The organism is Croceibacter sp., assembly GCF_002716225.1.
GTDB lineage: Bacteria > Bacteroidota > Bacteroidia > Flavobacteriales > Flavobacteriaceae > Croceibacter > Croceibacter atlanticus.
On sequence record NZ_PAZX01000017.1, the window covers coordinates 1 to 49447 of the forward strand.

The 49447-nt window shown below is 33.0% G+C and carries 57 protein-coding genes and 1 tRNA gene; 50 read left to right on the forward strand and 8 right to left on the reverse strand.

Annotation, left to right across the window (positions count from 1 at the left end; translation table 11 throughout):
* The 8 genes from CL818_RS12870 to CL818_RS12905 all read left to right on the forward strand — a co-directional run.
* On the forward strand, positions 1 to 2589 hold a 2589-nt coding region (locus CL818_RS12870; protein ID WP_286973314.1), incomplete at its 5' end, for an SdrD B-like domain-containing protein.
* A gap of 55 nt (positions 2590 to 2644) precedes the next feature.
* The gene (locus CL818_RS12875) at positions 2645 to 3589 is read left to right on the forward strand and encodes a PorP/SprF family type IX secretion system membrane protein (protein WP_013188469.1); all 945 of its coding nucleotides are present in this window, start codon (positions 2645 to 2647) and stop codon (positions 3587 to 3589) included.
* Positions 3590 to 3630: 41 nt separating this feature from the next.
* On the forward strand, positions 3631 to 5604 hold the full coding sequence (locus CL818_RS12880; protein WP_041241242.1) for an OmpA family protein: 1974 nt from the start codon (positions 3631 to 3633) through the stop codon (positions 5602 to 5604).
* A 106-nt stretch (positions 5605 to 5710) separates the two neighbouring features.
* Positions 5711 to 6226, forward strand: coding sequence for an isopentenyl-diphosphate Delta-isomerase (gene idi / locus CL818_RS12885; RefSeq protein ID WP_272974157.1), 516 nt, complete (start codon positions 5711 to 5713; stop codon positions 6224 to 6226).
* Complete coding sequence (locus CL818_RS12890; protein ID WP_272974153.1) at positions 6226 to 6636, forward strand: 6-pyruvoyl trahydropterin synthase family protein; 411 nt, start codon at positions 6226 to 6228, stop codon at positions 6634 to 6636. Before idi ends, CL818_RS12890 begins: the two co-directional genes overlap by 1 nt.
* A gap of 69 nt (positions 6637 to 6705) precedes the next feature.
* A complete protein-coding gene (locus CL818_RS12895; RefSeq protein ID WP_013188465.1) occupies positions 6706 to 6972 on the forward strand; it encodes a hypothetical protein in 267 nt (88 codons plus the stop codon).
* A gap of 72 nt (positions 6973 to 7044) precedes the next feature.
* Positions 7045 to 8226: an AIR synthase related protein gene (locus CL818_RS12900; protein WP_272974152.1), complete on the forward strand. Its 1182-nt coding sequence runs from the start codon at positions 7045 to 7047 to the stop codon at positions 8224 to 8226.
* A gap of 93 nt (positions 8227 to 8319) precedes the next feature.
* Positions 8320 to 9054: a hypothetical protein gene (locus tag CL818_RS12905; RefSeq protein ID WP_272974151.1), complete on the forward strand. Its 735-nt coding sequence runs from the start codon at positions 8320 to 8322 to the stop codon at positions 9052 to 9054.
* On the opposite strand, the gene CL818_RS12910 is transcribed toward CL818_RS12905, so the two are convergent.
* Complete coding sequence (locus CL818_RS12910) at positions 9006 to 9521, reverse strand: peptide-methionine (S)-S-oxide reductase (RefSeq protein ID WP_272974150.1); 516 nt, start codon at positions 9519 to 9521, stop codon at positions 9006 to 9008. The genes CL818_RS12905 and CL818_RS12910 overlap by 49 nt on opposite strands.
* A gap of 161 nt (positions 9522 to 9682) precedes the next feature.
* Here CL818_RS12910 and prfA point away from each other — a divergent pair, with 161 nt between their 5' ends.
* Genes prfA through CL818_RS12925 form a run of 3 tightly spaced genes read left to right on the forward strand, consistent with a single transcriptional unit; the run spans position 9683 to position 12118 of the window.
* Positions 9683 to 10759 (forward strand): peptide chain release factor 1, encoded by a 1077-nt coding sequence (gene prfA, locus CL818_RS12915; protein ID WP_013188461.1) that lies wholly within the window; start codon positions 9683 to 9685, stop codon positions 10757 to 10759.
* Between the two features lie 11 nt (positions 10760 to 10770).
* A complete protein-coding gene (gene pyrF / locus CL818_RS12920) occupies positions 10771 to 11595 on the forward strand; it encodes an orotidine-5'-phosphate decarboxylase (protein WP_286973321.1) in 825 nt (274 codons plus the stop codon).
* 1 nt (position 11596) lies between these two features.
* Complete coding sequence (locus CL818_RS12925; RefSeq protein WP_272974149.1) at positions 11597 to 12118, forward strand: adenine phosphoribosyltransferase; 522 nt, start codon at positions 11597 to 11599, stop codon at positions 12116 to 12118.
* On the opposite strand, the gene CL818_RS12930 is transcribed toward CL818_RS12925, so the two are convergent.
* Both CL818_RS12930 and CL818_RS12935 read right to left on the reverse strand, forming a co-directional pair.
* Positions 12115 to 12270 carry a hypothetical protein gene (locus CL818_RS12930; protein ID WP_013188458.1) on the reverse strand — a complete coding sequence of 52 codons (156 nt, stop codon included), beginning with the start codon at positions 12268 to 12270 and terminating at the stop codon, positions 12115 to 12117. The genes CL818_RS12925 and CL818_RS12930 overlap by 4 nt on opposite strands.
* Before the next feature lie 496 nt (positions 12271 to 12766).
* The gene (locus CL818_RS12935; protein ID WP_272974148.1) at positions 12767 to 13399 is read right to left on the reverse strand and encodes a glutaredoxin domain-containing protein; all 633 of its coding nucleotides are present in this window, start codon (positions 13397 to 13399) and stop codon (positions 12767 to 12769) included.
* Between the two features lie 113 nt (positions 13400 to 13512).
* Between CL818_RS12935 and CL818_RS12940 the strand changes: the two genes are divergently transcribed.
* The 8 genes from CL818_RS12940 to ftsY all read left to right on the forward strand — a co-directional run bounded on the left by CL818_RS12940 (position 13513) and on the right by ftsY (position 18247).
* Positions 13513 to 14289 carry a 3'-5' exonuclease gene (locus CL818_RS12940; protein ID WP_272974147.1) on the forward strand — a complete coding sequence of 259 codons (777 nt, stop codon included), beginning with the start codon at positions 13513 to 13515 and terminating at the stop codon, positions 14287 to 14289.
* Between the two features lie 2 nt (positions 14290 to 14291).
* Positions 14292 to 14906, forward strand: coding sequence for a fumarylacetoacetate hydrolase family protein (locus CL818_RS12945; RefSeq protein WP_272974146.1), 615 nt, complete (start codon positions 14292 to 14294; stop codon positions 14904 to 14906).
* Position 14907: 1 nt separating this feature from the next.
* On the forward strand, positions 14908 to 15240 hold the full coding sequence (locus CL818_RS12950) for a hypothetical protein (RefSeq protein WP_013188454.1): 333 nt from the start codon (positions 14908 to 14910) through the stop codon (positions 15238 to 15240).
* Positions 15240 to 16487: a competence/damage-inducible protein A gene (locus CL818_RS12955; protein ID WP_013188453.1), complete on the forward strand. Its 1248-nt coding sequence runs from the start codon at positions 15240 to 15242 to the stop codon at positions 16485 to 16487. The genes CL818_RS12950 and CL818_RS12955 overlap by 1 nt, the downstream gene beginning before the upstream one ends.
* An 84-nt stretch (positions 16488 to 16571) precedes the next feature.
* Positions 16572 to 16811 carry a 50S ribosomal protein L28 gene (gene rpmB / locus CL818_RS12960; RefSeq protein ID WP_013188452.1) on the forward strand — a complete coding sequence of 80 codons (240 nt, stop codon included), beginning with the start codon at positions 16572 to 16574 and terminating at the stop codon, positions 16809 to 16811.
* A gap of 20 nt (positions 16812 to 16831) precedes the next feature.
* Positions 16832 to 17014, forward strand: a complete 183-nt coding sequence (gene rpmG, locus CL818_RS12965) for a 50S ribosomal protein L33 (RefSeq protein ID WP_013188451.1) — start codon at positions 16832 to 16834, stop codon at positions 17012 to 17014.
* Between the two features lie 6 nt (positions 17015 to 17020).
* Complete coding sequence (locus CL818_RS12970) at positions 17021 to 17173, forward strand: DUF4295 domain-containing protein (RefSeq protein WP_013188450.1); 153 nt, start codon at positions 17021 to 17023, stop codon at positions 17171 to 17173.
* A gap of 120 nt (positions 17174 to 17293) precedes the next feature.
* Positions 17294 to 18247, forward strand: coding sequence for a signal recognition particle-docking protein FtsY (ftsY, locus tag CL818_RS12975; protein WP_272974145.1), 954 nt, complete (start codon positions 17294 to 17296; stop codon positions 18245 to 18247).
* An 8-nt stretch (positions 18248 to 18255) separates the two neighbouring features.
* Here the strand turns inward: ftsY and CL818_RS12980 are convergent, their stop codons facing one another.
* Positions 18256 to 19365 carry a serine hydrolase domain-containing protein gene (locus CL818_RS12980; protein WP_272974144.1) on the reverse strand — a complete coding sequence of 370 codons (1110 nt, stop codon included), beginning with the start codon at positions 19363 to 19365 and terminating at the stop codon, positions 18256 to 18258.
* 118 nt (positions 19366 to 19483) lie between these two features.
* On the opposite strand from CL818_RS12980, the gene rimO reads away from it, so the two are divergent.
* On the forward strand, positions 19484 to 20791 hold the full coding sequence (gene rimO / locus CL818_RS12985) for a 30S ribosomal protein S12 methylthiotransferase RimO (protein ID WP_286973328.1): 1308 nt from the start codon (positions 19484 to 19486) through the stop codon (positions 20789 to 20791).
* Between the two features lie 13 nt (positions 20792 to 20804).
* Entirely contained in the window at positions 20805 to 22037 is a 1233-nt protein-coding gene (locus CL818_RS12990) for a hypothetical protein (RefSeq protein WP_272974142.1), read from the forward strand.
* A 3-nt stretch (positions 22038 to 22040) separates the two neighbouring features.
* On the opposite strand, the gene CL818_RS12995 is transcribed toward CL818_RS12990, so the two are convergent.
* On the reverse strand, positions 22041 to 22532 hold the full coding sequence (locus tag CL818_RS12995; RefSeq protein ID WP_272974141.1) for a metallophosphoesterase family protein: 492 nt from the start codon (positions 22530 to 22532) through the stop codon (positions 22041 to 22043).
* A 175-nt stretch (positions 22533 to 22707) separates the two neighbouring features.
* Between CL818_RS12995 and truA the strand changes: the two genes are divergently transcribed.
* Together truA and CL818_RS13005 are read left to right on the forward strand one after the other, a co-directional pair.
* A complete protein-coding gene (gene truA, locus CL818_RS13000; protein ID WP_272974140.1) occupies positions 22708 to 23484 on the forward strand; it encodes a tRNA pseudouridine(38-40) synthase TruA in 777 nt (258 codons plus the stop codon).
* The gene (locus CL818_RS13005) at positions 23484 to 25247 is read left to right on the forward strand and encodes an ABC transporter ATP-binding protein (protein WP_272974139.1); all 1764 of its coding nucleotides are present in this window, start codon (positions 23484 to 23486) and stop codon (positions 25245 to 25247) included. The genes truA and CL818_RS13005 overlap by 1 nt, the downstream gene beginning before the upstream one ends.
* A gap of 31 nt (positions 25248 to 25278) precedes the next feature.
* Here CL818_RS13005 and cdaA read toward each other — a convergent pair whose 3' ends face one another.
* Together cdaA and folP are read right to left on the reverse strand one after the other, a co-directional pair.
* Positions 25279 to 26058 (reverse strand): diadenylate cyclase CdaA, encoded by a 780-nt coding sequence (gene cdaA / locus CL818_RS13010; RefSeq protein WP_272974138.1) that lies wholly within the window; start codon positions 26056 to 26058, stop codon positions 25279 to 25281.
* 123 nt (positions 26059 to 26181) lie between these two features.
* Positions 26182 to 27033 (reverse strand): dihydropteroate synthase, encoded by an 852-nt coding sequence (gene folP, locus CL818_RS13015; protein WP_013188441.1) that lies wholly within the window; start codon positions 27031 to 27033, stop codon positions 26182 to 26184.
* A 174-nt stretch (positions 27034 to 27207) separates the two neighbouring features.
* On the opposite strand from folP, the gene CL818_RS13020 reads away from it, so the two are divergent.
* The 27 genes from CL818_RS13020 to CL818_RS13150 all read left to right on the forward strand — a co-directional run bounded on the left by CL818_RS13020 (position 27208) and on the right by CL818_RS13150 (position 48744).
* Positions 27208 to 27747 (forward strand): DUF1599 domain-containing protein, encoded by a 540-nt coding sequence (locus tag CL818_RS13020; RefSeq protein ID WP_272974137.1) that lies wholly within the window; start codon positions 27208 to 27210, stop codon positions 27745 to 27747.
* Positions 27748 to 27757: 10 nt separating this feature from the next.
* Positions 27758 to 28852, forward strand: coding sequence for a BT_3928 family protein (locus CL818_RS13025; RefSeq protein ID WP_272974136.1), 1095 nt, complete (start codon positions 27758 to 27760; stop codon positions 28850 to 28852).
* A 10-nt stretch (positions 28853 to 28862) separates the two neighbouring features.
* On the forward strand, positions 28863 to 29936 hold the full coding sequence (locus CL818_RS13030) for an ABC transporter permease (RefSeq protein WP_286973331.1): 1074 nt from the start codon (positions 28863 to 28865) through the stop codon (positions 29934 to 29936).
* Between the two features lie 23 nt (positions 29937 to 29959).
* Entirely contained in the window at positions 29960 to 30445 is a 486-nt protein-coding gene (locus CL818_RS13035; protein WP_272974134.1) for a TlpA family protein disulfide reductase, read from the forward strand.
* Between the two features lie 22 nt (positions 30446 to 30467).
* Complete coding sequence (gene tpiA, locus CL818_RS13040) at positions 30468 to 31220, forward strand: triose-phosphate isomerase (protein ID WP_013188436.1); 753 nt, start codon at positions 30468 to 30470, stop codon at positions 31218 to 31220.
* A gap of 6 nt (positions 31221 to 31226) precedes the next feature.
* Complete coding sequence (gene prmA / locus CL818_RS13045) at positions 31227 to 32057, forward strand: 50S ribosomal protein L11 methyltransferase (protein ID WP_272974133.1); 831 nt, start codon at positions 31227 to 31229, stop codon at positions 32055 to 32057.
* A 38-nt stretch (positions 32058 to 32095) separates the two neighbouring features.
* Positions 32096 to 32371 (forward strand): ATP-dependent Clp protease adaptor ClpS, encoded by a 276-nt coding sequence (locus CL818_RS13050; RefSeq protein WP_013188434.1) that lies wholly within the window; start codon positions 32096 to 32098, stop codon positions 32369 to 32371.
* Positions 32372 to 32619: 248 nt separating this feature from the next.
* The gene (locus tag CL818_RS13055) at positions 32620 to 33516 is read left to right on the forward strand and encodes a zinc-dependent metalloprotease (protein WP_272974132.1); all 897 of its coding nucleotides are present in this window, start codon (positions 32620 to 32622) and stop codon (positions 33514 to 33516) included.
* 136 nt (positions 33517 to 33652) lie between these two features.
* Positions 33653 to 33726, forward strand: a tRNA-Arg gene (locus CL818_RS13060).
* A gap of 342 nt (positions 33727 to 34068) precedes the next feature.
* Positions 34069 to 35205: a site-specific integrase gene (locus CL818_RS13065; protein WP_272974131.1), complete on the forward strand. Its 1137-nt coding sequence runs from the start codon at positions 34069 to 34071 to the stop codon at positions 35203 to 35205.
* 230 nt (positions 35206 to 35435) lie between these two features.
* Entirely contained in the window at positions 35436 to 36023 is a 588-nt protein-coding gene (locus CL818_RS13070; protein WP_272974130.1) for a hypothetical protein, read from the forward strand.
* A 395-nt stretch (positions 36024 to 36418) separates the two neighbouring features.
* Entirely contained in the window at positions 36419 to 36649 is a 231-nt protein-coding gene (locus CL818_RS13075; protein WP_272974129.1) for a DUF2188 domain-containing protein, read from the forward strand.
* Between the two features lie 11 nt (positions 36650 to 36660).
* Positions 36661 to 37905 carry a nucleotidyltransferase domain-containing protein gene (locus CL818_RS13080; protein ID WP_272974128.1) on the forward strand — a complete coding sequence of 415 codons (1245 nt, stop codon included), beginning with the start codon at positions 36661 to 36663 and terminating at the stop codon, positions 37903 to 37905.
* Complete coding sequence (locus CL818_RS13085; protein ID WP_272974127.1) at positions 37898 to 38371, forward strand: type II CBASS E2 protein; 474 nt, start codon at positions 37898 to 37900, stop codon at positions 38369 to 38371. The genes CL818_RS13080 and CL818_RS13085 overlap by 8 nt, the downstream gene beginning before the upstream one ends.
* Positions 38355 to 39374, forward strand: coding sequence for a CBASS cGAMP-activated phospholipase (locus tag CL818_RS13090; protein WP_272974126.1), 1020 nt, complete (start codon positions 38355 to 38357; stop codon positions 39372 to 39374). Before CL818_RS13085 ends, CL818_RS13090 begins: the two co-directional genes overlap by 17 nt.
* Positions 39375 to 39388: 14 nt before the next feature.
* Complete coding sequence (locus CL818_RS13095) at positions 39389 to 40069, forward strand: GNAT family N-acetyltransferase (protein WP_272974125.1); 681 nt, start codon at positions 39389 to 39391, stop codon at positions 40067 to 40069.
* Between the two features lie 268 nt (positions 40070 to 40337).
* Complete coding sequence (locus tag CL818_RS13100; protein ID WP_272974124.1) at positions 40338 to 40622, forward strand: helix-turn-helix domain-containing protein; 285 nt, start codon at positions 40338 to 40340, stop codon at positions 40620 to 40622.
* The gene (locus tag CL818_RS13105; RefSeq protein WP_272974123.1) at positions 40612 to 41565 is read left to right on the forward strand and encodes a hypothetical protein; all 954 of its coding nucleotides are present in this window, start codon (positions 40612 to 40614) and stop codon (positions 41563 to 41565) included. The genes CL818_RS13100 and CL818_RS13105 overlap by 11 nt, the downstream gene beginning before the upstream one ends.
* 373 nt (positions 41566 to 41938) lie before the next feature.
* A complete protein-coding gene (locus tag CL818_RS13110; protein WP_272974122.1) occupies positions 41939 to 42535 on the forward strand; it encodes a hypothetical protein in 597 nt (198 codons plus the stop codon).
* A 406-nt stretch (positions 42536 to 42941) separates the two neighbouring features.
* Complete coding sequence (locus CL818_RS13115; protein ID WP_272974121.1) at positions 42942 to 43580, forward strand: MCP four helix bundle domain-containing protein; 639 nt, start codon at positions 42942 to 42944, stop codon at positions 43578 to 43580.
* 53 nt (positions 43581 to 43633) lie between these two features.
* Positions 43634 to 44917: a Na+/H+ antiporter NhaA gene (gene nhaA / locus CL818_RS13120; RefSeq protein ID WP_272974120.1), complete on the forward strand. Its 1284-nt coding sequence runs from the start codon at positions 43634 to 43636 to the stop codon at positions 44915 to 44917.
* A 39-nt stretch (positions 44918 to 44956) separates the two neighbouring features.
* Positions 44957 to 46051, forward strand: coding sequence for a sensor histidine kinase (locus tag CL818_RS13125; protein ID WP_272974156.1), 1095 nt, complete (start codon positions 44957 to 44959; stop codon positions 46049 to 46051).
* 8 nt (positions 46052 to 46059) lie between these two features.
* Complete coding sequence (locus CL818_RS13130) at positions 46060 to 47388, forward strand: sigma-54-dependent transcriptional regulator (RefSeq protein WP_272974119.1); 1329 nt, start codon at positions 46060 to 46062, stop codon at positions 47386 to 47388.
* Positions 47389 to 47645: 257 nt separating this feature from the next.
* The gene (locus CL818_RS13135) at positions 47646 to 48065 is read left to right on the forward strand and encodes a GreA/GreB family elongation factor (RefSeq protein WP_272974118.1); all 420 of its coding nucleotides are present in this window, start codon (positions 47646 to 47648) and stop codon (positions 48063 to 48065) included.
* Between the two features lie 81 nt (positions 48066 to 48146).
* The gene (locus tag CL818_RS13140; protein WP_272974117.1) at positions 48147 to 48350 is read left to right on the forward strand and encodes a hypothetical protein; all 204 of its coding nucleotides are present in this window, start codon (positions 48147 to 48149) and stop codon (positions 48348 to 48350) included.
* 10 nt (positions 48351 to 48360) lie between these two features.
* Complete coding sequence (locus CL818_RS13145) at positions 48361 to 48504, forward strand: hypothetical protein (RefSeq protein ID WP_286973336.1); 144 nt, start codon at positions 48361 to 48363, stop codon at positions 48502 to 48504.
* A gap of 15 nt (positions 48505 to 48519) precedes the next feature.
* The gene (locus CL818_RS13150; protein ID WP_041241041.1) at positions 48520 to 48744 is read left to right on the forward strand and encodes a hypothetical protein; all 225 of its coding nucleotides are present in this window, start codon (positions 48520 to 48522) and stop codon (positions 48742 to 48744) included.
* Between the two features lie 31 nt (positions 48745 to 48775).
* Here the strand turns inward: CL818_RS13150 and CL818_RS13155 are convergent.
* On the reverse strand, positions 48776 to 49447 hold a 672-nt coding region (locus CL818_RS13155; RefSeq protein ID WP_286973338.1), incomplete at its 5' end, for a T9SS type B sorting domain-containing protein.

Sequence of the window (49447 nt, forward strand, 5' to 3'; positions counted from 1 at the left end):
AATGATGAGAATAACAATGGTATCCAGGATGCAGGCGAGCTAGGCTTGCCAGGAGTTGATGTCGTGATCACCGATATGGATGGAAACATCCAGACGGTTGTGACTGACGCCAATGGTAACTGGACAGCGACAGTTGTCGAGGGAGATGCTACTGTGGATGTTGACGAGACGACCTTGGAGGATGGTTCAGTACTTACCACGGCAGGTTCAGATCCTGAGACTGTCACTGTGATAGCAGGTGAGAATACAGCAACGACAGACGATGGTTATACATTCACAGCAACAGTATTCGGTCACGTATTCGAGGATACTAATAACAATGGTATCCAAGATGCAGGCGAGATTGACCTTGCAGGAGTAGATGTAATTATTACTGATTCTACAGGAACTACATTTACTGTAACTACAAATGGGATGGGTAATTGGGTAGCATTAGTCACTGCAGGATCAACTACGATAGATGTAGATGAGTCATCCTTACCTGACGGTTATATTTTAACTACAATAGGCTCAGACCCTGAAACAGTAATTGCAATTGCAGGTACTTCTACAGGTAGTACAGAAGATGGTTATTACCTACCAGATGGAACTGTAACTGGTCACGTATTCGAGGACACCAACAACAATGGTGTACAGGATGCGGGCGAGATAGACCTTGCAGGAGTGGATGTTGTGATTACAGAAGCAGATGGAACAACTCAAGTGGTTACTACAGATGCAGACGGAAACTGGACAGCTACAGTAGCTGCAGGCACAACTACGGTAGATGTTGATGAGACAACGCTTCCGGCAGGATATGAATTGACGACGATAGGCTCAGATCCAGAAACGGTAACAGTACCAAGCAACGGTACGGTATCAACTACAGAAGATGGTTATTACCTGCCAGATGGAACTGTAACTGGTCACGTATTCGAGGACACCAACAACAATGGTGTACAGGATGCGGGAGAGATAGACCTTGCAGGAGTGGATGTTGTGATTACAGAAGCAGACGGAACAACTCAAGTAGTTACTACTGATGCAGACGGAAACTGGACGGCTACAGTAGCTGCAGGCACAACTACGGTAGATGTTGATGAGACGACGCTTCCGGCAGGATATGAATTGACGACTATAGGCTCAGATCCAGAAACGGTAACAGTACCAAGCAACGGTACGGTATCAACTACAGAAGATGGTTATTACCTACCAGAATCTACAGGAACTATATCTGGACATGTATATGAAGATACTAATGGAAATGGTGTTCAAGATGTAGGAGAACCTAATTTAGAAGGTGTTTCAGTTATAATTACAGATAACAATGGTGATGTTACAACAGTAGTTACAGACGTAGATGGTAATTGGATATCAACTCAATTACCAGAAGGTGATGCTACATCAGATATTGATGAAGCTACGTTACCAACATGTTCTAATGGAGTAGATTATAGTATGACTGAAGGTACAGATCCGACGACAACGACCGTTATAGCTGGTCAAAACGTATTTAGTGATAACGATGGTTATGAGCCACCTGCAAGCATAGTATTAGAGAAAATAGATATTCTACCAATAGAAGATACTAATGCAAATGGTATTTTAGATGCAGGTGATACTATTAACTATATGTTTATTGTAACTAATACTGGTTGTTCAGAATTAACAGATGTTACAGTTGTTGATTTAGACCCGAATGTAAGTGTAGTTGGAAATCCAATAACTTTACAACCAGGTGAATCTAACAATACCATAACTGGTACATATATCATCACACAAGATGATATTGATTTAGGATCTTTTGAAAATAGTGCAGCTGTGGATTCAATGAACCCTGCTGGAGATGTTATATCAGATAATCAATCTGATGACCCAGATACAGCAGATGATAATGACTCAACAGTTACTGTTTTAGATCAAAACCCAGCATTAACGTTACTAAAAGTTGGTACTTATGTAGATGTTAATGATAATGGTCCAGATGTAGGTGATCAAATTATATATACATTTACAGTTGAAAATACTGGTAATGTTACATTGTTTGACGTAACTATTGAAGATGACTTGGTAACTGTAACAGGTGGACCAATTACATTAGAAATTGGCGAAATAGATGATTCGACATTCCAAGCTATATATATAGTTACACAAGCTGATATAGATGCTGGACAAGTTGAAAACATTGCTACTGCTAGAGGTGAAAGTGGTGAAGGCGTTGTGGTAGTTGATGTTTCAGATGATCCAACGAATCCAAACAGTAATACAGATGACCCAACAGTTACACCTTTAGAACCATTAGATGATTTAATAATCTATAACGGTGTTTCTCCAAACGGAGATGGTATAAATGATGCATTTACAATTAGAGGAATTGAAAACTTCCCAGATAATACATTAAGTATTTATAACCGTTGGGGTGTTGAAGTTTATAATGTAGATGGCTACGGTCAAAATGGTAATAAGTTTGTGGGAATAAGCGAAGGTAGAGTAACTATCGAGCAAGACAGACAATTACCTGTAGGTACTTACTTCTATGTTCTTAAGTACACTAATAGTATTACAGGACAAGAAAATAAGAAAGCTGGTTATTTATATATTAACAGATAATAAGGTTTAAAATATTTCGGTAGTCAATTGGCTACCGAAATAAAATATTAAATATATGAACAAGAAATCTCTAATCATTGTTTTACTACTTCTTGTAGGTGTAGGTATTTTTACCTCAAATGCGCAACAAGATGCACAGTACACTCAATACATGTATAATACTATTAGTGTAAATCCAGCTTATGCTGGTTCTAGAGGTGTAATGAGTATAGTTGGTCTACATAGAAGTCAATGGGTAGGTTTAGACGGTGCACCTAGAACACAAACTATTTCGGCACATACACCATTAAATAGAAGTAAAGTTGGATTAGGTCTTAATGTAACTAATGATGAAATAGGACCATCTACAGAAACTTATTTCGACGGTATTGTTAGCTACACTATTAACACATCATATAGAGGAAAGTTGAGTTTTGGTTTAAAAGCTGGAGCGCACCTACTAAATATAGACTATACAAAGTTAAGTTTTGAGAATAGTGATCCTACAGCTCAAAACAATGTAGATAATAGATTTGCACCTCAAGTTGGAGCTGGTGTATACTATCACACAGATAAATTTTACTTAGGCTTAAGTGTACCAAATTTCTTAAAAACTGAACATTATGATACCAGTGATAATAGTATAGACTCATCTTCTTCAGAAATAGCAGATGAACGTTTAAATTACTATTTAATAACAGGATTAGTTTTAGATTTAAATGATGATATTAAATTTAAACCAGCAGTTTTAGGTAAAGTAGTAGCTGGAGCTCCTTTGCAAGTAGATATTACAGCTAACTTTATGTTTTATGAAAAACTAACTTTAGGAGCAGCTTATAGATGGAGCGCTGCATTTAGTGGTTTAGTAGGATTTCAAGTAACAGACTCTATGTTTATTGGCTTTGGATATGATGGTGAGACAACAAGATTATCTGAATACAATGACGGTAGTTATGAAATTATGGCAAGATTTGAATTGAAGAAAAGCTATGATAGAATGTTAACACCTAGATTCTTTTAATACCTATCTGAAACAAAATGTCTAAAGGAACACATTATCTTATGAAGAATACTTTACTACATACACTCTTTTTTTCTTGTTTTCTCTTAATTTCAGTTTTAGGACAAGCACAAGAAAAACAATTAGAAAAAGCAGATCAGAAATATGATCGCTATGCATTTATTGATGCACAAAAAATATATTTGAAAGTTGCTGAAGAAGGCTATAGGAGCCCTCAGTTATTTAAAAGATTAGGAAATTCATATTATTTTAATGCAGAGTTTGAAGATGCTGCCAAATGGTATGGAGAATTAATGAAAGATGCTACTAATGATGTGGAGTCTGAATATTACTTTAGATATTCTCAATCACTAAAAGCATTAGAGAAGTATGACGAAGCAGATAAATGGATGATGAAGTTTAACACCTTTAGCTCTAAAGATGATAGAGCTTATCTGTTTACAGAACAACCAGATTATTTAAGAGAGATAAACTATAATTCAGGTAGTTATGAGATTACTAGAACTGCTATAAATTCAACTTACTCAGATTTTGGAACCGCTTTTAGTGAAAACAAACTTGTTTTTGCCTCTTCTAGAGATACTGGAGCTTTTATAAAACGTATTTATGAATGGACAGGAGATCCTTTTTTAGATTTATATGAGGTTTCAATAAACCCTGCGAATGGTGAACTTTCTGAAGTTAAAAAGTATAAAGGAAATCTCAACTCAATTTTCCATGAATCAACTCCAGCCTTCACAAAAGACGGTAATACAGTTTACTTTACTAAAAATAATTACAATAATGGTAGTTACAGAGAAGATGAGAAAGGGACAAACAAGCTAAAATTATATAAAGCAACACGTTCTTCTGATTCTAAAGATTTTGGGACACCTAAAGAAATGCCATTTAATAGTGATGAGTATTCAACAGCACATCCTACGTTAAGTCCAGATGAGAAAAAATTATTCTTTTCATCAGACATGCCAGGTAGTGAAGGCCTCTCAGATATTTGGGTAGTAGATATTCTTTCAGATGGTTCATATAGTGAACCAAGAAATTTAGGAGAAGGAATAAATACAGCAGGAAGAGAAACGTTTCCATTTATGACAGCTAGTGGTGATATGTATTTTGCATCAGATGGTCACATTGGTTTAGGAGGACTAGATATCTTTGTCACTAATGTTACAGATGCAGAAACAATTTCAGAAATAATAAATATTGGAGAACCAGCTAATAGCTCAAGAGACGATTTTGCTTTTGTGATTGATGAAGACACAAAATTTGGATATTTATCTTCAAATAGAAATGGAGGCTTAGGTGATGATGATATTTATAGATTTAAACAATTAAAGGAACATAAACTATTTTGCGAGGTTATCGTAATGGGAGTTGTAGTAGATAAAGATTCTGGCCAATTAATTCCTGGAGCAAAAGTTTCTTTAGTAGATGGTAATAACAATGTAATTAAAAGCCTTACAGTTGGAGATCGTGCTAATTATGCATTTGTTACAGAATGTGAAACGCAGTATTTCTTAAGAGCTACTAAAGAAGATTATATTGGCGATGAAAAATTATTTACCACTCCAACAGAAAGCCAAATGGTTGAACTAGACTTAATGCTAGAAAAGGAAATTGTAAAAGCTGAAGTTGGTGATGATATAGGTAAATTATTAAAATTAGAACCTATTTATTTTGACTTTGATAAACATAATATTAGACCAGACGCAGCAGTTGAGTTAGCTAAGGTAATAGCTGTAATGAATGAATATCCAGAAATGAAGATAGATGTTAGGTCTCACACAGATAGTAGAGGTAAAGACGACTATAATATGAGATTGTCTGAACGAAGAAATAAATCTACAATTAATTATATAGTAGAGCGTGGCGGAATATCTAGAGATAGATTAACAGGAAGAGGATATGGAGAATCTGAGTTAATTAACGAGTGTGCTAATGGTATACCTTGCTCTAGAGAGAAACACGAGTTAAACCGTAGATCTGAATTTAGAATTGTTCAAATTTCAGAAGAGTAAAACAAACCTTAATGAAATTATAAAAAAACACCCTTATATTTTAAGGGTGTTTTTTTATAGGAATATCCTAAACCCTTTTTCGTATTTTTGATCGCATATGAGTAAAATAAAAGAAGAACAAGTTATTCTTGTAAACCAAAATGATGAGCAGATAGGCTTAATGGCCAAGATGGAAGCTCATGAAAAAGCATTATTGCACCGTGCATTTTCAGTATTTGTATTTAATAAAAATGGTGAACTTATGTTGCAACAAAGAGCACTACACAAATACCATACGCCAGGATTATGGACAAATACGTGCTGTAGTCATCAAAGAGAAGGAGAGACAAATATTGCTGCAGGAAAAAGAAGATTACAAGAAGAAATGGGTTTTAGTACAGATTTAAAAGAATCCATCTCTTTTATTTATAAAGCTCCGTTTGAAAATGGGCTTACAGAACACGAATATGACCATATCTTAATAGGTGAATTTAATGATAAGCCAAATATAAACCCAGATGAAGTGGCAGCTTGGAAATGGGCTTCATTAGAGGATATTAAAATAGATATGAAAGAAAACCCAGACCTGTACACGGCTTGGTTTAAAATTATCTTCGATAAATATTATGACCATATAACATAATGAAATTAACCGTACATAGGAAGGCTCACTTTAATGCCGCACACAGATTATTTAGGAAAGACTGGAGTGATAAGAAAAACAATGAAGTATTTGGAAAATGTAGTAACCCAAATTATCACGGTCATAACTATGAGTTAATTGTATCGGTTACAGGAAATGTTGATCCTGAAACAGGTTTTGTTATAGACTTAGGACAATTAAAAGATCTTATTTATAAAGAAATAGAGGTGCCTTTTGATCATAAAAATCTTAATGTAGAAGTAGAAGAGTTTAGAGACCTTATTCCAACTGCAGAACATATTAGCTATGTTATCTATCAAAAGTTACGAAAGCATATAGATAGTTCAAAAGAGCTAGAAATCACATTATACGAAACACCAAGAAATTTTGTAACCTACTCAGGATCTTAATTTAAATTTTAGGCATAACATAGTTTAAGAATACTTAAATAAGATTACTTTTGCACAAAATATGTAATTATGGCTAGCAAAAGACAATTAAAGAAAGACTTAAATAATGCATTTGGAGAAATTATCGAAACCTCTCTAATTTGGCAAAACTATAATCCTACGGCAGATAGTAAAGAAGCAGAAGCTATTGTTGATGATTCTATCACTGCTTTCGATGAGTTAAACGCTAAAGTTAATGAGCGTAACGTAGAAAATCCAAAGGCACACTACAAAACTATAAATCAAGATTTCAACACTAAAGCTAACGCGTTAGTAGACCGTCTTAACAAACTATAGTATATTCAATTAGTTTAAAAGCTTTAACCTCTCAAGATATTGTACTCCTGAGAGGTTTTTTATATTTGTATTATGAGTGATAATCCTTCCAAAAGATATGCGCAACGAGGTGTTTCTGCCTCGAAAGAAGATGTGCACAACGCAATAAAGAATGTAGACAAAGGCCTTTTTCCAAAAGCATTCTGCAAAATTGTACCAGACCATCTAACTGCCAGTAAAGAACATTGTTTAATTATGCACGCAGATGGAGCAGGAACTAAGTCTTCTTTAGCATATATGTACTGGAAAGAAACAGGAGATATTAGCGTCTGGAAAGGTATAGCTCAAGACGCATTAATTATGAATATTGATGATTTACTTTGTGTAGGTGCTGTTGATGATATCATGTTATCATCAACAATAGGTAGAAATAAAAACCTAATACCTGGAGAAGTTATTTCTGAAATTATTAATGGTACAGAAGAGCTTTTAAAAGAATTAAAAGAGTTTGGAGTTAATATTCATTCTACTGGTGGAGAAACAGCAGACGTTGGTGACTTGGTGCGTACCATTATTGTAGACTCTACAGTAACAGCGAGAATGAAGCGTGAAGATGTTATAGATAATGCCAATATAAAACCAGGAGACGTTATTGTAGGATTATCATCATTTGGTCAAGCCACATATGAGAAAGAATATAATGGTGGTATGGGTAGTAATGGATTAACTAGTGCCAGACACGATGTATTTGGAAATTACTTAGCTATAAAATACCCAGAAAGTTATGATGAAGCTGTTCCAAACGATTTAGTTTATTCTGGTTCTAAAACACTTACAGATTCTATATCAAACAGTCCAATTAATGCAGGTAAACTTGTTTTATCACCTACAAGAACTTATGCGCCAATAGTAAAAGCTTTATTGGCAAAGTACTCAAACAAAGATATTCACGGTATGGTGCATTGTAGTGGTGGTGCACAAACCAAAATTTTACATTTCATAGACAATTTACATATTGTAAAAGACAATATGTTTGAGATTCCTCCATTATTCAAGACTATTCAGGAAGAAAGCAAAACAGATTGGAAAGAAATGTATCAGGTCTTTAATATGGGACACCGTATGGAAATTTACCTACCTCAAGAAATTGCTGAAGATGTTATTAAAATTTCTGAATCATTTAATGTAGATGCTAAAATTATAGGTAGAGTAGAAGCGTCAGATTCAAAAAAACTGACAATTATCTCCGAGAAGGGTACTTTTGACTATGAATAGCATATGTTGAAATGTTAATTTTAACTTTATTTTAAGAGAAAAGTCGCTATATTCAAAATATTATCTTAATATTGGAGCGTTAATCTCTTGAAAATGAACCTTAAAAAGTATAACTACCTTTTTCTTGGCCTTTTATTTACGGTTACTATTCTTGCTGCAATTTTAGATGGCGGTTTTTGGTTGCGTTTCTTTTGGGCGCTTTCTATGATTTTATTTTATGGTATTTACAGCCAATATTCACGAGATACTAAATGGTCTAGTGAGTTAATGTTTCTATTTTTCTTTTCGGGAAATGTTTTTGCCATTTTTTACGAATCCTGGTATTTTTCAGAATTAACCTTACTTTCATTTTGTGGCGCGTATGCCTCACTAATTGCTTACTTATACAAGAGAAAAGGCGCAAACTCTATAGATAGTAGCTTTAAACCATATTTTATAGGTGCTTTTCTTATAAATGCCTTGTTGGTAGTTGCACTATTAGTAATTCTATCAAAATATTTTGAAAGTTCACTTTTACTGCCAATATTTATTATATACTTTTTATTAATACTTTCCTTAATAGGTCTGGCGTTTTTACACTTTAACTCCGTCGCAAGTTTAAATTCACTTTTTTTGTTAGGCTTTGTGCTATCAATAGTCTTAGCAGATTTATTACGATTTATAGATCAATATTACTATTCCTCTGTATATGTAAAAATTTGTGCAGTTGTTATTTATAGTTTTGGATACTTATTAGCTTACGCTAGGTTAACTTTTTTGGCAAAAGAAAAGAAAGAGTCTTATATATCATTTTCTAAGTCAAAGCCTTTAAAAGTTAAGGAAGAGTAGTTGTTTTTTAATATCTTAAACTTAGGCAAAATATAGCGGTTGCAAAAAGGAGCATTGGGATGTTTAGTGTAGTAATCTCTAATAGATTCTCTACTTTCCTTAAAACTTTCAAGTTTAAGAATTTTGGTAATATATGCTTTGTTGTCTTCACGTTTTAAATCTTCAAGTAAACGTTTAATATATGGCTTGTCATTTAAACTATAATAGTACACGGCACTTCTATATTTATCTCTGAAACTATGATCCTTAGTAGATGCGTGTGTGTTTAAATGAACCATTATTAAGTCTTTAAGACTAATTTCTGAAGGATTAAAGCTTACGATAACCGCTTCAGAAAAATTTGAAAAAGGAGATGTAGAGGCTATATAGCCCTGTAAAACTTTGTGTACGCCTTTAAGCTGTTTAAAAACGGCTTCTGTACACCAATGGCATCCACCACCAAAACCAAATTTTAATAGAGTACTCATAGTATTTTAGTCATCAGCATAAAGATAGCTTACAATTAATGTTGGAAATGTTAAGCAGAATAAGTACAATTTAAAGCTCAAAAATATTATATCAAATAGATTTGTACCTCAAAATAAATCGGTTAAAATATTGTAAATTCGCAGTCCTTAGAGAATAGACCATGTTAGAGAAATTAAATATAGTAAAACAACGTTTTGATGAAATAAGTGATCTTATTATTCAACCAGATATTATTTCAGATCAAAAACGTTATGTAGAGCTTACCAAAGAATATAAGGATCTTAAGAAACTTATGGATGAGCGTGAAAACTACATTAGAGTTACAAATCGCATTGAAGAAGCAGAGGAAATTATTGCCGATGGTAGTGATCCAGAAATGTCTGAAATGGCTAAAATGCAACTTGATGAGGCAAAATCTGAATTGCCAGCTTTAGATGATAAAATTAGAATGATGCTTATCCCTAAAGATCCAGAAGATTCTAAGAATGCTGTTGTGGAAGTGAGAGCAGGTACTGGAGGAGATGAAGCTAGTATTTTTGCAGGAGATATTTATAGAATGCTTACTAAATTTTGTGAGAGCAAAGGTTGGAACTGCAGTACTGTCGATTTTAGCGAAGGTACAAGCGGTGGTTTTAAAGAAATTCAATTTGAAGTTTCCGGAGACGATGTTTACGGTACTTTAAAGTATGAGGCAGGTGTGCACCGTGTACAACGTGTGCCACAAACAGAAACGCAAGGTAGAGTACATACAAGTGCTGCCACTGTAATGGTATTTCCAGAAGCAGAAGAGTTTGATGTAGAAATAGATCCAAAAGATGTAAGAATAGATTATTTCTGTTCTTCTGGTCCTGGAGGACAATCTGTAAATACTACATACTCTGCAGTACGTTTAACTCACGAACCAACAGGTTTAGTAGCACAGTGTCAAGATCAAAAATCGCAACATAAAAATAAGGAGAAAGCTTTTAAAGTGTTACGTTCTAGACTGTATGATTTAGAGCTTGCTAAAAAGCAAGAAGAGGATGCTGCTAAACGTGGTAGTATGGTGACAAGTGGAGACCGTAGTGCAAAGATTAGAACATACAACTATGCGCAAGGCCGTGTAACAGATCACCGTATTAATCTTACAATATATGATCTTCAAAATATTATAGATGGAGACATACAACGTATTATTGATGAACTAAGATTAGTTGAGAATACAGAAAAATTGAAAGAAACAGGAGAGATGTTTTAATATAAAACTCTATGAAGATTGAAAGCTTAATTTCAGAAATACATAAAAAAAAATCATTTCTCTGTATAGGATTAGATGTCGATTTAAATAAGATTCCTAAACATTTATTAGAAACAGAAGATCCAATTTTTGAGTTCAACAAAGCTATAATAAATGCAACGCACCATCTTGCAGTTGCCTATAAACCTAATACTGCTTTTTACGAAGCTTATGGTATAAAAGGATGGCAATCTTTAAAGAAAACGATTGATTATCTTAACGATAACCATCCGGAAATCTTTACAATAGCAGATGCTAAGCGTGGAGATATAGGTAATACATCTTCAATGTATGCCAAAGCCTTTTTAGAAGATTTAAATTTTGACTCGGTTACTGTGGCGCCATATATGGGTAAAGACTCGGTTGAGCCTTTTTTAGCTTTTAAGGAGAAGCATACTATATTACTAGCACTTACTTCAAACCAAGGTGCTTTCGATTTTCAATCAATAAATAATACAGACAACCAACCACTTTATAAGAGCGTTTTAAAGACCTCAAAGACTTGGCAAAACAGTGAAAATTTAATGTATGTTGTTGGTGCAACAAAAGCAGAGTACCTAAAAGATATACGTGCAATTTTACCAGAAAGCTTCTTACTTGTGCCAGGTGTAGGAGCTCAAGGCGGTAGTTTAGAAGATGTTTGTAAATTTGGAATGACCAAAAATATAGGCCTTTTGGTAAACTCATCTAGAGGGATTATTTATGCATCACAAGATCAAGATTTTGCTACCAAGGCAATGTTAAAAGCAGAGGCTTTACAGCGCGATATGGCCACACAAATAAATCAATTTACATAGTATGAAAACTTTTAATTTAGAAGAATATATACGTGATGTAAAAGACTTTCCTAAAGAAGGTGTTCTTTTTAAAGATATTACACCTTTATTAAACCATCCTCAAGCTAGCGAACAATGTTTGCAAGAATTACTGGATTTAATAGGAGATCTAAAGATAGATAAGGTTGTGGGAATTGAGTCGCGTGGTTTTTTTTATGGAACATTATTAGCTAAAGAATTAAATGCTGGTTTTGTGCCAGTTAGGAAGCCAGGTAAGTTGCCATATAATACAAATTCTGAAACCTATGATTTAGAATATGGTACAGACACCTTGGAGATTCATAAGGATGCCATTAAAAAAGGTGACAAGGTATTGTTGCATGATGATGTTCTAGCAACTGGAGGAACTGCTAAAGCTGTAGTTAATCTTATTGAAAGCTTGGGTGGAGAAGTTGTACAATGTAACTTCTTAATGATTATAAGTTTTTTAAAGGGTAGTGAGAAGCTTAAAGACTATAATGTAGCTTCTGTACTTAGTTACTAATCCTCCAAGGCATTTTTTGTAACCCATAATCTAAAACCAAACACGGCTTTTTGTAAAAGTGTTGCTTTTGTGAGATCTAACTCTTGTTTGCTGTAGCTAGGTAAGAACTTCTTATTAAACTTAGCTAATTTTTTAAAAAACATCTTTTTCATGTAATAAAGTTACAAAATATTACAGACTATTTTAAAATTTCAACCACTGTGCGCGCTACAGTAATTGAAGGTTTTGTAATTGTTAGTCACATACTTAAAAGATCAATAATAAAATAAATAAGAGCTGTCATAATACTTTTTTTTTTGGTTAGCTAAACACATCTTTTGCGTTTGTCTTTTGAAGATATGTAGTAATAATCCTTCATTACAAACTTTTGAATAACTATTATTCTATTTGACTGCTAATTTGTAAGTAAAAAAATACATTGTATTTCGATATGAATACACGCTTCTTAAATTATGTTTTAATATGTAATGTATTTTGATCCTTTTGCAAGTAAACTGTTATAATTGCAGGGTGCTTTTAATCACTTTTTAAATTACCAAGGGCTATTGCATTTAAAAAGTAGGTGTTTTCTGGGGTTCTATTTTTCAGGAATAAAAAAACGTCTTCCATTTAAAAGGAAAACGTCAGTGTTTTTACAATTAAAATATGTTATTTAAACTCTTCAGAAAGTAGTCTGGCCATTTGTCTTACATTCCAAATTGGGTAAATCATTTCGCCACGTTTTCTTACAATGGGTAATTTTACGCTGTAATCTTCTTCGTTTTCAAGTTTTAGCAAAACGTAAAGCGCATCGTAGTATCGTTTGCGGTCATCTATATTAATCACTTTAAAAGGTGTGTGTTCATTTTGCATTAAAGATATCATTTGGTCACAACGAGGACACTCATCTTTTGTAAAGACCACTAGGTCATTGTCTAAAAGCATAACAAAATCTTGTAATTCGGGGTCATCTTCAAACTCAACTGTAAGATTTTTTTCCTTATCGTTTACAACTAATAGGTGCGTGTAAGAAGATGTTTCATTTTTTAGAGGTATTAATGTTATCATTTCAACTTGCGCGTTAGCGGGAATATCTTTAATAATTGGTCTGTCACTACTTCTTCTATAGCCAACACCATCAATCTTGAGAAATACATTCAGGTTAGAGTTGATATTATTTTTAACAGAAATGATAGTTCGTTTTGGTTGTACGTCTTCAATTAATGTTACGCGATCATCTTCAAATTGACCATAACCGGTTGAAAATATACAGAATATTATTAGTGTTAGTAATAGTTTCATTAATACGTTTAATTTTGAAAAAGTAAATTTAGGCTTTACTGCTTGATGTAAATGTTATCCTTTATTTTTGTTCAACAAGAATGCCAAACTTTAAATAGCAGTAAAAATAGAATATGGAATTAAAACTCACCAAACCCATTTGTTTTTTTGATCTCGAGACAACAGGTGTAAATGTAGCTAATGATAAAATTGTAGAAATTTCTATACTTAAAGTATTCCCAAACGGTAATAAAGAAAGTAAAACCTGGTTGGTTAATCCAGAGCGACCGATTCCTGCAGAAACTACAGCTGTTCACGGCATAACAGATGAAAAGGTTGCTAATGAGCCAACCTTTAAAGAGTTATCTTCTTCTATATATGAAATGATAAAAGGATGTGATCTTGGCGGTTTTAATAGTAATAGGTTCGATATACCATTGTTGGCAGAAGAGCTTTTTAGAGCAGATATAGATTTTGATATGAAAAACTCTTCTGCAGTCGATGTGCAGACTATTTTTCATAAAATGGAACAACGTACACTAGTAGCTGCTTATAAATTTTACTGTGACAAAGACCTAACAGATGCTCACTCTGCAGCAGCAGATACTGAGGCAACTTACGAGGTTTTAAAAGCGCAACTAGATAAATATCCAGATCTACAGAATGATACAAAGTGGCTAGCAGAGTTTAGTTCAAGAAAACGTTTTGCAGATTTTGCTGGGTTTATAGCTTACAATAAAGATGGTGCAGAAACATTCTCTTTCGGAAAGCATAAAGGAAAACTTGTTGAAGATGTTTTAGAAAATGAACCAGGTTATTTTGGGTGGATACAAAATGCAGATTTTCCTCTTTATACTAAAAAGGTGCTAACTGCAATTAAATTAAGAAGCCTAAACAATAAACTCTCTTAACTATGAAAATAATTTGCATAGGCCGTAATTATACAGATCATATTGCAGAGTTAAATAATGAGAAACCTACAGATCCTGTAGTATTTCTTAAACCAGATACAGCAATACTATTAAAGAAACAACCTTTCTTTATTCCAGATTTTTCTTCAGACGTGCATTATGAGGTAGAGGTATTGGTAAAGATTAATAGAATAGGGAAGCATATAGAAAAAGAATTTGCTCATAAGTATTATGATGAAATTGGACTAGGAATAGATTTTACTGCTCGAGACCTACAGAAAAAATTAAAAGAAAAGGGCTTGCCTTGGGAGAAAGCAAAAAGTTTTGATGGTGCAGCTGTAATTGGAGATACGTGGATAAATAAATCTGAAATAGAGGATATTAATAATTTAAACTTTACCTTAGAGAGGAATGCTCAAGTAGTACAAAAAGGAAACACAAGTTTTATGCTTTGGAAGATAGATGAACTTATAGAATATGTCTCCAAGTATTTTACTTTAAAGATTGGAGATGTTATATTTACCGGAACACCATCTGGTGTGGGAAAAGTAAATCCTGAAGATAAATTAAAGGGCTTTATAGAAGATAAGCAGATATTTAATATTAAAATAAAATAGTATGTACAACCTAAACGATATAAAGGATATTGCAAATGGTGATCAGGAGTTCTTAAGAACACTTATAAAGACGTTTATTGTTGAGGTGCCGCCAGATGCTAATGGTCTTTCTGAAGCCGTAGAAAACGGAAATGCAGCCTTGGCATACCAATATGCGCATAAGCTAAAGCCTAACTTAAAATCTTTTGGTTTAAACCTAGATTTTGAGATTGGTGTAATAGAGAATTGGTCTGAGCGAAAAACAGAGCAGGAAAATGCGGCTAAAGCATCTTTAGCAATAAGCTCTACAATTCACAAAGTAATTAAGTCACTTAGGGAAGATTACAGTTTATAATGAATGCAGAGATAATAACTATTGGCGATGAGATTCTCATAGGTCAAATTGTAGATACTAATTCTGTCTTTATTTCAAAAGAACTTAATAAAATAGGTGTTTCTGTGTATCAGATCTCATCTATTCAGGACGACCGTCAGCATATTTTAAATGCTCTTGAAGAGGCGTCAAGTCGTGCAGATATAATTTTAATAACAGGTGGCTTAGGGCCTACCAAAGACGATATTACTAAGCATACTTTATGTGAATATTTTAACGATACTTTAGTTGAAAATAAAGATGTTTTAAATCACGTAGAGCATTTGTTTGAAAACTATGTAAAACAACAAATTTTAGACTCAAATAGAATGCAGGCATTGGTGCCATCTAAAGCAACTGTTTTACATAATCAATTTGGAACAGCTCCAGGAATTTGGATAGAAAAAGATAATAAAGTATACGTATCTATGCCTGGCGTGCCTTATGAAATGAAAGGCTTAATTGAGTCTGAAGTTATTCCACGACTTCAACAAAAGTACAAGCGCCCATTTATTCTTCACAAAACAGTGCTTACATATGGCTTAGGAGAAAGTATTATAGCAGATAAAATAGAAGATTGGGAAACTAATCTGCCAAAATTTATAAAACTTGCTTATTTGCCAAGTTTAGGTAAGGTAAGGTTACGCTTAACAGCTAAAGGAGACGATGAGGAAATTTTAAAGACAGAGATAGAACGCCAAATAGTTAGTCTGCATAAACTTATAGGGGATATTATTTTTGGATACGAAGGAGAAGATAGTATAGAGCAAGAAATAGGTAAGCTATTAGCTACTAAAAATGCAACACTGTCTTTAGCAGAAAGTTGTACTGGAGGATTAATAGCTTCTAGGTTTACTGCAAATCCAGGTGCGTCTTCTTATTTTGTTGGAGGTATGGTAACCTATGCTACCCAATCTAAAGAAGCCTTATTAGGTATAGATATGGCATTTATAACAAAATATGGTGTTGTAAGTGAAGCAGTTGCAAAAGAAATGGCAGATAAGGTAAAACAAAAGTTTAATAGTGAATATTCAATTTCTGTAACAGGAGTTGCAGGACCCACAAAAGGAGATAGTAAACAAGAGGTTGGTACAGTTTTTATTGGCGTTTCTTCTCCTGAAGAAACCAAGGTTCATAAATTTAATTTTGGTAACCACAGAGAAAAAACTACTCGAAAGGCTGTGAACAAGGCATTAGAGTTGCTATTGAAAGATTTACAAAAACTATAAAATATTTTCTCATAAATAGTTGCCAGTCTTATAAGATTTCTTAATTTTGCAATCTGTTTTGAAATAACGCTAAACAATAGAAACATGTCAAGAGTTTGTGAACTTACAGGAAAAAGAGCGATGGTTGGAAACAACGTATCGCACGCAATGAACAAGACCAAGCGTAAATTTAACGTTAACTTGATCAAAAAGCGTTTCTACATCCCAGAAGAGGATAAGTGGATGACCCTAAAAATATCAACGTCTGCTTTAAAGACTATCAACAAGAAAGGGATTTCAGCAGTAATAAAGGAGGCCCGAGCTAAAGGGTTTTTAAACCAATAAGACCGTCAAAGTTTTAAGATATGGCAAAGAAAGGCAATAGAGTACAAGTAATTTTGGAGTGCACAGAGCACAAGGATTCTGGTAAACCAGGAACGTCTCGTTACATCACTACCAAGAACAAGAAAAATACACCGGACAGATTAGAGATTAAGAAATTTAATCCTATCCTACGTAAAATGACAATTCACAAGGAGATAAAATAATTTACCATGGCAAAGAAATCAGTAGCAAGTTTACAGACAGGATCTAAGCGATTAACTAAAGCCATTAAAATGGTGAAGTCGCCTAAGACAGGAGCTTATACATTTGTTGAGTCTGTAATGGACCCAGACAGTGTGAATGACTTTTTCGCTAAGAAATAAGTCTTACTATAATATTTGTATTTAGCCGTTTCTAAAACAGAAACGGCTTTTTCTATTTTAGTATATTTGCAATACAAATACTTAACAATATAACCGCCTCTTGGCTTTCCGGTTTTAACTATGGCATTATTTAAAAACTTATTCTCTAAAGAAAAAAAAGAAACCTTAGATAAAGGATTAGAAAAAAGTAAATCTTCTTTCTTTGGTAAATTATCTAAAGCAGTTGCAGGAAAATCTAAAGTAGATGATGATGTTCTAGATGAACTTGAAGAAATTCTTGTAGCTAGTGATGTTGGTGTTACTACAACTATAAAAATCATCAAACGTATTGAAGAACGCGTTGCTAAAGATAAATATCTTGGTACAGATGAGCTTAATCTTATTCTTAGAGAAGAAATTGCAGGTCTTTTAAGTGAAACTGAAACCGATTCTAAATTAGGTTTTCATGTTCCGGAAGGTAAAAAACCATATGTAATAATGGTTGTTGGTGTTAATGGTGTGGGTAAGACTACAACTATTGGTAAACTGGCACATCAATTTAAAAGTCAAGGTAAGAATGTTGTATTGGGCGCAGCAGATACATTTAGAGCTGCCGCTATAGACCAACTCCAAGTTTGGGCAGACCGTACAGGTGTTCCTATTGTTAAACAGCAAATGGGAAGTGACCCAGCATCTGTTGCTTTTGAAACTGTGCAAGAAGCTGTGAAACAAAATGCAGATGTAGTCTTAGTTGATACTGCAGGTCGTTTACATAACAAGGTAAACCTTATGAATGAGTTAAGTAAGGTTAAACGTGTAATGCAGAAAGTTGCAGATAATGTACCAGATGAAGTGTTGTTAGTTTTAGATGGCTCTACAGGACAAAATGCATTTGAGCAGGCTAAACAATTTACTGCAGCTACAGAAGTTACAAGTCTTGCTATTACAAAATTAGATGGTACTGCTAAAGGTGGTGTTGTTATTGGTATTAGTGACCAGTTTCAAATTCCTGTAAAATATATTGGAGTAGGAGAAGGTATTGAAGATCTTCAAGCCTTCGATAAATTTGAATTTGTAGACTCTTTTTTCAAATAAAGAACTGTTTAATCACCAAATACAAGGTTTAATTTTTCCCATAACTCATTGTCATAACCAGATGGTCCTTGTAGTTCAGCGTCAGATGCGTCTCCCATTCTTACAATCACTAAGTCTTTGCTAGGTACAACATAAAGTTTCTGGTCGTTTTTACCTAAACCAGTAACAAGATCTGCTGGAGCATTTGGAATAAGCTCTCCGTTAAATGTAGCGTTTAATGTAGGCAATTTGTAAGTAGACTTTCCATTAAGCCACCATAAATAACCGTATGCTGGATTTAAATCTTGCGAGGATGTTTGGCTTTCTGAAACAAGTTCTGCAGAAAGTAATTCTTCTGTATCCCAAATACCTTTGCTTAAATTTAATAACCCAAATCTTGCCATGCTTCTCGCTGTGCTAAAATATACCCTTACATAACCAAGCTGAATCCAAGCTCCATTCATACCAATTTTATTCTTCAAATTAGTCTCGAAGTATGAATCAAAACCATCTGGGATAGCATTATTTAAAACTGGTTGTAATAATGAGTAAAATGCATTGTGATAATACCAATTAGTGTCAGGATCATTTAAATAATTTAAACATTCTGGGTCTGTACAAGAAGTATTTTCAACAGTAAAATCGCCGCCAGAAGTCATTGTCATTTGGTGCCTTATGGTAATATTCTCTTCCTGTTCTGGTGTCATATTAGTCCACCCAACTCCTAAATAACTAGTTGTCGGATCATCTAAATGAATTAAGTTGTTTTCTGCAGCTTGTAAAGTTAAGAACGCTGTAAGTGTCTTACCTGCAGAGTTCCAAGGTAAATTATCTGAAGCTTCACTGTTATTGTAATACTTTTCTAATATTATTTTGCCTTTGCTTAATATTATAAAAGCTTTAGTACCGCTTTGTTCTAGAAATTCGTCTAAAACATCAATATTTTCTGTGTGCCAACCTAAAGATTCTGGTGCTGCTGTTTCCCAGTTTTCAGAATTAATAGGCGGAAAATATAATGTGCTATTGGTTGGTGTTTCAGGTGTCTCTTCAGTAGGGTTTTCAGTTTCATCAACAAAATCTGTAGAGCTAGAGCAGCTCAAGCTGAAGACTATTAAACAAAAGAGATAAATTGCTTTCATAAGTGTTTGACAGCTAAGATATAAAATAGTTTAATGCTCACGCTAAAGTTAACACGTTCGTATTCGCTCTTCTAAATTTAAGGCGCTATCTTTGCACACATTTTTTTCAATATAAGCAATGCGTACAAAAACAAGGAAAAAGAACAAGATTAATGTTATCACTTTAGGCTGTAGTAAGAATGTTTACGACAGTGAGGTGCTAATGGGACAGCTAAAGGCTAACAATAAAGATGTTGTTCATGAGGAAGAAGGTAATGTAGTGGTCATTAATACGTGTGGCTTTATAGATAACGCTAAAGAGCAAAGTGTAAATACCATATTAGATGCTGTAAAGCAAAAAGAAGAAGGTATTATAGATAAAGTCTTTGTTACAGGCTGTTTGTCTGAACGCTATAAGCCAGACTTGCAAAAAGATATTCCAGAAGTAGATCAATATTTTGGAACTACAGAGTTGCCAAGTCTTTTAAAAGCATTGGGAGCAGATTATAAACATGAATTAGTCGGTGAGCGTGTAACCACAACTCCAAAGAACTATGCTTATTTAAAGATAGCCGAAGGTTGTGATAGGCCTTGTTCATTTTGTGCAATTCCTTTAATGAGAGGTAAACACAGATCTACTCCTATTGAGGACATTGTAACAGATGCTAAAAACCTAGCAGCAAACGGTGTAAAGGAACTTATTCTTATTGCTCAAGATCTTACTTATTATGGCTTAGATTTATATAAGAAGAGAAATCTTGCAGAGCTGTTAAGAGAGCTTGTTAAGGTTGAAGGTATTGAGTGGATAAGATTACACTACGCATTTCCAACAGGATTCCCGATGGATGTTTTAGATGTTATGAATGAGGAGCCTAAAATTTGTAATTATTTAGATATACCGCTTCAACACATATCAGATAAGATTCTTAAGTCTATGCGTCGAGGTACAACACAGGAGAAAACCACTAAGCTACTTAAGGAATTTAGAGCTAAGGTGCCTACTATGGCAATTAGGACTACTTTAATAGTTGGATACCCAGGCGAAACTGAAGAAGATTTCCAAATTCTTAAACAATGGGTAAAAGATATGCGTTTTGAACGTTTAGGGTGTTTTACCTATTCTCACGAAGAAAACACGCACGCCTATAATTTAGAGGATGATGTTCCGGAAGATGTAAAGCAAGATAGAGCTAACCAGATTATGGAAATTCAAGGACAAATATCTTGGGAGCTTAACCAACAGCATATTGGTAAGGAGTTTAAGGTTGTTATAGATAGAAAAGAAGGTGGCTATTTTGTAGGAAGAACAGAATTTGATTCTCCAGATGTAGATAATGAAGTATTAATAGATGCTGAAAAACACTACCTGAAAACTGCAGAGTTTGTAACTGTAAAAATTTCTGAAGCTTCAGATTTCGATTTGTATGCAGAACCATTTGTCAATTAAACGTTTCTAAATTATGATAAGGTTTACAGGTTTCTTTCTACTTATATTAAGTTTATTATCTTGTAAAAACAGCTCTAAGGAAAAGTTAGAGAATATTGAAAACACCAATTCTAACACAACAACGGTTGAGTTATTTTCAATGCAGTTGGCCTCCAAAAGTTTAACACCTTATCTTTTTGCTACAGATGAAGATGTGTATGTGAGTTGGCAAGAAACTGAAAATGACAGTGTATTCAAACTCAAGTATGCTAAGTTGGGCAACACTTCATTTTCTACTCCAGAAACCATATCTCAAGGTAGTAACTGGTTTGTAAATTGGGCAGATTATCCAGTAATTTCAGGAAATGACAACCTGTTTTTAGCACACACGTTGCAAAAATCTGCTACAGGAACTTATACCTATGATGTTATGCTTAACAGAAAAGTTAAGGATTCGTCTTGGTCACAGTCGTTTAAACTTCATAAGGATAATGTTGAAGCAGAACACGGTTTTGTGTCTATGTTGCCTATGCCAGACCAAGAGTTTTTTGTAACCTGGTTAGATGGTCGTCATACAGTAAATGTTTCTGAAGATAAACGCGCAATGACAATTCGTGGAGCTTTTGTAACATCTGAAGGTGAAATTTACAATAGTGTTGAACTCGATGACAAAGTGTGCGATTGTTGCCAAACAACTGCTGCACTTACAGCTAATGGTCCCGTTGTTATTTATAGAGATAGGAGCGATGCTGAGGTACGAGATATGAGTATTGTAAGATTTGTAAATGGTACGTGGACAAGTCCTAAAACACTATATAATGACAACTGGAAAATAAATGGCTGTCCTGTAAATGGACCACGTGCGGCATCAATAGAAAACACTTTGGTAGTAGCTTGGTTTGCGGCACCTAATGAAGCCTCACAAGTAAATGTGATTTTCTCTGAAGACGCTGGAGAGCATTTTTTGAAACCTATTAAAGTAGATTTGGGTAACCCTAATGGTCGTGTAGATGTAGATTTAATAAATGAGCAAACAGCAATAGTAAGTTGGTTAGAAGATGCATCAATATATGCAAGAACAGTTTCTAAAGATGGTAAATTAGGAAAGGTTGTTACAATTTCAGATACTTCAGAAAAACGATTTAGTGGTTTTCCTCAACTCGAAATTTTTAAGGATCTCGTATTTGTTGCTTGGACCAAAGTTGTTAATGAAAAAGGTAGTAAAATACAAGTTGGTCAATTGCCATTAAATACATTTTTAAATTAATTTTTAACGCTTAAGCTCTACAACTTCCAAATCTGAAATAGTTGCATTGTCAACTTTAAAGCGAAGCATTGTTCTCACCTTATGAAAACCGTGCTTTCCAATAGCACCAGGATTCATATGAAGACAGTTTAGGGTTTTGTCATTCATTACTTTTAAAATGTGAGAGTGCCCACATATAAATAACTTGGGTTGTTCGCGTTTTAAAATAGGGTAAACTCTCGGTTTGTAGGTTCCAGGATAGCCACCTATATGTGTCATATATACTTTCACGCCTTCAACAGTAAAAACAGAATCTAAGGGAAACTCTTGTCTTGCTTTGGTGTCATCTATATTACCATATACAGCTCGTAGTGGTTTAAGCTTTGCAATAGTGTCTGTTACTTTTAAATCACCAATATCTCCAGCGTGCCAAACTTCATCTGCTTGCTTTACATATTTAATAATAGTATCATCAATATGGCTATGTGTATCACTAAGTAATAAAATGTTTTTCAAGGCTAAAATTTTAAAAACAAAATAACAATAAATTCAGCATTTCAAGTCTTAATTATAGCCAAGAGATTAGATAAATTGTATGTGAGTCTTTATAATTGTAATCAATACCAAAGCCTATTACTCCTTAAGGTATATGCCTTATCTTTGCATTTCTATATTGTATTAAAGTAAAATATTGCGCTACTTCTTAGACATAGCTTATAATGGAAAACCCTTTCACGGTTTTCAAAGACAGCCTGAAGATATCTCTGTGCAAGAGGTGTTAGAGGATGCTATAGCTGTATATTTTCAAAAAGCTGTTACTATTTTTGGTGCAGGCAGAACAGATACAGGTGTTCATGGCAAACAATTAATAGCGCATTTTGATAGTGATACTACTATTAATGAATCTCAATTTTTATATAAGCTGAATAAATTGTTGCCAGATAGTGTAGCTGTTCGAGATGTTTATCTTGTAAATAGTGAAGCACACGCAAGGTTTGATGCTATGGCAAGAGAGTATGAATATGTGGTGACCACAAGAAAAGATCCTTTCTTGTCTGAAAGTGCATTGTATATTATTAAGCCATTAGATGTAGAAGCAATGAATACTGCAGCCAAAGTCCTGTTAGAGTATACAGACTTTGAGTGTTTTTCTAAGGTTAAGACAGATGTAAAAACCTTTAATTGTAAGATTACCTACGCGCATTGGTCACAACATGAACATAAACTCGTCTTTACTATACGAGCAGATCGGTTTTTAAGAAATATGGTGAGAGCAATTGTTGGTACGTTATTAGAAGTAGGACTTGGTAAACGTTTACCAGGAAGTATACACGATATAATTGCAAGCAAAAATAGAGGTGAAGCAGGAAAGTCTGTTGCTGCACAAGGTCTGTATCTTACAAAGGTATTATATCCAGACTGTATTAAAAATTTATCATTAACACGAGAAGAATTTACATATAACTAATGGGAAAAGATTCTGGAAATGCATTTGATTTTAGGTTGTTTAAGCGATTGCTTAAATACACAAACCCGTATAGATTAACGTTATACTTTGTAGCATTTTCTGCAATTGCATTATCGGCATTTGGAGTATTAAGACCAATCTTACTTAAACTTACGATAGATGAGTCTATAGTAAATACTAGCATGGAAAACTTAATTTTCTATGTGAGTTTAATGATTGGAGTCTTAATCTTTGAAGTAATTTTTCAGTTTTGTTTTATTTATTACGCCAACTGGTTAGGGCAGGAAGTTATTAGAGATTTAAGAGTTAACCTATTTAGGCATATGCTTAAATTTAGAATGGCTTATTTCGATAAATCTGCCGTTGGTCGGTTAGTAACTCGTGCAGTAAGTGATATAGAAACTATTGCAGGTATATTTAGCCAAGGTTTGTTTATGATAATTGCAGACCTTCTTAAAATGGTTGCTGTTCTTGGTGTTATGTTGTATTGGAGCTGGAAGTTAACATTAATTGTACTTATTGTTCTTCCGTTTATTCTTTATGCTACGCGCATTTTTCAGAAGAAAATGAAATCTGCTTTTGAGGAAGTGAGAACACAAGTTTCTAACCTAAACTCTTTTGTACAAGAGCGTATTACGGGAATGAAGATTGTTCAAATCTTTGCTAGGGAAGAAACAGAATATAAAAACTTTAAGGTTATAAATGACAAGCATAGAAAAGGTTGGATAAAAACCGTTTGGTACAACTCTATCTTTTTTCCAATTGCAGAAATTGCTTCTTCTATAACTATTGGTCTTATTTTCTGGTATGGCGGTTTACGTGTGTTAGAAAGCGATGCTATTTCTTTAGGGGTTATTGTTATGTTTATGGAGTTGGTACAAATGTTCTTTAGACCACTTCGTCAAATAGCAGACAAGTTTAACACCTTACAAATGGGAATGGTGGCTACAAACCGTGTGTTTGGAATTTTAGACACACATTCTTCAATAGATGATGAAGGTAGTACAGTGTTAAGCGGAATTAAAGGAGATATAAGTTTTAAAGATGTAAAGTTTAGCTACGTTGAACATGAAGAGGTTTTAAAAGGCATCTCGTTTGATGCTGAAGCAGGAGAAACCATTGCCATTGTTGGAGCAACAGGTGCCGGAAAATCTACAGTAATTAATTTATTAAGCCGATTATACGATATAAAATCTGGTGAGATTCTGGTTGATGGTATAAATATTAAAGATGCAACATTAGTATCCTTAAGGAAGGAGATAGCGGTTGTACTACAAGATGTTTTCTTATTTGCAGATACTATTTTAAATAATATAACATTAAATAATCCTGAGGTTACAGAAGAGCAAGTTATACAAGCTTCAAAAGAAATTGGGGTGCATGATTTTATTTCAACTCTTCCTAACGGGTATCATTATAATGTAAAAGAACGTGGTGTAATGTTATCTTCTGGACAGCGCCAGCTCATTGCATTCTTACGAGCGTATGTTAGCAATCCTAGTATATTGGTATTAGACGAGGCAACCTCTTCAGTAGATAGTTATAGCGAGCAACTCATACAAGATGCTACAGATAAAATAACTAAGGGAAGAACATCTATCGTAATTGCACACCGCTTAGCCACTATTAAAAAAGCTGATAGAATCTTAGTTATGGATGCTGGTAAAATTGTAGAGCAAGGCACACACAAGCAATTATTAAAGAAAGAAAATGGCTATTACAAAAATTTGTACGAAGTACAGTTTATGGAAGAGGCAATTTAGAATCTTTAAATAGGTTAGTTGTTAAGCGTCATTAAGAAAGATCTTCTTTAAGCTTTAATTTAAGATCTTTTAAATCTTCAAAAATTGCAAAATCGCCGTCTTTAAGATAAGATATTTGGCCGCTTTCTTCACTTACAACTAAAGCAATAGCATCAGTTTTTTCTGTGATTCCTACAGCTGCACGATGACGTAAGCCAAACCTTAAAGGAATTTTCCTGTCGTTACTAACTGGTAAAATAGCTCTTGTAGCAGTAATAAGATTGCCTTCAATTATTAACGCACCGTCATGTAGTGTGCTGTTTTTGTAAAAGATAGATTCAATAATAGGTTTGTTAACCTCAATATTCATTTCATCACCAGTATTCTTTACAAACTCCAAGTTGGTGCTTCGTTGTATAATAATTAAAGCTCCAGTCTTGCTCTTACCCATATTATCGCAAGCATCTACAATGGCATCGATATCTGTCTCTGTTTCCTTAGAGCGTCTCATAAATTTAAACTGCCGAATTAAATTTCGTTTTGCGCCAAAATTTGTTGAGCCTATCATTAATAAAAACTTCCTAATCTCTTGCTGAAATACCACGATGAGACCAAAAATACCTACGCCTATAAATTGACCTAGTACATTACTAAGCATTTCCATTTCTAGAAATTGCGTAAGTTTCCACACCAAGTAGATAATTACGATACCAATAAAGATATTAATGGCAACAGTACCCTTTACTAATTTATAAATATAGTAGAGTAGGACAGCAACCAGTAGAATATCTACAATGTCTAATATACGAAGCTCTAAAAAATTGAAATCCATAGTAAATGAAAGTGTCCTATTGTTAGCTCTAAAATAGGAATTCTTTCAAATGTAATGGGAATTTTTGAGTTTCGCATTGTCTGCGAGATCTAAAAATTAAGAAGGTTTTTTAATTGAAGGCTTTTAATTGCTTTTAAGCGCATTATAAAGTGTTATCACTTCCATAGCTTCTTTAACATCATGAACACGTAAGATATTACTGCCTTGTTGTAATGCCCAAGCGTGCATAGCTGTAGTGCCATTTAAAGCTTTTGATGCTGTAGTGTTTAAGGTTTTGTAAATAGTAGATTTTCTTGAAAGCCCTACTAACATTGGCAATCCAGTAATATTAAAACTATCTAGATGGTCTAAAAGCTCAAAATTTTGTTCACGTGTTTTAGAGAAGCCAAAACCTACATCTAAGATGATATCATTTATTCCTAAAGTGTTTGCTTCAGAAATTTTTTCAGAAAAATAGAAAAGAATATCTTTAGTAAGATTGTCATAATTAGTGTTACTTGTCATTGTTTGCGGAGTACCTTTCATATGCATCATAATATAAGGAACTTGCAATGTAGCAACTGTTGGCATCATCTCTTTGTCTAATTGTCCTGCAGAAATATCATTTACGAGACTGGCGCCAGCGTTTACACAAGCTTTTGCTATAGAGCTTCTAAAAGTATCTATAGATATAAGAGCTTCAGGAAATGTTTTACTAATAGCTTCGATTACTGGGACACTTCGCTCTAGTTCTTCCGTTTCAGAAACATCATCTGCGTTTGGTCTACTGCTGTAAGCACCAACATCAATAAATGTTGCGCCATTTGTAAGCATATGTTCAACATGTTTTAAAACATCAGATAGTTTTGAATAGGTACCGCCATCGTAAAAAGAATCTGGTGTCACATTTAAAATTCCCATCACTTTAGGTGACTTTAAATCTATTAAAGAACCGTTGCAATTTATAGTTAAAGATGAGGTGTTGCTAAATGCCATAAGGTGTGAAATAATATTAATAGAAATTATTGGTGTGGTGGTTTAATGTTTCAGATTTGAAATTAAAACTAATGATCTAAATTCAATATACACTTATCACAAAGTTAGGTATACTTTTTAATTCGAACTTCGTACTTTTACAAGGAACTTAACAATGACTAACGCATCTTCAACATGCAAGATACTTCAACGCAATACGACGCAATTATAACGACCTGTCGTACCCTTTTTAAAAATAAAATGAGCGATTATGGTAGTGCTTGGCGCATCTTAAGATTACCATCTTTAACAGATCAAATATTTATAAAGGCGCAACGTATTAGAGGTTTGCAGCAAAATGCTGAGCAAAAAGTAGATGAAGGTCAAGAGTCTGAGTTTATCGGTATCATTAATTATTGTGCAATGGCTCTTATACAGATTGAGCTTGGTGTTGTAGAGCAGCCAGATTTAGATTTAGAAAAAGCAGTAGCCTTGTATGATGAGAAAATTAGTGAAACTAAAACCTTAATGATGAATAAAAATCACGACTATGGTGAAGCTTGGCGTGATATGAGAGTTAGTTCTTTAACAGATTTAATTTTACAGAAATTACTTAGGGTAAAACAAATAGAAGATAATCAAGGTAAAACTTTAGTAAGTGAAGGTATAGATGCAAATTATCAGGATATGATAAATTATGCTGTCTTTGCTATGATACATTTAAGCAACAAATAAATATATTAGAATGAAAGTACTAGTTGGCATTGTAAGAATATTTGTAGGAATATTATTTATAATTAGCGGGTTTATAAAGCTTAACGATCCTGTTGGTTTTTCTTATAAACTACAGGAATACTTTAGTCCAGGAGTTTTAGATATTCCATTTTTAGTGCCAATTGCACTTTTTCTAGCAGTATTTTTAGTTGTATTTGAGCTTATTTTAGGTGTCATGCTTATTATAGGGTACAAACCTAAATTTACGGTTTGGAGCCTCTTACTTATGATTCTGTTTTTTACTTTCCTTACATTTTACTCAGCATACTTTAATAAAGTGACAGACTGTGGTTGTTTTGGAGATGCAATGCCACTTACGCCTTGGGAGTCTTTTAGCAAGGATGTAGTGTTGTTAATTATGATAATTCTCCTATTTGTTAAGCGTAAATATATCCAGCCACTAATTCCTAAGTGGACACTTAAGTGGGTTATTTTTGTTGTCTTTATTGGTTGTCTTTGGTTTGCTTACCATGTATTAATGCATTTGCCAGCAATAGATTTTAGAGCTTACAAGGAAGGCGTTAACATACAAGAAGGGATGACTGTTCCCGAAGATGCTCAAGAAGCTATTTATAATTACGCCTGGACTTTTGATGTAAATGGAAAAGAGGTTACTAAAAACACTACAGGAAGTTACCCTAATGTAGATGGAACTTTTCTAGGTGTAGAAACTACACTTTTAGTAGAAGGTTACATTGCACCAATTCACGATTTTAGTCTAGAAAAGAACGATGAAGACTATACAGATGAGATTTTAAATGAGGATAAAGTCCTTATGGTAGTTGCTTATAACTTATCTAAAAGTGAAGCTGCAGGATTAAGAGCAATAACTAACACTATTAAAAATGCTCAAGCTAAAGGATATAGAGTGATAGGGCTTTCTGCATCTGGAGAAGGAGATGTACAAAAGTTAAAAAACACCTATAACTTTAATTTCGACTTCTATTTCTGTGATGAAACTGCTATTAAAACCATTGTAAGATCTAATCCTGGATTGGTAACCCTTAAAAAAGGAACCATACAGCAAAAATTACACTGGAATGATGCTGAAGACTTAAACCTTTAATCTTAAATAGGTGGTAAGTTACATCCTAAATAAAATGGGGTACGCAGTACTTACGCTTTTAGGAGTGGTAACCGTAATTTTCTTTTTGTTTACAATTCTTCCAGGAGATCCAGCACAAATGATGTTAGGTCAAAACGAAAGTGAAGAACAATTAGAAATTGTAAGAGCTAAATATGGTTTCGATAAATCTATAGGTACACAATATCTATATTATTTAAATGATTTATCTCCAGTTTCATTGCACTCAAAAAACGCTTCAGATTATACTTATCTTTCAGATGGTAAGTATAGTGCTCTGTCAATAGTAAGTTTAGGTAACACAGATCTTGTATTAAAAGCACCATATTTAAGAGAGTCTTTTCAAAAAAGTGGAAAGTCTGTAACATCTGTTATAGGAGATACTTTGCCAAATACGTTTGTGCTAGCAGTGTCTGCAATACTAATTGCAATAAATTTAGGTGTAATTTTAGGAATAATTTCAGCTTTACAAAAAGACACTTGGTTAGATAAGGCCATTCAAGTATTAAGTACACTAGGTATGAGTGTACCTTCATTTTTTAGCGCCATTTTGTTTGCTTGGCTATTTGGGTATGTATTACACCAATACACTAACTTAAATATGACAGGTAGCTTATATGAGCTAGATGATTTTGGAGAACAAAATCATTTAAAACTTAAAAATTTAATTCTGCCAGCGATAGTATTAGGGATAAGACCTTTAGCGGTAGTAATTCAATTAATGCGAAACTCATTGTTAGAAATTTTACAGCAAGATTATATAAGAACTGCTCGAGCAAAAGGCCTAAGAGAGTTTCAAATTATTAAGAAGCACGCCTTAAAAAATGCTTTAAATCCTGTTGTAACTGCAGTTTCTGGTTGGTTTGCATCTATGTTAGCTGGTGCTGTGTTTGTAGAATATATTTTCGGGTGGAATGGTTTAGGTAAAGAAATAGTTGATGCACTAAATACATTAGACCTGCCAATTATAATGGGAGCTGTATTAGTGATAGCTACAATGTTTATCCTAATCAATATCTTTGTAGATATTATATACGGTTGGTTAGATCCAAAAATAAACACGTAAAACAAAACGTAAAATTTAGTGTTATGAAGTACCTAGTAATTATACTTGTATGTTTTAGTGTTGGGATTGGCACTCTAAAAGCACAACAATTTCCTGAGAAAGCATTAAATGATACGTTTTTAAATGAAGATGAAACAGTTATATCTTTATCAGAGGTTTTAGAAACTTACAAAGGGAAGACTATTTTAATAGATATATGGGCAACCTGGTGTAGAGATTGTATCGTTGGACTACCAAAATTAGAAGCATTACAACAAAATTTTCCAGACGTAGCTTACGTTTTCATTTCATTTGATAGATCTGTAGAAAATTGGAAAATGGGTATTGAAAAATATAACTTAAACGGCCATCATTATTTTTCGAAAAATGGTTGGAAAAGTAATTTTGCAGCTGCGATAGATCTGGATTGGATTCCGAGATACATAGTAGTAAATTCAAGCGGTGAGATTAGTCTTTATAAGGCTATAAAAGCAGATGACCCTAAATTGATTAAAGCATTACAAGAATAAAAACACATTCAATAAACATATTATGAGAAAGCATATTGTAGCAGGAAACTGGAAAATGAATATGGACCTAGCACAAACGCAGGAACTAATTTCTTCATTAAAATTACAGTTAGTAAAAGAAACAGATGTAGAGATTCTTATTGCACCACCTTTCACTAACCTTTATCCAGCATTTGAAGCGTTAAGAGAAACACCAATAAAGATAGCTGCCCAAAATATGCACCAAAGTGATAATGGTGCCTTTACTGGAGAGATTTCTGCTAAGATGCTAAAAAGTGTAGGTGTAAAAACTGTTATTTTAGGCCATAGTGAGCGTAGAGCTATGTTCCATGAGTCAAACGAAAGTCTTTCAGAAAAAGTAAATACAGCTATTGCAAACGAGATGACTTCAATTTTCTGTTTTGGAGAAGAATTGGAAGATCGTAAATCAGACAATCATTTTAATGTCGTGAAAAAACAAATTCAAGATGGTTTGTGTCATATTAATGAAAAAGATTGGAGTAGTATTGTTTTAGCCTATGAGCCAGTTTGGGCAATTGGTACAGGAGAGACAGCCTCACCAGAGCAAGCTCAAGACATGCATAAATTTGTAAGAAACTTAATTGCTGAAGAGTATAGTGATGAGGTGGCTCAAAATGTGTCCATATTATATGGTGGTAGTGTTAAACCAAATAATGCCAAAGAAATTTTTAGCCAACCAGACGTAGATGGTGGTCTTATAGGTGGCGCAGCTTTAGATGCTGTAAGCTTTATGCAAATTGTTCACTCTTTTTAATAGTATATGAATTATATAGAATTCAATTTTAAGGTAACACCGCTTCAGCCAGCTTCAGATATTCTTTTAGCAGAATTGGGAGAATTAGGTTTTGATAGCTTTGTAGAGACTGAAGACGGCTTACAAGCTTATATTTTAGAAGAGTACTATAAGGAAGATTTACTTAAGTATGTTTTTGTGCTAAATAATCCAGAGTTTGAGATTACATATAATACAAAGACTATTGAGCAAGTAAACTGGAATGCAGAATGGGAGAAGAATTTCACACCAATTGTTGTAAGTGACAATTGTAGAGTAAGAGCTCCTTTTCATGACAAAGGGAATGAGGAGTATGATATTATCATAGAGCCTAAAATGTCATTTGGTACAGGTCATCATGCTACAACGCATATGATGATACAGCATATTCTTAAAGATGACTTTATTGGTAAAAAGGTTCTAGATATGGGTTGCGGTACTGCTGTATTAGCAATCCTAGCCGAAATGCGTGGTGCAGAACCATTAGATGCAATAGATATAGACGAATGGTGTTACCTCAATTCAATTGAAAATGCAGAGCGTAATAATTGTACTAAAATTACTGTAGAGCAAGGAGATGCTTCGTTATTAAGTAATAGAAAATATGATATTATCATTGCTAATATAAATAGAAACATATTGCTTAATGATATGAAGACATATGCAAATTGTCTGTCTAAAGATGGTATTATCTATTTAAGCGGATTTTATGATGAAGATCTCGATCTTATTAAATCCGAATGCACTAATCAAGGCTTAACCTATGTTAATCATTACGTTAAAGACCAATGGGTAGCTGCAAAATTTATAAAAGACTAATAAGAATTTTTTATCTTTGCACTTGAAGAAGATAGGTTATGAGTCCAGAAGAAAAACTTTTAGAAGCACTAGACATTAAAACAGTTGAGAAAAAGGAGAATGAGATCGTACTCTATAATGACGATGTCAATACTTTTGATCACGTAATAGAAACTCTCATCTCTGCTTGTGACCATCAACCTTTACAAGCAGAACAATGCGCACTTTTGGTTCACTACAAAGGAAAGTGCACCGTAAAATCTGGTTCTTTTAATGATCTTAAACCGAGATGTTCTAAATTGTTGCAAGCTGGTCTAAGCGCAGAAATAGTTTAAATACACATTTACCCCATTAAATTCATAGGCTTTATAGGGCTTGAACGTTAATTTAACACCAATTAACTCATGTCTAATGCATTATGCTGCTCATTAACATAATCTTAAAATTTTCTTAATATTCAGGTCTGATTTATATTATTCGAATTAAAATTCAGAATTTAGTGTCATAACCACAAATGGTGATGTTGTAACACACCAAAATATTACAAAACCAAACTAAATTTTAATTTAAATTCAAATCAATTATGAAATTCAGAAAATTATTGATCATACCTGCAATCTGCGGGATGGTATTCGTTTCTTGTGAGAAAGATAATGATACAAACAACGCAGAGGTTGCAGACACTAATGAAGTTACAACAGGTTCTCTTGAAACTTTAGGTGTTAATACAGACCTTACCCCAACAAATTTAGATCAAGCTACTTTAGATTTAATTGCTTCTAAACATCTTAGTCCTATCGGAGCTCAAGAAGAGTTAAGATATTTACCAGACGGTACATCAGAAAAAGCTATACGTATAGAAGGTGATATCGTAATGACTAAAGCTGAACTTGAAGAGTTGGAGTTTAATGGTTATTCAAATGAAAATGCTCAATATAGTACTAACGCATTAGTTAGTCCTCAAACAATTACAATTATTGGTTATACTGGTGGAAGCCAAGCGTTAACTAGCAGTGAGCAAACTGCACTACAATGGGCTGTAAATAATTACAATAGATTAAACCTGAATATAAACTTCTCTTTAACTTTTGGTACAAACTACCAAAACAAAGATATGGTTGTTTACAACAATACTGTAAATAACCCAAGTGGTGCAGGTGGATCTGCAGGTTTCCCAAGTGGAGGAAACCCACATAAATTTGTACAGATTTATGGATTAAGTAACTATAACACAAATGTAATTGAGCACGTTATTACTCACGAAATAGGACACTCTGTAGGATTCCGTCACACAGATTACTTTAGCCGTCAGAGTTGTGGTCAAAACACAAACGAAGGAACTGCAGGAGTTGGTGCTAACCACATCCCAGGAACTCCAACAGGATATGACTCTACGTCTATTATGTTAGCTTGTTTTAGCAGTGGTGAAGATGGAGAGTTTAACAGTAATGATATTACTGCCTTAAACTACCTTTACTAAGCAAAAATCTTAGCACGTGTTACAACACTAAAGCGCTCTTTAAAAGAGCGCTTTTTTTTATTTATTATTTTAAATGTAACCGCTTTTTATTTTAAAAGAAAGTTATATATTTGCACCCGCATTTAATTATGCTAACGGCCGCGTGGCGCAACTGAATAGCGCACTTGATTACGGCTCAAGAGGTTCCAGGTTTGAATCCTGGCGCGGTCACTACTTTAGTCTACGTTTGACTAAAGATTACTATAAAACCCCAGTATTTTGGGGTTTTTCTATTTTTGAGAATAGCCATATTTAGCCATAATTAGTCAATTTTACTCTCCCTATCACTCTCCCTGTTATACTTTTTTTGTTATTTAGGACACTAATCCTTAACCCACATATCTATTAGAATTTAGACCCTCTTAGAGGGTTTTTACATTTGATAAAATATATCCATAACCATTGATATTACTGACATTGGTAGGTTTTTTGGAAAAATAAATAGAACTTTTTATGTGATAACTTGGAGGTAATACTTCAGTTTTGAATTGTAAACTTTTAAAAATTTCTATTATGAAAAATTCTTATTCTGTAAAGATTAAATTGAGGCTAGATAAGAAACTTAAAAATGGTACTTGCCCAATACACTATTCAGTTTATCTGAATGGTAAATCAATGTGGTTAACTACGGGAAAATATTCCAAACCTAAAGATTGGAATTTTGAGAGGGATGAAGCTAAAGGTAAAGGAAGCAAGATTTTAATGCGTAACTTAAATAAAAAGAAGCAAGACATTCTTGATTATTTAGTAGAATGTGAGCATCTAGGTAAAGCACTAAAATTTCAACTTGTGAAATCCTTTTATAACGGAAACACTAGATGCTTTTTTCAACACTTCGACGAATTTTGCGATAAGAAGTTTAAGGATATAGCTATCGGAACCCAAAGGCATTATTTGCTTCTTAGAAAGCAATTGAAAATGTATAGAAAAGAAATTCTTGTTGAAGACTTAGACTATAAATTCTTATCAAACTTTTTTCACTTCTTAAAATGTCGAGATATAGGCGCGTCTGGAATTGGAATGAGACGAAAGAATCTAAATACTGTAATTAAGTATTTCATTAAAAATGGCTATATGGAAAGTAACCCTTGTAGCCTATTCCCTAAACCTAGAGAAAAGCAACGTGACGAATTTTTAACCCAAGAGGAAATACGTTTAATACGCAATTGTAATCTGTCTTTAGGAAACCTCACAGATGGCTTAGAAATGACTAGAAATATGTTCTTGTTTAGTTGCTATACTGGTTTACGTTTTGGTGATGTAGTAAGCCTTAAAAAAGATGATGTTAAGTCTGATTCGATTGTTAAAATTATGGAAAAGACTAAGACGAAAGTTGTAATACCACTTACAGATGAAGCCAAGTCAATCTTAAAGAAAGTTATGCCTAAAAGAGGTTTAGTATTTTCTTATAGGTCTAATGTATCAGTTAACAGAGACTTGAAACTTATTTCTAAGATTGTTAATATTAGAAAAAGAGTATCATTTCATACTGCTAGGCATACCTTTGGAACTTTACTTGCTCAAAAGAATATACAACCATTTTATATAATGAAATTATTAGGGCATTCTGATATAAGAATGACTAATCGTTATGTGAATACTGACAATACTATGATTGCTAAGGCAATGGTTAATGTAAATTTTAGTTAAAAACCTATCTTTACGATATGAAATAATTGATTAAATACATAAAATAGTTAGCGTAAGCTATTTATTGTGGTTCGAGAAAACTGGTAATTTTAACTACACTACAACTTAAATAGACTTCCGCTCACGCTACGGCGTGGGCTGGGTTTATTAGTAGTGTGGGTATACCAGTACCTCTCGAACTGTAAACACTAGTTCCACGCTTTTTTATGCTTAACCACTAAACCATTAAAATGAAAAAAGAATTTGTAGAACAGTTTCTATTAGTCAATGGTAAATATTTTCCAAAAAGTAAACTTTCTTACATAGGTAGACAAATGGAGAAAAGCAAAGTTTCTGAATATATTGTAAACAAGGGTTACTGGAATCCAATCACCACATTTATACTTATGTTCATCTTTTTAGGGTTTGGGTTTATGATGATTTTGGATAGGTTAATTCTGGGAGATTGGCTGTGGGGTTTATTAAAGCTATCTATTCCTATTTTAATCGCGTGCTTGTATTTTTTTGCTCCAGATTTAAGAGTGAATGAATTTAATTCAGATGAAATAATACTGCTTTTATCTGGATTATTTCTTCTATGGGTTTTAATAGACATATTCACTCTTTATAGTAGGATAAAAATTAGAAATTATAATAAGCTAATGAATACACTCAATAGTTTTTGGGGTAGTTTTGAGAGAAAGAAATTTAATTTCGACAAGCCTTTAGAAATAAAAACTATCGATACGGAAACACTTAGTTCTTTTGATAAGTGGAGAAAAGAAAACCCAAGTAAATCTATAAATGACTTTTACCGAGAACAAAATTCGACCCTCTGACAAATTAGGTATAAAATAGTCAAATTACGTCAGGTTGTCACAAGTCTTAATATTTTCATGTCAGTAAAATAAGCTGAAAATCTATTCTTTATTTTTAAATGAAGCTCTTTATCCCAGAAAAAAGTCCTTTCGTCCCAAAGTCAATAACTTATTGAAAGCTAAAGCTATAAATTTTCTCTAGGGTATGGTTTTGGCATAGGTATAAAAAAAAGTCCAAGATTTGAAAGGCGAGGACTTTTAAGATGTATGGTAAAATGTGCTGAAACACATAAAACCTATTTTTCGAGGGTGCAAATATAACTTCACTTTTTTTATCCTGCAACTTTTTCTCAGTCTTTCTCGGCTTAACGAATAGTGCCGATATACAAGCTATTCTTTAATTTAAATTAAACGAAATGAAGAATTTTCATTTGGTACACGATGATGGTGTGTACAAACTTAAGAGAGAGAATGCCGAAAGGGCTTCTAAAGTAATTGACGCTAATAAACCCGATGCTATAAAATCAGCAAGGAATTTTATTAAGAAACAAGGCGGTGGATCTTTAAAGATTCACAAAAATAAGGGCGGTTTCCAAGAAGAAAGAACTTACCCAAAGTCTAACGACCCACGTGCAAGCAAGGGATAAAATAAAAAACTATGCAAGATATTTACAAAGATGAATTAAATGAAATTCTGAAAAGATTAAGCAATGAGCTAGACATAACTGAAACAGAGTATAATGCTGCGAAAAAAAGTTATAGTGCAATTGGCGAGTGGTTAACTAAAGATGACTCTCCTTTAGCTAAGTTAAATCCGACAATTCTTCCACAAGGCTCTTTTAGTTTGGGCACAGTAGTTCGACCGATAAATGATGAAGATGATATTGACATAGACCTAGTTTGTAATTTTGAGATTAAGCCAGAGAATTGGACTCAAGAGCAGGTTAAAAACTCTGTTGGAGATAGGTTGAAAGTCCACGAAACTTATCGGACAATGATAGAAGATATGGATGGTGGAAGACGGTGTTGGACTTTAGAGTATAAGAGCAATGGAAGTTACCATATGGACATTCTGCCAAGTACATCTATCGAAGATTTAGAAATTATTTTGGAAGAGAAGTTTTATAATGATGATACTGATGTTGATTATTCTAAATTGGCGATTAGAATTACTGACAAGGAATTAGGAAATTACTCAACTGAAACCAATTCTAGTTATTGGAACAAAAGTAATCCATATGGTTATGCTAAATGGTTTTATAAGAGAGCAATTATTGACGTTACAAGGTTGTTTAGTTTAAATGAAGCTATTCGTCCAGTAGATAATTATACTGATAAGAAATTGCCTCTACAGAGAGCAGTTCAGTTACTGAAAAGACATAGGGATATAATGTTTAAAGACGATTCTCTTGAATCATGTGATAAACCAATATCGATAATAATAACTACTCTAGCTTCAAAAGCATATGATAAAAGTGATAATGTTATAGACGCTCTTTCGGGAATTGTATCTAGGATGCGAGATTATATAGAGGTAAGAAATGTTCCATATACAGATAGAACTGAGTTATGGGTAGCCAATCCTATTAATGACGAAGAAAACTTCGCTGATAAATGGTCTGAAACACCCCAAAAAAAGGATTATTTTTTTCTTTGGCTTGACAAATTAGAGGAGGATATATCACATCTTAAATCTAATTCAGGAAAAGGTCTTCATAATTTAAATGAATCGTTTTCTAAAAAGTTTGGTAAAAAAGCTAGTGATAAAGTATTTACTGATTATGGAAACTATAAAAGAACCTTACGAGAAGACAACAAAAGAAAAATGTCCACTACAACTGGTTTGTTGGGATTAACTGGTATGCCTATCAAGAAGCATAACTTTTACGGGACTGATGAGTAGAGTATATTTTCAAAAACCTAAAAAATATGCTGGATTTCCTCCTTCCGTTCATTTAAAAAAGATTTTGGAAGTGTATCCTAATGCTATTGTTAAAAAGGATAGTAATAAATATTTGGAAGTTGAAATAGATATGCAACCAACAGTTTTTTCTAAAACTTATTCAATTAGGATAGTTTACTCCAATCTTAAGAATATTAGTGTGTATGTTGTGAACCAAGAATTAAAACTGGCTTCTAATAGAGAAAAATTACCACATGTTTATTCAACTAAAGAACAGAAATTATGTCTCTATACTCCTACAAGAAATGAATGGAGACCTAATATGTTAATTATTGACAGTATAGTCCCTTGGGCGCTAGAATGGCTAGACTTTTATGAACATTGGCTTATCGATGGAGAATGGTTAGGAGGTGGGCATGATGAGTATGCAGCTGAAAAAAATGAAAAAAATGAAAAAAAAGTTTAAAATACTATCTATTGACGGCGGAGGAATCAAAGGGGTTTATCCAGCACAATTTCTTGAATTAATTGAAGCCAAATTACAAGGGCGAACAGACGGTAAAGAAAAATTACATCAACATTTTGATTTAATAACTGGTACTTCTACTGGGGGAATTATAGCACTTGCAATTGCTATGGGTATCCCAGCAAAAGAAATAAAGAATTTGTACTTAGATAATTGTAAGTCAATTTTCGGAAAAAAGAGGAGCATAATTAGACGGCTTTTCAATGCAAAGCACGATAATAAATTTTTAGAGCAACTTATAAGAAATAAGTTTAAAGAATATAATAATGGGAATGACCCTATATTAAATGATTGCCTGACTGATGTTTGTATTCCAATTTATGATTTGAACAAAGGTGAGCCGAGTGTGCTTAAAACAAGGTATCACGAAAATTTTGTAAGAGATTACCATATACCGATTTATCAAGTTGCGATGGCTACATCAGCGGCACCAACTTATTTCAACGCTTACACTAGTAAGTATATTGAAATGGATGGCAGTACTGAAAAAATCTTTGCTAATAAGATTGATGGTGGTGTAATGGCAAACAATCCAACTTTAGTTGCATTGCTTGAAGCATTAAAGGCTTTTGGTAAGGAGTTATCTGAAATTGAAGTATTATCGTTAGGTACGGGAGTTATGAGTTTCGGGGATAGTAAAAGCCGTAAACATTGGGGTTTAAAATATTGGTTAAATATTTCTTCTCCTAGAATATTTGACTTATTTATGAATAGTCAATCACAACTTGTCGATAATTATTTGAGCCTATTATATCAAGGAATAGATAAATCCGAAATTGCTAACCCAAATTTTGTTTATGATAGAATTACAACAATTTTAGCTAAAGACAATTACATAGATATGGACGAAAAGGATTATGAAAGAGTAAGTAATTATTCTGAATTGGGATCAATTAGTTTTCAAGAAAAAGGTCGAGTTATAATGGAAAAGCACTTTTACTAAACTTATTTATAAGTATGTCAAATGAAGAAATAAAAAAATATATAGATAGTATAAATGATGGAGGTTTTGAGGAATCAATCTTCATTAGGCACCTAAGTGAATCTGTTTTTGTAGCTAAAGTATGGGCAAAACAACCCTGTGTGACTGATAGCATTAGCGAATCAAATTCTTACAAGTTTTTCTTTGTTAAAAACGAGTTGGGCAAATCAATTGCGGCTATACTTGATATGTACTCAGATTTACATTGGTATGTATTACCAAATGAAAGAAAAAAGGGTTTGCTGACTAAGGCTTTAAGGGAAGTGGTTATTCCATATCTATTCTATGAAAGAGAAGAGCAAAGAATAACTATTAAAAAAAATATAGGGAAAGAAAATTATAGAAATTCATTAAGTGTTGCTACTTCTTTAGGATTTATTCCTATGAATGAAGATTACACTGAGCTTTCTCTCAAGAAGATTGATTTCGATTGGAGTTTTGAGAATTGGTGTGAAAAGAATAATTATCTAGGAATAGACAGAATAGAAATTTTAAAAAAAAGAGTGAATTATGCCTCCAATGTTTTATTAAAAATAAGTGATGAATTGGAGATGGCTTATTCAGAAAGTAATGAGTTAGACAATTTGTCTGAATCGGTAGGTAGATTTACTTGGAAAGTAGAAGATTTATTTTGGGAATATGAAAAATCTGACTAAGTATGTTTTAGGCTGATTAATTAAGACCGCTCCAATTAGGGCGGTTTTTTTATTGGGTCATATTTAGAAATTTGTCAAAACCATTGCCTAGAAACGATAGTCTTTTAATTTCGCTGAAATTTCTTATTAACAAATAATTATCTGATTTAAAGTTATTTACATCTAAATGTTAATAGCATTTAGCTAAAAAGTCTAAAAATCGCGATTTCCTGAAAATTTCGAGAGTTAAGGGGATTAAAGACCAATTAGTAATTTAAATTTTAAAACAATGGAAAATGTAAGTCCAAGCCTAAAATTAAGGCGATTTGTAGTTAACAGAATAGTGAAATTGGAAAAACGCCAAAAGGCTTTTTTCGAAGAGATTAAAAAAGAAAAATCTCTAGATGATATTCTAACAGTTAAAGAATGCTGTGAAGAGTATAAAGTATCGAGGAAAACATTTGATAGGTGGCGTGAAAATGGTTTACAAATAATTCAAAAAAAGCCTAATTCTAGAATATTTGTAAAGCGAGCTAGTGTTGAACAATTTTTAAATAGAAAAAATGATAGATAGATTTAAAGCTAGCGGAAAAGTAGTAGGGTTGTCTACAAGGCATCTTGAACAAATAAATACATCTGTAGTTGACGGATTTGTAAAAAATAAATTTAGAGTACCGAACAGAGATGGATCTGAATTTATTCATCTCTTTACAAATCCTTTCAATATGGAGATAACCTTAGAGGGTAATTTAAGAAAATATTGGTTTGGTAGGAATAGTGCCATGAATGATTTTTCTTATACAAGCTATATTTCTTGTATAAAATTTATAGCAACGGTGCTTAGAATTAAAAGCAAACATCTATGGCATTTAAGTATAAGGCGTATTGAGATAGGAGGTAATATAAAATTAAAGAGAAAATATGCCGACATTATCCCAGCAATGAAACGATACCCAAGATTATATAGAGTTAATTACAAGAAAGGCACGACTAAGTTTAAAGGAACTAAAAAATACATTATAGCTTATGATAAGCTTGCCGAAGTATTGAAAAATGGTAATGTAAGGATCAGTAAAAAAAACAAGGAAAAGATGCTGAAGAGCATCTTTATTTTAAGATTTGAAATAAGTTTTTTTGGTTTACATGGTTCGGGATTAAAGAATGAACTGTCTACACTTTTAGCCGTTAAAAATAATTGGAACGACCTAATTGATTTTTGGGTAGATAGTTTTGGAAAGATAGAAGTAGAAGATGAGCTTGGAGATATTAGAAAGATTAATAAGAAAAGCTTAAATCTTACCGAAATCAAAGAAATATTAATTTATCAAGCCATTAAAAGAAAATCTCTTTCAGAAGTTTATGAGTTCGTAAACCTTTACGCCAAAAGTCATTCTTGGGAATACAGAAAGGCATTGTTGAAAATTGTACGAAAATGTAAGCCAGAAAACGATAGGTTCTTAAAAATGGAGGTTGAACAAAAATTGTTAAGCAAAGCTTCACGATTATATAAGTACTGAAATTAGATACGTTAATAATATAGAGAAGATATACCCTATTAGCAACTATACTATAAAAACTATACTCCTAAACTACTTGTACTAATTATAGCCACAAGAGAGAATAAAGACATCCCAAATTTATACAAGGGAATTTTTAAAAGTTGAGTTAGCTTAATTACAAGTCTCCCAAGTATAAATTCAATGGTTTAAGCACTTGTTATAGGTATGTTGCTACTTAGGGAGTATTTTCTTTAAAGAAACCTTTAAAACAGCTTATTTGTGGTAAATTCTGACTTCTAAGACTAAATTCTAGATATTGTTTTAGAAATCCATAGCTTTTAAAAATACAAGTGTCTAAGTTTGACCTAACCTGACTAATAAAAATATTTTTATGGAAGAACATCTTATAAAAACTAATTTAAGTGAACAGTTAAGAGATTTTGATAATCTTTTAGATAAAAATTTAACTTTACATGTATTTGATATAGACTGTTCTAAAATGGAGAGATATGGTGAATTGATATTTGATAAGAGAAAGGAAAGTTATTTGGGAAGGTTATACGAATCTTTAGATAATATTTCTACATCAGCTATTTATTGGTTTGAGTATTCTAGTGTGGAAGAAGCTGAAGAATCTGAAAAGGATTATCTGAAGTTTAAAAATGACCAAATAAAGAGATTTAAAGGAACTGAAAAGTATAGAAGTACACCAGCCTTAAATAAAAATACTGGTAGTAAATACTTTTACGTTGGTGTAAGAAAGGGTGGTAAACGAAAGCGCGATGGTTTAACACATATCGCTGGTAGAATTTACCATCATTTAGGTTGTTATAGTAAGGGTTCAACATCTGGCTTACAACTTGTACATTGGTCTAATAAAACTATTCGACTTTCTGTATTAGAATTACCCAAAGGTGCTAGTAAATATTTGTATATTCTTGAGAAGTTTTATGCTATAAAATTAAGACCGCTTTTAGGTAGACATTAATTGGTTTGCTCTCCCTATAGCTCTCCCTTTTATTTATGTTGGTTGCTTAGCTACTACTAATATTAGGCTTATAGGATTAAGTTACGACCCTGGCGCGGTCACAAAAATTAAACTCCTATTAGTATACTGCTTTTAGGAGTTTTTTTATGCGTTATCTTTTAACTAATTAATTGAGGTAGGAAGATGAGTTTTGTGTAATAAAAAAATATAGAAGTTTATCTAGTAGTTTCTACAAAATATCAATTAAAACATCTAATAATTTTCGAGTAATAGTTACTCGAATGAGTATTTATTACCCAGTTATATTATATCTTTATGGTTGTAATTAGTTAAATAACAACTTGTTGTAGTTATGACTTCTTTGTTTGCTTGAATTTTGCATTATGCCATTACTAAATACAATTAAATGGCAACAAAAGAAAAATATAACTTTAGGCAAAAGTTCAATTTAGCACTCGCTTTATTAGCAGTTTTTTTCTTAATCCTCGCAACCAATTTAGTTGATAGGAGGCATTTTGAAACAGCACAAGAAGCACTAACCTCTGTTTATGAAGACCGTGTAGTTGCACAGCATTATATATTTGAGATAAGTACAATTGTTTATCAGAAAGAGCAGCAATTTATTGAAAACAATACCAATAAATGGTCGGTAGAGAATGATGCCCGCATAGAAGAGTTGATAGAGCAATTTGCTGGCACTAAACTTACCACTTCAGAACGTAGACAGTTTGAGTCTTTAAAAGAACATCTTACGACACTAGAGAGAATTGAAACAAAGTATAGAGAAAATTCTACACATAATAATACTCAAGTTATTCCTGAAATATTTAAACATATTAAGAATGACCTTAATGATTTAGCTGAAACACAAATACTTGAAAGCAAAAGTAAAATGTTCTTGGCGCAAAAATCTTTAAATACTACAAATCTTCTCTCAAATCTTGAATTAGGATTGCTCATTATAGTTGGTATTGCCATCCAATTTGTTATATTCTATAGAATCAAGAAAACGTCGTACGGCTCTAATTTAAAGACTGTCGACTAGTATTAAATTTTTCTTTTTAAAACATTATTAACTTTAAAAATTAAAGTCATTTTATGACTACCAAACTATTATCCCCTTTTCAAAAATTTGTAAAAATTGAATCCCTAAGTGGTATTCTACTTTTAGCAACTACTATATTAGCATTAGTCTGGGCAAATTCTCCTTACGCAAATAGTTATGATGCAATCTGGAATTACGAATTAGGTATCACCACACAGAGCTTTGAATTCACAAAACCTGTTATACTATGGATAAATGATGGGCTAATGGCTATCTTCTTTTTCCTCATTGGTTTAGAGATTAAAAGAGAAATCCTAATCGGCGAATTAAACTCAGTAAAAAAATTAGCCTTCCCATTATTTGGAGCATTAGGTGGTATGATTATTCCTATTGCATTATTCTTTTTAATTAACCAAAACCCCGAAACGCAAGATGGTTGGGGAATTTCTATGGCAACAGATATTGCATTTTCACTTGCTGTACTTAACGCATTAGGAAAGAGAATTCCGTTAAACCTAAAAATATTTCTTACAGCGTTTGCAATTGTAGATGATTTAGGTGCAGTTATGGTAATTGCTCTATTTTACAGCGGCACAATTAAAATGGGTTTACTTGCTATTGCTTTTGGAATATTAGTGCTCTTATATATACTTGCTGCACGCCAATTCTTTTCAAAGTTTTTACTTTTAATAGCAGGAATCGCTGTGTGGTTTTTATTTTTAAAGGCAGGTATTCATCCAACAATAGCAGGAATATTACTGGCATTTTCTGTACCCGTAAGACAAAAAATGGTTACAGATGATTTTATAAATTCATTGGGTAAATTTTATAATGACTTTAAAAAAGCTCGTATTCTTAAAAAACCAATCTTATCTAAACAACAACTTGCTCAACTTAATAATATGGATGAAACGACAGATCAATTTCGATCACCGCTTCAAAGCTTAGAATATGACTTACATGGTTGGGTGGCTTATTGTATTATACCAATTTTTGCTCTTGCTAATGCCGGCATTTCTATAAATGGTGTAGAGTCTATAAACAGTTCATTTGCTATAACCATTATCATTGCTTTGGTATTAGGAAAAGGAATAGGTGTTAGCGGTATTGTATTATTAGCACAAAAACTAAAATGGATTACAATCCCTAAAGATATTAGCAAGCAACAAATAATTGGCGTTTCATTTCTCGCAGGTATTGGGTTTACAATGGCCATATTTATAGCAAATTTAGCATTCTCGTCATCTATCTATTTAAATTCGGCAAAAATAGGTGTGCTTATTGGATCCTTAATTGCTGCAGTTATTGGATATATAATTTTACGCCGAACATCTTAATTTCACTAAATTGTATTTTTAAAACGCTATGAGTTAATGATGAATCTTCAAAACAAAAGCAATACAGAAGCGGCTTTAAAAGAGCGTATTAAAGAGTTAACTTGCCTTTATGAAGTATCATCTATCATTTCAAATGCTACTATAGAGCAGATACAAGAAAGTTTAGATGCTGTAGCTTATAGTCTAAAAAAAGGCTTTCAATATCCTAAGCAAACCGAGGTTAATATTGTTACCTCTATCTGTTCAGCTAAAACAGATATAATAAATAAGTCTAACAAATTAACATCAAACATTCAGGTTTTTAATAAGACAGAAGGTTTTATAATTGCCTCATTAAAAGATAATAAGTATTCATTTTTAAAAGAAGAAAGTCAATTACTTGATAATGTGGCTTTAAAAATTGGAAACCTTATTGAGCGTATCGAAATTCAACAAAATGAAATTTCACTTAAAAGGCAGATGGAGCACGTAGATCGCCTAGGTATATTAGGGGAAATTACTGCAGGTATAGCACATGAGCTTAATACACCTCTGGCAAATATTTTAGGATTTGCAGAATTAATTAAAGACGAAGTAAAGGGTAATAGTAATATTGCTGAAGATTTAGATAAAATAATTAAGAATGCTATTTTCTCGAGAGAAGTGGTAAAAAAGCTTTTGTTCTTTTCTTGTGAGATGCCACAGGAAATGCAAGAGCTAAATTTGGTAACTAGTGTTTATAATTCACTTTCTCTTCTTGAGGCTTCATTCAAAAAAGCTAATGTAGAGTATAGTGTAAAAATTGATGACAAGGAGCTTTTTGTTCGAGCAGATAAGGTTCAACTTATGCAGATTATTTTTAATCTTATAATTAATGCAATCTATTTTACACCAAAGCATGGTTTAGTAACAATTTCGGTATCAGAAACTAAAAAGCACATCGTTTTTAAAGTGTCAGATGAAGGATTAGGATTACCTGAAGAAATAATTGAAAAAGTTTTTCAACCTTTTTTTTCAACCAAACCAACAGGAGAAGGTTCGGGTTTGGGATTAAGTGTGGTGCACGGTATTGTAACTAGTCACAAGGGAACAATTACTGCAAAGAATAACAAAATCAAAGGAGCTACTTTTACAGTATGCCTTCCAAAAGTATAATGGTTTAAATGGAGCTAAGAAAAGAAAATATTTTAATTGTAGATGATGATATTAATATCCTCGAATTGTTGCAGCGCCATCTTAAATCATGGAACTATCATACATATAAGGCACTTTCTGTAAAAGAGGCTGTTCAAATTTTACGGGACACTAAAATAGACTTACTAATTACCGACTTAAAAATGCCGCAAGTAGATGGTTCAGAACTCATCAAGTTTGTTTCAGAGCATTATCCAACATTACCAAAGCTCGTGGTTACGGGTTATCCATCTATTCAAGATTCTCTTGTAGCTATAAAGTCTGGTGTTGCAGATTATCTAACAAAACCATTTACTAAAGAAGAGCTAAAAAGTGCTGTAACTATTTCGTTAGGTAAACGTGATAATTTAAATTCTTCCTCTTCAAACTTAAAACCTACAAAGGATAATTCTTATGGTGAAATTATAGGAAAGTCAGAAAAGATTAATGATGTTATTCAGGTTATAGAGCGTGTTAAGGATAATAAGGCTACTATATTTATTAAAGGCGAAAGCGGGACAGGTAAGGAGCTTGTAGCGCGTGCTATACATTATCAAGGGAAATTTTCTAGAGCACCTTTTATTGCTGTTAATTGCGGCGGTATTCCTGAGAACTTGTTAGAGGCTGAACTTTTTGGGTATACAAAAGGAGCTTTCACTGGAGCCGACAAGAATCGAGACGGTTTTTTTCAGGCTGCAAATGGTGGAACTATTTTTTTAGATGAAATTGGCAATGCATCTAAAGCTGTGCAAACACGATTGTTAAGAGTCTTACAAGAAAAAGAAGTGGTGAAGTTAGGTGCACAGAAAGCAAGCAAAATAGATGTGCGCATAATAGCTGCTACAAATGGTAACCTAAAGGAGATGATTAAAAAAAATACCTTTAGGGAAGATCTTTTTTACCGTCTTACTGTCGTTGAGATTAATGTTGCACCACTTCGTGATCGAAAAGAAGATATCCCATTACTCATCGAAAAATTCCTATTTAAATATGGCGTAGAGTACAAAGATCGCTTTGTACGTATTACACAAGAGGCAACAGGAATCCTGCAGCGCTATAACTGGCCAGGAAATATTCGAGAACTGGAAAATGTAATACAACGTGCTGTAATTATGTGTAACAAAATTATAGGTGTAGAACATTTACCAGATAACTTAAAATTAGATATCAGTTTCCCTGAAGATTCTTTATTGCCATTAAAACAAATTGAAAAGGAGTATATCCAGAAAGTTTTGAATGCTTGCAACAATAACAAAACAAAGGCTGCTGAAATTTTAGGAATCACGCGAAAAACTCTACGAAGTAAGATGGAAAATTAGCTTTTCTATAAACGTTTACTTTCTACTCATCTGAGTAATTATTTACCAAATAATTTTCACTTTAGGTTTTTTAGAAATCAAATGAACCCTTATACAATAAGGGTTTTTTATTAAAGCCAATGTTGAAAAATTAATTGGCATATCGATTGCCTATACTATAAAGAATCTTAAAACTAAATCTTTCACTCGCCATACCGCGAATTGAAATGATGTAAATATAGTATGAGTGTTTATTAAATTAAATAAGATTTCAAGATATGAAATACGGAAGCTTAATAATAGAAAAAAAAGAATATGTGCTTTTAAAGCGCATACTTAATATTTCAAGCTATGCTAAAGATTTTGATACTCAAAAAGCAATAAAATGTTTAAATGATAATCTTAAGGATGCCCAAATTCTGGATGAGGAAGATGTCCCTACAGATGTTATTAGGTTTAACTCAAATATTTTGGTAGAGTTTAATGAAAATTTAAATAAACACTTACATCTTGTTATTCCAGCAAATAAAAATATAAAAGAAGATAAAATATCTGTTATTACACCATTGGGAGCCTTACTCTTTGGGTGCGCAGAAGGAGATGTGTTATACGAGAAATTAGGCTCTGGTATACAGCATCTGCAAATTAAGAAAGTAATACAGGACAATATGCAGGGTAAAATAGACGTGGTAATATAAATATATAACGAAATGGAATTACAAAATATAGAAATCCATACTCAAGATTCTGATGTTGAGGTAGCACACAAAATTAATTCTATGGAATTGCACAATTGGATAAATCATCTCGCTTATGTGGGTGAAGAGTTAAAAAGCCTTGTCACATTTTTTAACTCTCAATCTTCTAAAAAATGGATGGAGAGAGAAAAATTATCTCAACGCTTTCAAATTATTATGTTTGATAATAATGTTATACATCCGCCAGTTGCAAAACTTTTTGGATTCGCGTACTTCTATTGTTGAATGTCAGGATATGAAATGCAATATTTCTTTTATACAAGAACATGAGAAGTGTAGAAGAATGTATCAATTTCATATAGATAAGTATAGAAAAATGAAAGATACTTTCTTTACAGATCTTCAGAGAAAAATAAACGAACAAGTAAAATCTGCATAAATTAAAATGAAAATTATGCCAAACATTAAAAATATAAAAACTGAAGCTCAAGACTATCTTAATGCTAAGATGAATAATATGACAACGAGTGATCGCGTAAAAGCTTCACGTGAAGGAAAAAGACTCATTTTGGTTATCAATGAGTTTTTTAAATCTACTAATGAAAAATCATTAATGGATTTAATGAAAGCTATCACAGTTAAAAAAAAGAAAATTGAAGTTCGTCTTAATGGGAAATAAAGACAGCTCTCTTAATTAATAAAAATGTCTATTATCGTTTAAGAGTGAAATGACCTTTTAATTGTTGACTCATAGGTAAACCACTAGAATCTTCATTAATTAATTGAACTAAATACCAATAATCATTAGAAGGCATTTGCTTACCATGAAATGTTCCATCCCAAAATGGTTCAGATTGGGATAAAGCTTTTAATAACTTACCATATCTATCAAATATGTAAACCTGTGCTTTAGGGTCTATAGTAAAAACATTTCGAACATTCCATACATCATTAAATCCATCATTATTTGGTGTAAGAAATTCTGGAATTAAAATTTCATTAGGCGGTAGTATTACAGGAGGCTCACAGTCCTGTAGTGTTAATGTAAAAGTTTCTTCACTAAAGCAACTAGGTGTTGTCAATGCTTCATCATAAATATATAAAGTTACAGGGTAATTTTGAAAGTCTTCAAAATTAAGTACAGTACCTGAAGAATAAGATGTTCCTGCACCATTTGAACCTGTATAATACATTTCGTTTCCAGATAAATTATTTCCTGTAATTGTAGGTAATGTAAATGATTCGCATTCATTTACGTTTGCCATGCTATCAATTTGAGGAAAATTGATGAGCACATCCTGATCCTGCGTCGATGAGTTTCCGTTGGCATCGGTATAGGTCCAGGTCACGGTAGTGGACGAGGTGATCGGGAAAGGTGTCGA

Bases quoted from the DNA above. Each gene is read 5' to 3' on its own strand.
- CL818_RS12875 (WP_013188469.1), top strand. From the start codon at position 2,645: ATGAACAAGAAATCTCTAATCATTGTTTTACTACTTCTTGTAGGTGTA.
- CL818_RS12880 (WP_041241242.1), top strand. From the start codon at position 3,631: ATGAAGAATACTTTACTACATACACTCTTTTTTTCTTGTTTTCTCTTA.
- CL818_RS12890 (WP_272974153.1), top strand. From the start codon at position 6,226: ATGAAATTAACCGTACATAGGAAGGCTCACTTTAATGCCGCACACAGA.
- CL818_RS12895 (WP_013188465.1), top strand. From the start codon at position 6,706: ATGGCTAGCAAAAGACAATTAAAGAAAGACTTAAATAATGCATTTGGA.
- CL818_RS12900 (WP_272974152.1), top strand. From the start codon at position 7,045: ATGAGTGATAATCCTTCCAAAAGATATGCGCAACGAGGTGTTTCTGCC.
- CL818_RS12905 (WP_272974151.1), top strand. From the start codon at position 8,320: ATGAACCTTAAAAAGTATAACTACCTTTTTCTTGGCCTTTTATTTACG.
- CL818_RS12910 (WP_272974150.1), bottom strand. From the start codon at position 9,521: ATGAGTACTCTATTAAAATTTGGTTTTGGTGGTGGATGCCATTGGTGT.
- prfA (WP_013188461.1), top strand. From the start codon at position 9,683: ATGTTAGAGAAATTAAATATAGTAAAACAACGTTTTGATGAAATAAGT.
- pyrF (WP_286973321.1), top strand. From the start codon at position 10,771: ATGAAGATTGAAAGCTTAATTTCAGAAATACATAAAAAAAAATCATTT.
- CL818_RS12925 (WP_272974149.1), top strand. From the start codon at position 11,597: ATGAAAACTTTTAATTTAGAAGAATATATACGTGATGTAAAAGACTTT.
- CL818_RS12930 (WP_013188458.1), bottom strand. From the start codon at position 12,270: ATGAAAAAGATGTTTTTTAAAAAATTAGCTAAGTTTAATAAGAAGTTC.
- CL818_RS12935 (WP_272974148.1), bottom strand. From the start codon at position 13,399: ATGAAACTATTACTAACACTAATAATATTCTGTATATTTTCAACCGGT.
- CL818_RS12940 (WP_272974147.1), top strand. From the start codon at position 13,513: ATGGAATTAAAACTCACCAAACCCATTTGTTTTTTTGATCTCGAGACA.
- CL818_RS12945 (WP_272974146.1), top strand. From the start codon at position 14,292: ATGAAAATAATTTGCATAGGCCGTAATTATACAGATCATATTGCAGAG.
- CL818_RS12950 (WP_013188454.1), top strand. From the start codon at position 14,908: ATGTACAACCTAAACGATATAAAGGATATTGCAAATGGTGATCAGGAG.
- CL818_RS12955 (WP_013188453.1), top strand. From the start codon at position 15,240: ATGAATGCAGAGATAATAACTATTGGCGATGAGATTCTCATAGGTCAA.
- rpmB (WP_013188452.1), top strand. From the start codon at position 16,572: ATGTCAAGAGTTTGTGAACTTACAGGAAAAAGAGCGATGGTTGGAAAC.
- rpmG (WP_013188451.1), top strand. From the start codon at position 16,832: ATGGCAAAGAAAGGCAATAGAGTACAAGTAATTTTGGAGTGCACAGAG.
- CL818_RS12970 (WP_013188450.1), top strand. From the start codon at position 17,021: ATGGCAAAGAAATCAGTAGCAAGTTTACAGACAGGATCTAAGCGATTA.
- ftsY (WP_272974145.1), top strand. From the start codon at position 17,294: ATGGCATTATTTAAAAACTTATTCTCTAAAGAAAAAAAAGAAACCTTA.
- CL818_RS12980 (WP_272974144.1), bottom strand. From the start codon at position 19,365: ATGAAAGCAATTTATCTCTTTTGTTTAATAGTCTTCAGCTTGAGCTGC.
- rimO (WP_286973328.1), top strand. From the start codon at position 19,484: ATGCGTACAAAAACAAGGAAAAAGAACAAGATTAATGTTATCACTTTA.
- CL818_RS12990 (WP_272974142.1), top strand. From the start codon at position 20,805: ATGATAAGGTTTACAGGTTTCTTTCTACTTATATTAAGTTTATTATCT.
- CL818_RS13005 (WP_272974139.1), top strand. From the start codon at position 23,484: ATGGGAAAAGATTCTGGAAATGCATTTGATTTTAGGTTGTTTAAGCGA.
- cdaA (WP_272974138.1), bottom strand. From the start codon at position 26,058: ATGGATTTCAATTTTTTAGAGCTTCGTATATTAGACATTGTAGATATT.
- folP (WP_013188441.1), bottom strand. From the start codon at position 27,033: ATGGCATTTAGCAACACCTCATCTTTAACTATAAATTGCAACGGTTCT.
- CL818_RS13020 (WP_272974137.1), top strand. From the start codon at position 27,208: ATGCAAGATACTTCAACGCAATACGACGCAATTATAACGACCTGTCGT.
- CL818_RS13025 (WP_272974136.1), top strand. From the start codon at position 27,758: ATGAAAGTACTAGTTGGCATTGTAAGAATATTTGTAGGAATATTATTT.
- CL818_RS13035 (WP_272974134.1), top strand. From the start codon at position 29,960: ATGAAGTACCTAGTAATTATACTTGTATGTTTTAGTGTTGGGATTGGC.
- tpiA (WP_013188436.1), top strand. From the start codon at position 30,468: ATGAGAAAGCATATTGTAGCAGGAAACTGGAAAATGAATATGGACCTA.
- prmA (WP_272974133.1), top strand. From the start codon at position 31,227: ATGAATTATATAGAATTCAATTTTAAGGTAACACCGCTTCAGCCAGCT.
- CL818_RS13050 (WP_013188434.1), top strand. From the start codon at position 32,096: ATGAGTCCAGAAGAAAAACTTTTAGAAGCACTAGACATTAAAACAGTT.
- CL818_RS13055 (WP_272974132.1), top strand. From the start codon at position 32,620: ATGAAATTCAGAAAATTATTGATCATACCTGCAATCTGCGGGATGGTA.
- CL818_RS13065 (WP_272974131.1), top strand. From the start codon at position 34,069: ATGAAAAATTCTTATTCTGTAAAGATTAAATTGAGGCTAGATAAGAAA.
- CL818_RS13070 (WP_272974130.1), top strand. From the start codon at position 35,436: ATGAAAAAAGAATTTGTAGAACAGTTTCTATTAGTCAATGGTAAATAT.
- CL818_RS13075 (WP_272974129.1), top strand. From the start codon at position 36,419: ATGAAGAATTTTCATTTGGTACACGATGATGGTGTGTACAAACTTAAG.
- CL818_RS13080 (WP_272974128.1), top strand. From the start codon at position 36,661: ATGCAAGATATTTACAAAGATGAATTAAATGAAATTCTGAAAAGATTA.
- CL818_RS13085 (WP_272974127.1), top strand. From the start codon at position 37,898: ATGAGTAGAGTATATTTTCAAAAACCTAAAAAATATGCTGGATTTCCT.
- CL818_RS13090 (WP_272974126.1), top strand. From the start codon at position 38,355: ATGAAAAAAAAGTTTAAAATACTATCTATTGACGGCGGAGGAATCAAA.
- CL818_RS13095 (WP_272974125.1), top strand. From the start codon at position 39,389: ATGTCAAATGAAGAAATAAAAAAATATATAGATAGTATAAATGATGGA.
- CL818_RS13100 (WP_272974124.1), top strand. From the start codon at position 40,338: ATGGAAAATGTAAGTCCAAGCCTAAAATTAAGGCGATTTGTAGTTAAC.
- CL818_RS13105 (WP_272974123.1), top strand. From the start codon at position 40,612: ATGATAGATAGATTTAAAGCTAGCGGAAAAGTAGTAGGGTTGTCTACA.
- CL818_RS13110 (WP_272974122.1), top strand. From the start codon at position 41,939: ATGGAAGAACATCTTATAAAAACTAATTTAAGTGAACAGTTAAGAGAT.
- CL818_RS13115 (WP_272974121.1), top strand. From the start codon at position 42,942: ATGGCAACAAAAGAAAAATATAACTTTAGGCAAAAGTTCAATTTAGCA.
- nhaA (WP_272974120.1), top strand. From the start codon at position 43,634: ATGACTACCAAACTATTATCCCCTTTTCAAAAATTTGTAAAAATTGAA.
- CL818_RS13125 (WP_272974156.1), top strand. From the start codon at position 44,957: ATGAATCTTCAAAACAAAAGCAATACAGAAGCGGCTTTAAAAGAGCGT.
- CL818_RS13130 (WP_272974119.1), top strand. From the start codon at position 46,060: ATGGAGCTAAGAAAAGAAAATATTTTAATTGTAGATGATGATATTAAT.
- CL818_RS13135 (WP_272974118.1), top strand. From the start codon at position 47,646: ATGAAATACGGAAGCTTAATAATAGAAAAAAAAGAATATGTGCTTTTA.
- CL818_RS13140 (WP_272974117.1), top strand. From the start codon at position 48,147: ATGGAATTGCACAATTGGATAAATCATCTCGCTTATGTGGGTGAAGAG.
- CL818_RS13145 (WP_286973336.1), top strand. From the start codon at position 48,361: ATGAAATGCAATATTTCTTTTATACAAGAACATGAGAAGTGTAGAAGA.
- CL818_RS13150 (WP_041241041.1), top strand. From the start codon at position 48,520: ATGCCAAACATTAAAAATATAAAAACTGAAGCTCAAGACTATCTTAAT.